Genomic DNA, 57,671 nt, shown 5'->3' with positions numbered 1-57,671 from the left:
CGGTGCCGCTGATATCAGTGAATCGTTGTGTGGGATCGTCATTCAGTGCGATATCGGCATAGTCGAATTTCGTGGCGATTGTGGAACTCGGGAATTCCGTGGCAGGGCGGTGCAATAAACCAGCTCCGGCAACCATCAGCACAGTGACTGCCGCCGCAATCGCACATATCAGCAGCCAATGTCGGCGCAAAGGCGAGACAGATCGGCTGTCCTCGGTGCCAGGTGCGGACATGTGCGGTGATGTGGTGCGCATCAGGGCCTCCTCGCCGTTAGTGTAGGTTCGTGTCGGTCAGTTTGCCGGCCAAACGTCGGATGATCAGCAGCGTTACGGACTTGTACTGTTGCTGTCTTCAATGCAACGGTATCTTCGCTTTCGGCGGCGCAACAAGCGTTGTCACGCGGAATATGACAACGGTAACAGCCGAGCGTGGCAAACACGTAGCATGGCCTCTACAATGAACGCCATGAATCGTCGTGCTCCCGCGGTTGTTGCCGCGCCAGTTGTTGTGCCAGCCGCGCTCTCCGCGCCGATTGCGGTAGCCCTGCTGGACAATGATGCGCTCGCATTGGAGGCACTGCGTGTGGTGGTGGCAAGGCAGCATATGCCGTGCACAGTGGCGTGGCACACCACGTCGGTGGCGGTGGCGCTGCATCGGTGCGCATCGGGCGGCAACGTGCCGGATGCACTGCTGCTGGACATGGCCTTGGATGGCATCAGCGGCACCGAAGTCGCCGCTCGCATCCGTCGACGCAATGCGTGCACTGCCATCATCGGCGTTACCGCCTACAGCCTCGACGCCTATCGTGACGATGCGGTGATAGCCGGTATGCAGGCGCTGATTGCCAAAGACAAGCTGGTGCGTGAACTGCCGTCGGTCATGGCCAGCATCGTTAGCGGTGGTGTGTGGCCGGAATCGTCGGAAAAGGGCGGTTTTGATACTGTCGCTGAATCCCATCGTCGGCTGCATGAAACAACGATTGCTGGCTTGGCGGCGGAACAGTTGTCCGCACGCGAACGGGACATATTGCAACGTTACGCAGCAGGTGCAAGCACCGATGATATCGCAGCCGCGCTGGCGATCAGTCGCAACAGTGTATTCACCTATGTGCGCCGGGCATGCACCAAACTTGGCGTGCGGACGCGAGCCGAAGCGCTGGAACAGCTGCGGCTGCATCGGATGTTTCGATGAAGGAGTGACTTATGCCTACCGCATCGGCTGCAACACCAGTGATATCAGCGAACTTTCGCCGCTGGAGCGCGCATGAGGGCATACGAGTAGCTGCCATCATACTGGCATTGATTATGACGGTCGGCGAATCTACGGTGGCCTATGCTTATGGGTTTGATTGGCGGCATCTGCTGTTCGCCTTGGCACAGGTCATATGTGTGCTGATCATGCCACGTTTTGCCAAAACAGGTGCCGGATTAACGCTGCTGTTGGCGGCGGCCGTGCCGCTGCTGCCATTCCAGACATCCGGCATGCTGCGTTTGTCGGTAATCGCAGCGGTGATCGTACTGGGATACGAGAACACTGTGCTGGGCGCGCTCGCAGGATTGGCTGCTGGGATGATGACCAGTTGGTCTCTCGTGCGCATGTTTGGTTTGCCGATTGATTGGATGCTGCGCCCGAGCCAGTTGATGAATCTGGCGTATTATCTGGGCTTTACAGTGCTGGGCGTTGCGTTACGGCATGTGGCGGCTGCACAACGGCTGCGCTCTGCATTGGAGCTGTCGCGACTGCGCGAACGCACTGCCGCCCGGCTGCACAATCGGATTTGCAATGATCTGACATCCCTGGTGTTGCGCATTGATCGTTGCGCGGGCGACCAAACAACGGCAACGACGACGGGCAATGGTGATGATCCTGATGGCCCTGACGACGTCAATGATGCTGGGGTTGCCGAGCTTATGGCAGTGCGTGCTGGTCTCGTGGAGACTTTGGGCGATGTGCGCCAGGTCATCGCGTCATTGCAGACTGACACGGAACAAGAATCGAATGGTCTGAACCGTGCTGACGATTTCAACGAAGAACTGCAACGGCGGATCCAGCATCAGCGGCAACGATTGGAAGGACTGGGAATCCACGGTGACGTGTTATGCGCGGATGCAGATGGTGAACTGTTGAGCGCCGAAGGACGCGATCTGGCCCTCGAAGCAGTAGACGAACTATTCGGCAACATCGCTAGGTATGCGAGTCCCGAAGTCGGCTACACGTTCGTCGCCCAACGTGATGCCACAACATTGACAATCAGTGTGGCCGATACGCCACGTCACAACGCGATGACGGGCAATGGCAGCGGCATGGCACGATTGCGTCAATCTGTCGAAGCGATCGGAGGAAGTTGCGCAGTCGAGAGCTCTCCGGGAACATGGTTCTGTCAGCTGCGCATACCGTATGCATAAGCATGTGCGGATATCACTGTGTTGATAAGCATAACCGCCGCTGCGAGATGTTCGGTAGTGAGGATTGCGGATGATCCGACAGGAGGAGAGTCCTTGATACTGCGGAGGCAGTAGCAGGTTGTATGAACGTCAGCAAAGATTCCGTAAGGAATTGATTTTTTGTGAATGGTGAGCCTCAAATACTATGATATTTTGTTAATATTTCTAGGAAAAAATTGTATATTTTTGTCAAATCCTAGTGATTTCAACATGTAAGGCGGTGGTACGAATGCTGCGGAGAAGTGCCTATGGTCAGCTCATGGACTGGAAGCGGTTGAAAACCCAACAGGGACTTTTGATTATGGGTGCTCGTCAGGTGGGGAAGACCACGCTGGTACGGGAATTCGCGGCCAATGAGTATCAGCGTCTGGCGGAAGTGAATTTCGTCGAATCGCCTCAAGCCGTGGATACGGTGAGCAAAGCATCCGATGCAAAAGATCTGTTGCTCAGACTGTCGATATTGACAGGAACGGAGATTGTTCCTGGCGAAACGTTGTTGTTCCTTGATGAGATTCAGGCTTGTCAGGATGTGCTGACATGGGTGAAGTTCCTAGTTGAAATGCGTGATCTGGATATTGTGATGTCTGGTTCCATGCTTGGCATAGATTTGTTCAATGTGCGTTCGTTGCCGGTTGGATTTTTGCAGACCGTGGTGATGAAGCCTCTTGATTTTTTTGAGTTTTGCGATGCATGCGGACTTCCCGGTTCGGCTCGGGATGCCGTCAAGGAATGCTTCACCTCCCTCAGCGAGGTTCCTGATTACCTCCATGAGAAGATGACGGATCTATGGTACAAGTACCTGCTGGTCGGTGGCATGCCTGATGCGGTGCAGGCTTTTGTGGATTCGTCCGATCTCAATAGGGTGCGTAACGTGCAAAAGGCCATTGTTGATCTCTATGAACTCGATATCACCAAATATGTTCCTGATTTGGTGGAGCGCCGACATATCAAAACCATCTACGAGTCCATAGTGAATCAGCTTAATGCCCCGAATAAGCGGTTCAAATTCACCAAGCTGGGAAACGACAGTCGATTCGCCCACATGCGAACGGCATTTGATTGGTTGGCGAATGCAGGCATCGCACTGCCGACATTGAAGGTTCAGGAACCTCGCTACCCCATGGGAGACCATGCGAATGAGAATGCGTTCAAACTGTATATGAACGACGTCGGATTGTTGACTTCGCAACTGATGCGTGAAGCGGACTTGGAGATACTCAATCGCCGCTCCAGTATGAACTATGGCTCTATTTTTGAGAACGCGGCGGCCCAAGAGCTTTTCGCCAAAGGATATGAGTTGTTCTACTACAACCAAGGCAATATAGGCGAAGTGGATTTCCTCCTGCAAGATGCCAGAGGGGGGATTTCTCTATGCGAAATCAAATCAGGGAAGGAATACACCCGGCATCGTGCCATGAACAATCTTTTGGGCACACGTAACTACGAGTTCGAACATGCGTGGGTGTTCCATGACGGGAATATTGAGCGCAGAGGTGTTGTAGAATATCTGCCCATTTACATGCTGGCGTGTCTTGATCCCTCCTCGACAACATCAACAAGCGTTAATACCGATAGCTGACGCCAGATTTCGTCATTAACACGTGACTATTGCATTGTGGATTCGCATTCGACCGGCGAATAGCCGACGGTGACGGTGCGGGTGGGGCCGTCGTCGCCGTCGGCTACGCAAGCGTGAGTGTGGCGGTGAGCGCTAGGTGATCGGTGTTGTTGATCTCGAACGATTCAACGCCACTTGGTTTGAGACCGGGGGTGAACAGCACGTGGTCCAATTCGATGCGCGGCCACTTGATCCAGCTGGGGAAGGTGAGATTGGGCCCCTTGGCCTGCGCGAGACTGGCATCGCGGAACCCTGCTTTGATCAGCATACGGAAACTGGGATGCTCGATGCTGGAATTGAGATCGCCCATCACCACAGCGATATCCCGGTTACCAATGAATGTGCCATGTGCCAGCTTGCCCAAAAACATAATGCCTTTCGACCAATCTCGGCAGCCGCGCATCGGTGATTTCGGATGCGCCGAAGCCATCATAACGGCGCGCCCGTCTTCCAACACCATGGTAATAAACGGCACATCGGCAGCGGGAATTTCCACCGCACTCGGCGACATAGCAGTGGGCTTGACACGTGAGAAAATGGCGTTGAATCCGCCATTGTCGCTATCTTTGGCATCCCCAAACTGACGGTAGGGGAGCATTTCGCCCAGCTGCTCAGCATCGAGACGTTCGATCAGCTCGTCGGTCACTTCCTGCAAGGCCAGCACATCGATGTTGCGTTGACGGATATGTTTCACAATATCGGCGGCATCCGCTCGTCCAAAACGGCAGTTCAACGTCATAACGCGGAATGATGACGGCAGGAAAATAAGCTCCTCTGCTGGAGCGGCAGGGGCCTCGGCAGGCTGCGTTGGTTGCGGCGAATGGTTTGATGCATTGCGCGACGTTTCGCGTTTGGTTTGCGCTGCAGCGGTATTGGGCTTCGTATTCCACGCCTTGCCCCAATAGTCGATGCGTTGCGAGGACGCGGTAATTGCCACCGCACCGCTGACACAAGCCAACCCCCAATCATGCGTCGCCACAGCCCACACCACGATTACCGTCAACGGAATCCACAAGAATGGAATCAGCGCGATCAAATACGGCAAGGGCATGTGTCCCTCGGTGCCGGCAGGCAGACGGCTCAGAGCCACCCACAGTGCCGCCAGCAGGATTACGCAATAGCAGAAAATCGTCATGCGCTCCATTATGGCCCATAGATACGGCGGTAATGTGAGGATTGCTATGGCCAGATATACAAAAAGGTGCTGGTGCAGACGAATAATGTCTGCACCAGCACCCTGAAACGGTATAAGCCGTGTGTCTATGCGTCAGCGGCCGAACAAGCCACCCAAGCCGCCGCCGAGATTCGGCGGCAGATCAGGGGCACCATCGGCGCCAGCCTGCCCCATCAGTCCCTCAAGACCGGCGGGAAGCGCAGGATTCTGCGGTTTCTTGGCAAAAGCGGAACCATTGGACGAGCCGGAGCCGCCGGAAGACTTGCCAGCCAGCTTGTCGCGCAATGCCTTCTCCTCAGCCTCGCGCTTCATCGGATTGCCGGACTTGCCGCCCTTCTTCTTGTTCTTGCCCTTGGCCTTCTTGCCGCCACCCATTGCAGGGCCACCGAAGCCTGGCATGCCACCGCCAGCGCGATTCGACATGCGCTTCATCATCTTGGCGGCCTGCTCGAAACGCTGCAGCAGCGCGTTGACCTGCGAGACAGTCACACCGGAACCATAGGCGATACGCGCACGACGGGAACCATTGATAATCGAGGGATCGCGGCGTTCAGCCGGAGTCATCGAGCGAATAATCGCTTCGGTGCGGTCGATTTCACGCTCATCAAACTGCTCGAGTTCCTTACGATGCTGAGCCATGCCAGGAATCATGCCCAGCAGCGACTTCATCGAACCAAGCTTGCGTACCTGCTGCAACTGGTCAAGGAAATCATCCAGACCGAAGGAGCCGTCGGAAATCTTGGCGGCGGCCTTGCGCGCCTCCTCCTCGTCGAATTGCTTCTGCGCCTGCTCGATCAGGGTCATGATATCGCCCATATCGAGGATGCGCGAAGCCATACGATCGGGGTGGAATACCTCGAAATCCTTCAGTCCCTCACCATTGGAGGCAAACAGGATCGGCTTACCGGTTACGCTGGCCACCGACAGGGCCGCGCCGCCGCGAGCGTCGCCATCGAGCTTGGAGAGCACCACGCCGGTGAAATCCACGCCCTCGTCGAAGGCCTTCGCGGTTTTCACCGCATCCTGACCGATCATCGCATCGATCACGAACAGGATCTCGTCGGGCTGCACAGCGTCGCGGATGTCACGAGCCTGCTTCATCAGTTCCTCGTCCACACCCAAACGGCCGGCGGTATCGATAATCACCGTGTCATACAGTTTCTGCTTGGCCAGCGCGATGGAATCGCGCGCCACCTTCACCGGATCACCAGTGGTCAGCCCAGGGGAGGCGACGGCTTCACCACCGTCGGACTGCACGCCCTTCTTCGGAGCATACACAGGCACCCCGGCGCGCTCGCCCACCACCTGCAGCTGCGTGACGGCGTTCGGACGCTGCAAATCGGCCGCCACCAGCAGCGGCGTGTGTCCGGCATCCTTCAGCCAGTAGCCGAGCTTGCCGGCGAGTGTGGTCTTACCGGCACCCTGTAGGCCGGCGAGCATAATAATAGTCGGCGGGTTCTTGGCGAAGTTCAGCGGACGATCTACGCCCTGGCCGAGCACTTCGGTCAACTCCTCGTCAACGATCTTCACCACCTGTTGCGCAGGATTCAGCGCTTCGGACACTTCGGTGCCCAGCGCACGCTCGCGCACCTTGCCGGTGAAGGAACGCACCACTTCGAGCGCCACATCGGCGTCGAGCAACGCGCGGCGGATTTCGCGGATCGTACCGTCGATATCAGCCTCGGAAAGTTTGCCCTTGCTCTTCAAATGCTTAAACGCATTCGAGAGTCTGTCAGTCAAAGAAGAAAAAGCTGCCATAATGCGCTCCAGTCTAGCCGTGACGCGGGAAAAGACAATGAATCCTGTTGCGGCAGACGTCGGTGCGAAGGGTGTATGTCCGCCGCGAAGGATTCCCCGACTTCGCTCGGAATGCCTTTGATAGAGGAAGAGTCAGTCAGTGCCGATTTGGCGGGTGGGGTGTTGCCCGTGGGGAAGGAAGCGGTGAACGCGAACGCGACACGCACGTATGCCACATGAATGGACAACGTTAGCCATAATGTTGTATTCTGATGCCATCAGTTGCACAAGATGGTTTTGGTGCATATTGATTTAAGTTGTACTAAGCAGCAAAGAAGCTTTGGCTTGAGTAATGTGAGGAGAAAGTGGTGCGCAAGATTACGCCAGTAATGGCTATCGTTAGCATTTTAGGATTGCTGTTGCCGTTGTCGGCATGCGGCAGCTCGGCCGCTGCGGACAACGGCCTGCTTTACGTGTTCAACACGAAAAGTGAGATCAAGGACGGTCTGGAGAAGCTCGTCAACGAATATGGCAAGGAGCATGGCATCGAAGTCAAGGTGTTCTCGCCCGGTTCCGGTTCGGACACCGTCGAAACCATGAACACTGAGATGACTTCTAGCACGCCGCCGGCCATTTTCTCCACCAATAGTCTTGTCACATGGGGGCCTGCGGACGGTGATTTTATGCTCGATCTCAACGAGAGCGACAACGCCGATCTCAAAGCCCTTGCCCAGAACGTCCCCGATGAATTGCGTTTCACCAGCGAAGGTGATGAGAACCTCGGCCTGCCGTATACGCTGGAGGGCTACGGCTACCTCGTCGATGTGGACGTGCTGAAGGATTTGTTCGCTCTCGACGATGACAAAGTCGCCGAACTGATCGCCGATCTCAAAGCATGCGACTTCGATACATTCCGTGCGTTCACCGACGCTGTTGACGCATATATCAACAATCCCCAAGCCATCAGTGTGAACGTCAACGGGCACGAGTACACCACCGCTCCTGCCAAAACAGGGCTTGCCAACGATCTGACCGGTGTGTTCGTCGAATCCGGTGCGGAGAAGTGGACCTATGCCGATCATATGGTCAACATCCCGCTTAACGCCGTGTTCGAGAACTACGGCGATGCCTACAGCGCCGACCTTGATGCGGTGGACGCGCTCAAGAAGCCACTGATCAAAGAGATGGAGGTATTGGATTACAACACCTCGCACGCCGCCGGTGAAGATGGTCCCAACACCCGCGGTCCGTCCTTCGTCAACTCAACAACCGGCTCCTACGATTACGCACTGCAGCTGTTCGCCGAGCACAAAGGTCTGTTCTTCAAGCAGGGCAACTGGATCTATCCGAATCTGAAGGCAGCGCTTGCCGACACTGAAGATGCCGGCGCTCGTATGTTGTCCAGTCTGGAGATTCTGCCCATCAAGATGCCGTTCGAACAATCCGATATCTCCGTGAAGGGTCGTACGCCGGAAACCTTCAACACCTATATCCCCGCGATGGTGCCGAACTATTGGATCATCAACAAGAAGTCCAGTGCAGCACAGCAGAAGAACGCGGCGGACTTCCTCGTTTGGCTGTTCACTTCGGATCGCGGCCGCTCCTTCCTCACCGACGAATGCGGCTTCATCCTCTACGACGAACTTGACCAGCCGGATGGTGCCAATTCGTTGAACAATGCGCTGCTGCATTACGCCAGCGCAGGCAAGACCCTTTCCAACCCCTTCAATGCCTCTCCGGGCAACTGGCTGGAATTCGTCGGCAACCAACTCAAGCAAAACTACATGACCAAGGCCAAGTGGGATGAGTCCACCTATCCGGCACTCGCCGATACGGTGATCGCCCGTTGGAAAAACCTCAAAGATATCCAATCCAGCTGATCGGCCGGGACGAATCCATCATCATAGACAAGAAAGAGGCAAAGAGACATCATGTATAAGAAATGGTTCCTGCCGTTCATCGCTCCGGCTGTTATCCTATTCACCTTGGTTGTCGGCATCCCGTTCGTGATTGGCGTGCTGTATTCCTTCTCGGCATGGCGCGGCGTCTATTTCAAAGGCGGCGACAACCTGTTCGAGGCTTGGGTCGGCTTCGACAACTATGCCAAAGTGTTCCGCAACCCTGACTTCCTCAATGCGCTTGGCTATACCGTGACGTTCACCATCATGGCCGTCATCGCCATCAACGTGTTCGCTCTCGCCCAAGCGCTGCTGGTCAATGCGCTCGGACGCGCGGTTGGATTCTTCCGTGCCACGTTCTTCCTGCCCAACCTGCTCGGTGGTCTCGCCTTGGGATACATCTGGCTGTTCATCTACGAGAACATCTTCTCGACTACGCTGTTCGGTCCGGACGGCCTGCTGCCCATCGACCTGCTGACCAACATGACGCAGGATCATAATAAGAACCTGCTAGCCATGCTCATCATGTTCGTCTGGCAGCAGGCGGGCTACATGATGATCATCTACACCACTGGTCTGGCCAACATTTCTCAGGACTACTACGAGGCCGCCTCCATCGACGGTGCCAACGCGGTGCAGCGCTTCTTCCACGTCACCGTGCCGATGCTGATGCCCAGCATCACCATCGTGCTGTTCATGACGCTCGCCAACAGCTTCAAACTGCTGGATCCGAACGTCGCACTCACCAACGGTGAATATGACACCCGCATGCTGGCGTTGCAGATCCTGCGCGTGCCGAAGGACACCAGCAACAACTACGGTGTCGCCCAGGCGGAGGCGGTGCTCTTCTTCCTCATCGTCGCCGCCATCTCCATCACCCAAGTCATCATCACTAAGCGCAAGGAGGTTGAAGCCTGATGACCAAGAAAACCGTTTCCCGCATCGTTATTGCTGTCGTGCTGACCATCATGGCGTTGGTCACCTTGTTCCCCTTGTGGTTCCTGTTGATCAATTCGTTCAAGTCGCAGGCTGAGATCGTCAAATCGCCGCTTGCGCTGCCGCATGGATTGAATTTTTCCTATATCGCTAATGCGATTGAGAAAATCAATCTGGTGCCTTCGTTCCTGCTCACTGTGCTGATTACCGTAGTCGGTGTGGTATTCATCATTCTGATCTCCTCGTCCGTGGCGTGGATGATGGTGCGGTTCAAGAGCAAGGTGGCCAACGCCCTGCTGCTGGCCTTCACCGCCTCGATGCTGGTGCCGTTCCAAGCGATTATGTACCCGCTGATTAACGAATTCGATGATTTGGGATTGAAGAATACGCCCGGTCTGATTCTGATGTACGGCGGTTTCGGTCTGGCCATGAGCGTGTTCCTGTACCACGGTTTTATCAAGTCCATTCCCGTCTCACTGGAGGAAGCCGCGTTCATGGACGGTGCGAACGTGTTCCAGGTCTATTGGAAGATTGTGATGCCGCTTATGCGTCCGACCACTGCAACGGTAGCCATTCTCAATGGTATGTGGATTTGGAACGACTATCTGCTGCCGTTCCTCGTAATCGGCAATGGCGAGCACAAGACACTCACCCTGTCTGTGTATTTCGCGAAAATCGAATCCGGTGCCTATGGCAACGCATGGGATTTGATTTTCCCCGCTGTGCTCATCACCATCATCCCGATCGTGATCATTTTCCTGTTCCTGCAAAAGCAGATTATCAAGGGCATGATCGCCGGTAGCGTGAAGCAGTGAGTGCCAAGGAGGAAAATAACGTGATGATGCGCGACTGGAAAAAGGAAACGACCGTTTATCAGGTCTATCCGAAAAGTTTCTACGACGCTAACAGTGACGGTATCGGCGACATCGCCGGCATCACCGCAAAACTTGACTATCTCGCATGGTTGGGGGTGACGACGATTTGGATTTCGCCGTTCTTCAAATCTCCGATGGTAGATAACGGCTACGATATCTCCGATTACTACAGCGTCGATCCGATGTTCGGCTCCAACGAGGATCTGGACGAACTCATCGCCGAGGCCAAAAGCCGTGGCATGCGTGTGTTGTTTGATCTTGTGGTCAACCACTGTTCGGATCAGCATGAGTGGTTCCGCAAGGCATGCACTGATCCGAATGCGCCGGAACGCGACTATTTCGTGATTCGCCGCAAAGACCAGCTCACCAACTGGCGTTCCGTGTTCGGCGGTTCGGTGTGGTCCCCGTTGCCGGGCAGTGATGACGAGTATTACATGCACGTCTTTGCCAAGGAGCAGCCTGATCTCAACTGGGAGAATCCAGCTCTCAGGCATGAGATTTACAAGATGATGAACCACTGGCTTGACAAGGGCATCGGTGGCTTCCGAGTGGACGCCATTACCTATATCAAGAAGAACCAAGACTTCCCGGACTTTCCCGCAGATGGTCCGGACGGGCTGGCCGCAGTGGAGCGTGGAAGCTGCAATCAGCCCGGCATCGAGAAATTCCTATCCGAGATGCGCAGGGAAACCTTCGATCGTTACGATTGCATGACTGTGGCCGAGGCCACGGATGTGCCATTCTCACAACTGCCGATGTATTCGGGAACCGATGGATTCTTCTCGATGATCTTCGAGTTCTCCTATCAGGATCCATACGTTGACAAGACGAAGCCGGAATGGTACCGCCCCAAGCAGTGGTCGGTCGAGGAATACAAGAATCTCATTTTCACCGCGCAGGAACAGCAGCAGAAACTGGGCGTGTGGTCTCCCACCCACCTGGAATGCCACGACAGCCCCCGCGCGCTGACACGGCTGATGCGCAATGCGGATGTGTCGGGCGCGAGCGACGATCCCGCCGTGCGCCGTATGCAGGCCACCATGTTGGCTACGATGTTCTTCTTCCTTCGCGGCACGCCATTCATCTATCAGGGCCAGGAGCTGGGAGTGCGAAATACGACGATGAGCAGCATCGATCAGTTTGATGACATCTTCACCCACGATCAATACCAGGTGGCGTTGCGTGCGGGTGTGGACGAACGCGAGGCGTTCGATGCGGTCGCCTTCCGCAGTCGTGACAACGCACGTACGCCGATGCCGTGGAGCGACGCCAGTAACGCAGGCTTCTTCACAGACGTGGACGGGGAACATACATCTTGGCTGCCGGTTAATAATGACTATCGCACGGTGAACGTGTCAGCGGAACGTACGGACGAGCATTCGACGTTGTCGTTCTACCGCGCGATGGTGGCGCTTCGTTCGACCAGCTCATATCGTGATGTCGCGATTTACGGAGACTGTGTTCCGGTATATCGCGATGTGCGCAATGTAATCGCCTACGACCGGCATCTCATAGTGGATGCATGTGGCTCAACGGATGCTGCGTTCCTCGATGATGGACGTATTCGCGATGAGCAGACGATTCGTGTGATCTGCAATTTCCAAGAAACGCCTTGTGAGATCGCCTTGGATGAGTCGATGCGAGATGCTCAAGTGCTGCTTGCCAATAGCGGGAGGCGCAATGTGGATGATGGCGGTGTGCTGCGTCTCGAACCGTTCGAGGCGATGGTGATCGCATTGCGGTGAGGACACGATGTTGAAACCGACTGTTGCCTGACGGTGTTTGTCAGCGTTTGATGATGACAAACATCAATGACGTGGAACGGTGTCCGTTTGGCGGGGAACCAGCTGGATGGGCGCCGTTTCATGCGCTTTGGGAAGGAATTGCCCTTCGATAAGCGTTAGTGCTTTGTGGGCTGCCGTCGCCCCCATATCGAACGGGTGTTGGCGAATCGTGGTCAAGCCAAAATCAGAGGCGAAAACCATATCATCGAATCCAATAACCGAGCAGTCGTCCGGTACATTTCTGCCGTATTGGTGCAGTCGGCTGATCAAAGGCAATGCCAATCCGTCGGACTGACAGCAGATGCCAGTAGGGAATCGGTTGAGCGCGAATAGCTGTGCGACTGCGGATTCGATGGCTTGTTCGCGATCGCGCGGAAGGGAGATCACCTGCGCGCGGATCGGCTCACTAGCTGCCTGGCAAGCATCCTCAAAACCGAATAAACGCATATCGGTGCTGTAGGTAAGCGTTACTGTGTCATCCATTTCCGAGCAAAGATATACCAGATCACGATGCCCAAGATGGATAAGGTGCTGGGCGGCCAATCGCATGCCCTCACGGTCATCGATGCTGATGGAGCCGTCGAAACCTTCGGTCGAAGGAACATTAATGCCGATGATGGGCACATGAAGTGTCCGTAATTGTTCCACCTCATGTGGATCGATGGCGAATGAGGCGACAATGACGGCATCGGCGTTGCGGCGAAGCGGCAGCGTGTCGAAGAAGCGATGGCGTGTATCAACGGCATCGATGCGTTCGTAGAACGAGATGTCATATCCCTCCGGCTGGAGCACCGAATTGATTCCCGATAGCACCGAGGCGTTGAACCAACTGGTCAGGGTTTCATTCATCAACAGGGCAAAACGCTTGGATTGTCCGGATTTGAGCGCGGAGGCGGATCGGGACACCTGATAGCCCATGTCAGCCGCCACGGCAAGCACATGTTCGCGGGTCTTTGCGGACACGCGGCCCGGATTGGTGAACGCTCGGCCAACGGTAGACACTGAGACTCCTGCCCTCTCCGCCACCTCATGAATAGAAACCGCCAACGTTCGCCTCCTTGTCGTTACGACCATCCTACGGGAATCCGCTATCCGCTGATTACGGGCACGCCGTGCTCTTCGGCCCGTTACCATGGAACAGTAAACCGTCAGTGGTATTCGCGAATTGGTGATTGACTTTCGATTTCGGTTCCGACTATATCGCTGGACACCCCTTCTGCAGACATGCCGTGCGCCGGCACTGCCCGCATCATCGTGATGGATGGGTCGTGCTGCTGCAATGCAGACTGCCATGCACTATGGAGGCCCACCGATGCAACATAAACGCATAGAACGCAAAGCCCTGGTCGTAGGGCTTGTCGTCAACATTCTGATGGTCGCTGCCGGCACCATCGTCTTTTTCATCACTGGCTTGAAAGCCATGTTCCTAGACACCGCCTACACCACGATATCCGTGATGTCCGGTCTGGTGGCCATTGTCTTGTCATCCCACACCGTGCGCGTCACCGAACGATACCCCAACGGCCGGTTCGCGCTGGAGCCGATTTATGCGATCTGCAAAGCGGTATTCACTCTCTCCCTGCTGATTTTCTCATTGGTCGACGCGGCTCAGGTTGCCTACGATTACTTCGTCTACGGTCAGGGCGAGCGCACCGCGTTCGGCCCGGTAGTGGTCTATGAGGTGCTTACCGTACTGTCTTGCCTTGGCCTGTGGCTGTATTATCGGCGCAAAAACCATTCGATTCGCGGCAGCAGCACCATGCTGGTCGCCGAAGAGAACAGCACGCTCATCGATGGCGCGATTTCCGCCGGCATTGGCGTGGCAGCCATCGTGCTGGTGCTGCTGCCTGACGGCACCCCCTTTGATTTTCTGCACTATACCGGCGACTTCTTCGTCACCGCGATGATTGTGGCCGCCGTGATCCGTGAGCCATTAAGCGTACTGCACGATGCCTATGTGGAATTGGTCGGCGGCGTGCACGAGGATGACACCACCAATGCTTTCGTCGAGGAGATCGCCCAACGTCACCTGCCGCGCGGCACCGAATATGATCGTACGCTGATTTTCAAAACCGGCATGAACTATACGGTTGATGTCTATCTGACCGGCGAAGGGCCTGGGCCCGGCGGGGTTATCGATCTTGATGATTTGTTGGCTCGCAAGCGTGCACTTGAAGCCGAGTTGAAGCGCAAACTGCATATAGTCGACGTTGACTTCGTCTTCGACTGATACGACGTGTTTGCGGAGCGTTGGCTGCGTTGTGCCTCAGTCGACGTGCCTTGGCACGCCTTCCTTCGGTACGCCTTGCCACCGCACACGCAAACCCGCCGTAGATACGGAATCAAGGCGATTTCGATACCATGAAAATAGTGGGGTGACGATGAATCGGAGTGTGGAATATGCAGCATAAGCAGATTGAGCGCAGGGCATTGACCGTGGGCATCATCGTCAATATCGTGATGGTGGTCTCCGGATTCATCGTGTTCTTCATGACCGGGTTGAAGGCGTTGTTCCTTGACGCCTCATTCACCGTGATCTCCGTGATATCCGGTCTGGTGGCCACCATATTGTCGCGCCAATCCGTGCGCACCACCGAACGATATCCCAACGGCATGTTCGCACTGGAACCCATGTACGCGCTGGCCAAAGCCATCTTCACCCTGGCGCTGCTGACATTCGCCGTGGTCGATGCCGCACAGGCGGCGTGGGATTACGTCATGTTCGGCATCGGCGAGCGTATGACGCTCGGTCCGGTTGTGATCTATGAGATAGCGATGGTGGCGATTTCATTCGGTCTGGTCGCCTACTATCGTCGCAGCAACCACACGATGCACAATGCCAGCACCATGCTTACCGCCGAAGCCAACGGTACGCTGGTGGACGGCATGATTTCCGCCGGCATTGGCGCGGTAGCGGTCGCGCTGATGTTCCTGCCCGCCGACACCCCACTGGACTTCCTCAACTACACCGGTGACTTCTTTATCACCACCGCCATCGCGCTGATCGCCCTCAAAGAGCCGTTGGGTGTGCTCAGGGATGCTTTTATCGAATTGGTTGGCGGCGTGCATGAGGATGACGACACCAACCAATTCGTCGAGTCCGCCGCCCAACGGCATCTGCCGGATGGCACCGAATATGATCATGTGCTTGTCTTTAAAACCGGCATGAATTTCACCGTTGATGTCTACCTGACCGGTGTCGCCGAAACCATCAACGTCGATAATCTCATCGCCTGCAAGCGTGCGCTTGAAAATGAGCTCAAGCGCACGCTACACATAGTCGATGTAGATTTCGTATTCGATTAGTTTTTGAGGGACCAGGTGGAGCCTTGGGGGGTGTCTTCGATGGCGATGCCGGCGGTGCTCAAGGCGTCGCGAATCGCATCGGCACGAGCGAAATCGCGGGCTTTGCGAGCTGCCTGACGCTCCGCCAGTTGGCCTTCGATCAGCGCGCCAAGCGCCGCATGCTCGGCGGATTCGGCACCACCCTCACCCGAACCGTTCGCCGCACCGGAAACCCACGGTTCGGCCAGCGGATCAAGCCCCAACGTATCCAGCATCGCACGCACGGCAACCAGCGCCTGACGCACCTCAGCGCGAGCCTCATCAGAATCAGCATGATCGGCGAAAGCGCTCAGCAGTGTATTGCCGGAGCGTACGCGTGCGAAAATTGCGGCGGTGGCACCGGCAACATTGATATCGTCATTCATCGCCGTCACGAAATCATCCGGCAGCTCGTCGGCCGTCACGGCTTCGATCTCCTCACGCGTCGGCTGCTCGCCCAATGCTGCGCCCGCACGCTCGATGAAGTTCGAAATACGATTCCACGCGGCGTTCGCTTCAGTCAAAGTCTGATCGGACCATTCCAACATCGAACGGTACTGCACCGAACCCAGCGCATAACGCACCACCCAAGCGGAGTTTTCGGACAACACCACCGGCACCGACAAACCATTGCCCAAGGACTTGCTCATTTTCTCGCCCTTGGCGGTCACCCACGCCGAATGCATCCAACGATTGGCGGAAGGGTAACCTGCGGCTCGGGTCTGCGCCATCTCATTCTCATGGTGCGGGAAGCGCAAATCCAAGCCGCCGCCGTGGATATCGAAGTCATCTCCCAGATATCGGTGCGACATAGCCGAGCATTCGATATGCCAGCCCGGCCGGCCCACGCCGAATGGTGTCGCCCAGCGGGCATCCTCGGGATCGGAATCCTTTGGTGCCTTCCACAGCGCGAAATCACGCGGGTCATGCTTATCAGGCGAAGCATCGGCCGGATCAATCGGATTGTACTTGTCTTCGCCGGCGGCATCCACGGAGGGGCCCATACGGTCGGCCACGGCGGCGGCCTCGTCCACTTCGCCCGCAGCGCTTTGCTTCTGGTGGGTCAGCTCGCCGTAATGCGGCCAGGATGCCACATCGAAATACACATTGCCGGTCGGCTTGCCATCGGCGTCGGTCACCACGTAAGCATGGCCGTTGTCGATAATGCGCTCGATCAGCTCAACCATGTCGGAGATATGGCCGGTGGCGCGAGGCTCTACCGTAGGCGGCAGCACGCCGAGCGTATCGTATGCTTCGGTGAATTCGCGCTCATAGTAGTACGCGCGCGCCCACCAGCGCTGGCCGTTGGCGGCGGCCTTGTCAAGGATCTTGTCGTCGATATCGGTCACGTTGCGCACAAACGTGACCTTGTAACCGAGCTTGAGCAGCCAGCGGCGCACCACGTCGAACGCCACCGCCGCACGGATGTGGCCGATATGCGGACTCGACTGCACCGTCGCACCGCACACATAGATGCCCACCTGCCCGGGCTTGAGCGGCACAAATCGGCTAACCGTGTGCGAAGCGGTGTCATACAGGCTTAAGCCCGCCGCGGCTTCGGATACCTTGGCCGGCGCGAGGGCCGAAGGCATGACGGAAGTATTGAAATCCTGCGGTTCCTTCACTGTTCCCATAGCACCCAAGAGTATGAGCGAAAGCCGACAACGCCAGGAGCGCAGGTGTGCGGGGTAAACCAAAGGTGATGCATACGGTCTGTGGTCGTGCCACAATAGAAGCATGGCCACACCACAAGTGCTCATTTTGCAACATGTTCCATGGGAACGTCCGGGGCGTATTCTGGCGAATCTCGAGGACCTCGGACTGGAAACGCTCACCCTTAACATCGCCGACAAGAAGAAACCGGACTTGCCGGATTTCAACGACACCGCCGGCGTGGTGATCATGGGTGGCCCGATGGGTGCCACGGATTATGACAAATATCCCGGGCTCAAGGCCGAAGCCAAATTGGCTCGCGCGGCGGTGGCCGTCGGCAAGCCGGTGCTCGGCGTGTGCTTAGGGCATCAGATCATCGCCACCGCACTGGGAGCGCAGCTCAAGCATGGCGACGCGCCAGAAATCGGTTATGCGCCGATCAAACGCATGGACAAGCATGACTTCTTTTCGATGTGGGACAAGCAGATCAACGTGCTGCACTGGCACAACGATGTGGTGGGCTTGCCCGAAGGCGGTCAGCTGCTGGCGCGTACGTCCGGCACCAAAGTGCAGGCATACCGTGTGGGATCCGCGCTGGGCATGCAGTTCCATTTGGAGGTCACCGGTTCGATTCTGGAAGAATGGCTGAGTGAGCCGAGCATGGTCAAGGAACTTAAGGCTGCCGGTGGTTCCAAATCCAAGCTGCGTGAGGATTTCGCCCAATATGATTCACTGCTGCAGCCATTGGCCGAGCAGGTGTTTTCCGGGTTCGCGGCCCGGTGCAGCGCTCACGCGCGCGCATTGCAAGCAGCATGATGACCGGTACCACCGAGCGCTCCAAACGTAGCGCTACATTGGTGGATTATGCCGACTTATGACATTGGATTGGAACACGTTTCGCTTGCCTTCGCCACCAAAACCATCTTCACTGATGTGACGCAGGGGGTGTTTGAGGGTGATCGCATCGGCATCGTCGGCAAGAACGGCGATGGCAAATCCACGCTGCTGCACCTGTTCAACGAATCGCGCACGCCGGATTCCGGGCGCGTGACGCGCCGTGGCGGTCTGACATTCGGCCTGCTCGACCAGCGCGACCCGCTTGATGACAATGCCACCGTGCGCGATGCCGCATTGGAAGGGCGCGAGGATTACGAATGGGCGGCCGAAACCAAATCGCGCGAAATCGTGGAGGCACTGCTGGGCGGTATCGACCTGAACGCGCGGGTCGGCTCACTGTCCGGCGGTCAGCGCCGTCGTGCCGATTTGGCACGACTGCTGCTCAAGGATTGGGATATTCTGGCGCTCGACGAGCCCACCAACCACTTGGATGTGGTCACAATTCATTGGCTTGCCGAACATTTGAAGAACCGTTGGTCGGCGGGCTCCGGCGCGCTGCTGCTCGTCACCCACGACCGCTGGTTCTTGGATGAAGTATGCGAATCGATGTGGGAGGTTCACGATGGTGTGATCGACCCCTTCGAAGGCGGATATTCGGCATATATGCTGCAGCGTGTGGAACGCGACCGTCAGGCCGATGTGCGTGAGGAGCGTCGTCGCAATCTGGCGCGCAAGGAATTGGCATGGCTGTCGCGTGGTGCCCGTGCCCGCTCCACCAAGCAGAAGTTCCATGTCAAAGCCGCGCGCGAACTGATTGCCGACGTGCCGCCTATGCGTAACACATTGGAATTGAAGCAGATGGCCACCTCCCGTTTGGGCAAACAGGTGGTGGATCTTATTGATGTGACGCAGATTTTCGCCAGCGAAGTGCATTCCGACGGCACACCGCTGTCTGTGCGTGGCGATGGATTCGCAGCCATTGACCCCGATGTTGCCGAGCAGTCCGGGCGCGAGTCACGATCCGCCGGGCGCATCGATGTGGTTGACGCCATGTATGCCGAGCCGAAGATCCATGGCAGTGTGGAACTGGCGGTGGATCATCCCGAATCTGATTCTCGACTTATTGATGCCGGTGTGGTTGTTGACACGGGCGACCAGCACGATACTGCAACGCAGGAAGGTGCTACTGCGGGAGACATGACCGCAGCAGCAGCGACGGAGCAGGCGGAACCGGTGGAAGACATGCAAACCGTGCAGGTTGCCCAGCATGTCACGGTTACCGGTCGCAAAATCCTCGACGATGAAACCTGGCTGATCGGCCCTGGCGACCGTTTTGGTATCGTCGGCGCGAATGGTGCCGGCAAGTCCACGCTGCTTAAATTGATCGACGGCACACTCACTCCCACCGCCGGCCATGTGAACATCGGCAAAACGGTGAAATTCGCCGTGCTGTCCCAGCGTCTCGACGAGTTGGAGAAACTCGGCAAATACAAGGTTAAGGAAGTGCTCAGCCGCTACAAGCCGAGCTATATCGTGGACGGCAAGGAAGTCACGCCGGGCCAGCTGATGGAACGTCTCGGCTTTGAAGCCGCCCAGCTGATGACCCCGATCCGCGACCTTTCCGGTGGACAGAAGCGCCGCATGCAGCTGCTGCTGATTTTGCTGGACGAACCCAATGTGCTGATTCTCGACGAGCCCGGCAACGATTTGGACACCGATATGCTCGCCGTGATGGAGGATCTGCTGGATACCTGGCCAGGCACGCTGATTGTCGTCTCGCACGACCGTTACCTGTTGGAGCGCGTCACCGATCAGCAGTTCGCACTGATCGGCGGCAAGGTACGCCACCTGCCCGGCGGTGTGGATGATTACCTTGCCATGGTCGAACAAATCAAGAATGGCAAGGATCCTTTCGCCGATGACGCTTCTACGGCGCGCGCAGGAAAGGGCAAGTCTGGCGACCATGGTCGCGCGCAGGCATCACAGAACGCCGGTGCCGATGCCGACGGCGCTGCCGGCGACGGGGAGGCACAAGCCGCAGCTGCGAAGCCCGAGCCGAAACTCACCGGCAAGGAACGTTACGAAGCCAGCCGTCGCGTCAGTGCCATCGAGCGCAAACTTGCCAAGCTTGAGGATCGCAAAGCTCAGATTGAGGAACAGATGGCCGCGCACGATCCGTCCGATTTCGTCGGTCTTAACGAGCTGAACGTCCAGCTGCAGGCCGTCGCCGACGAAAAGGACGAGCTGGAAATGGAATGGCTGGAACTGTCCGAACAACTTGGATGACGCTGAGTGATGTGTTCAGCCAAACGGACGTGATGGCATAGTAATGCCCCATGCGCAATCTCACGCATGGGGCATTACTAATAGGAGCTAAGCGCTAGGAGCGGGCAAATTGCCGGCACATGAGCTGCGGCTTACCGGCCCGTAATCTGCGAGCCCAGCACCTTTTCAGACAGGGCCTTGGGGCCACGGGCAACGGCCACGGAACCGGAGCGAACCAGTTCAATCACGCCGTAATGCTCCAGCAGGCCCAGCAATGCGTCGATTTTGCCTTCCGCACCGGTGGCTTCGATGGTCAGCGACTCAGGATGCACATCCACCACATTCACGCGGAACAGACGCACGATTTCCAGCACGTCGGAACGGTTGGACTCGTCGGCGGCAACCTTGATCATCACCAGTTCGCGATCCACCGTGTTCTTCGGATCGAGCTCCACGATCTTCAGCACATGCAGCAGCTTGTTGAGCTGCTTGATGATCTGTTCCAGCGGCACACGCTCCACATCGGCGGTTACCGTGATGCGGGAGATGTCCGGGCGCTCGGTGGGGGAGACGGACAGCGAATTGATGTTGAACGCGCGGCGGGCGAACAGACCGGCCACACGGGCCAGCACGCCAGGACGGTTCTCCACCAGCACCGACAGGGTGTGGCGCTCGGAGCCGGGCTGAGAAGCGGGATAATTAGCCATATCAGTTCTCCTTGGTTTGCCTTGCTCGTCTCATACCGAAGCGGCCGTGTTGGTTGGTGCCGCCTCGGCGGCATCTCCGGCACGACGCAACGGCTTGGTTCCCGGGCGATACGTCACGTCGTCGTTGGAAGCGCCGGCAGCGACCATAGGCCACACCATGGCGTCCTTCCATACGCGGAAATCAATCAGCACCGGGCGGTCGTTGATCTGGTTGGCCTTCTCGATGGCCTCGATGGCCTCATCCTCGGTGAAGGCGCGCAGACCCACGCAACCGTAGGCTTCGGCCAGCTTGACGAAGTCGGGCACGTCAACGAACTCTTCGGCCGTGGTAGCGGCAGTCGCGTCGCCATCATGCAGCTTGGTGGCGGAATAATGCTTGTCGTAGAACAGGGTCTGCCACTGGCGCACCATGCCATACACCGAATTGTTGAGGATGGCGATTTTCACCGGCGTGTGGTCGAAGAACGCCATGGCCAGCTCTTCGGAGGTCATCTGGAAGGAGCCATCGCCATCGATCAGCCATACGGGCTTGGAGCCGTCGAAGTCACGCTGGGAGCCGATGGCTGCGCCGATGGCTGCGGGCAGGCCGTAACCCATGGTGCCCAAACCACCGGAGGAGATCCATGAACGCGGGTTTTCGAAGTCCACCAGCTGGGAGGCCCACATCTGATGCTGGCCCACACCGGCTACCCAAATCGTGTTGGGATCGGCATGATCGGACAGCTGACGCACCACCCACTGCGGGGAGAGAGTGCCGTCGGTGGGCTGATCCTCGGGCTGGTTGTAGTCGATTGGATACTCGTTGCGCAGGTTGTTCAGATACGTCCACCACGAGGTCAGATCTGGCTTGCCATGCACGGCCTGCGAACGCTTGATTTCCGGAATCAGGTCGTGCAGCACACAAGCCACGTCGCCCACAATCGGCACGTCCGGTACACGGTTCTTGCCGATTTCCGCCGGATCAATATCGATATGAATCACGCGCGCGGTGGGTGCGAAGGTGGACAGATCACCGGTGACGCGATCGTCGAAACGTGCGCCGATGGCGACCAACAGGTCGGCGCGCTGCACCGAACCGGTGGCTGCAACCGTGCCATGCATGCCGAGCATGCCGAGCACAGCGGGGTTGGAGTCAGGCAGAATGCCGCGCGACTGCAGTGTGGTGACCACCGGAGCGCCAGTTACCTGTGCGAGCTCGGCCACTTCGGCCGCGGCACCGGAGCGTACCGCGCCGCCGCCCACATACAGCACAGGGCGGTAGGACTGGTTGAACAGCTTGGCTGCATCGCTCAATACGCGACCGTGCGCCTTGGTAGTGGGGTTGTAGCCAGGCAGAATCATGCGCTGCGGCCATGAGAAGTACATCTCTTCGGTTTGCGCGGTTTTGGTCAAATCAACCACTACCGGGCCAGGACGGCCAGTGGAGGCGATATGGAAGGCTTCGGTGAGCACGCGCGGAATATCCTGTGCGCGCGTAACCAGATACGAATGCTTGACCACCGGATAGGTGATGCCAACGATATCGGCCTCCTGGAAGGCGTCAGTACCGATGGCACCTACGCCGACCTGACCGGTGATAACAACCATCGGTACCGAATCCATGTTCGCGTCGGCGATGGCGGTGACCACATTGGTGGCACCGGGGCCGGAGGTGACAATGCACACGCCGACTCGGCCGGTGGCGATCGCATAACCTTCGGCCGCATGTCCGGCCGCCTGCTCGTGGCGCACCAGCACAAAACGGAACTTCGTGTCGTCGTTGATTTCGTCGTATACGGGCAGAATGGCACCGCCGGGCAGTCCGAACACGTCTTCGACGCCGAGATTCTCCAGCGAACGAACCAGCGCGCGTGCGCCGGTCATTTTCTCGCCGTCAACGATGGTCTGCTTATCGGCGGCAGCGTTGGTTTTCGGCACGCTGCTGAATGCCTGCAAAGGTGTCGGTAAAGCCATGATCCTCTCATACTTCCTTGCGCCGCACTTGTTGAGCCCGGCCGTATGGTTGTACGGTCCCGCTGTTCCGTGCGATTCCTCCGGCCGCAGGTTCCGGGGCTTGTGGCCCCGGCACGACCTTGACTTGTGCCCTTAAGTCTATGCGTATTTTCGCATTGGTGCCGTCAATAGCCCATTTTGCGGGCGATTCGCGCCGTCAGCTCCTGGCATCCAGTGTTTTCCATGCCACTTCGGCGGCGGCCAACTGGGCTTTGCGTTTGCTGGATCCCTTGCCGATGCCGATTACCTCGTCGTTTTGCCCTAAGGTGACGCGTGCGGTGAAGATTTGTGCGTATTCCGGCCCGGAAACGGACATGTGATAGATCGGCTCGTCAAAGCCCATGGTGTGCGCTTTGACGGTGAGTGAGGTTTTCCAGTCCAGAGCGGGGCCTTCGGTGGCCACTTCGGCCAGAGTGTCGTCGATCAGTCGATGGATGACCTTGCGTGCCTCGTCGATGCCATGCTCGAGGAAGGTCGCACCGATCAGCGACTCCACAATGTCGCACAGAATCGAATTCTTTTCGGCACCGCCCTGCTCGGCTTCGCCATGTCCCAGCAGAATATAGGGGCCGACCTTGAGCTTGGTTTTGGCGATGGCGCTCAGCGCGTCCTCGGACACAGCCTTGGCGCGCATTTTGGCAAGCTGGCCTTCGGTCATATCCGGGTGGATACGGAACAGGGTTTCAGTGCTGACCAGTTCCAGCACTGCGTCGCCTAGGAATTCGAGGCGCTCATAGTTGGGCACGCCAGGGTGCTCATGCGAGAAGGAACGATGGGTGAGCGCCTGCACCAGCAGATCGGGGCTGATGGTGGTGCCCAACGCTTCAAGCAGTTCGTTATCGTTGCTGCCGTTGTTATCGCTATGGTTTGCACGGTTGCCGTTGGTGGTTGATTGTGTCGGCTCTCTCATATCATCTCCATACGCGAAGGCCCCGCCACCCGTCGATGGCAGGGCCTTTGACTTGTTGCTACCAAGCGTTACAGCTCAGGCTCACTTGGTGTGGGCCGGGCGGATGGCTTCACGGTAGGTGCGGCCGCGGAAGTTACCGCAGCTCGGGCAGGCCATGTGCGGCAGGGCCGGAGCGCCACAGTTCGGGCAGGTAACGGTCGCAACAGCGGTGGCCTTCCAATTCGCGCGACGCGAGTGCGTGTTGGCGCGAGAGGTCTTGTACTTAGGCAGTGCCATTTGAGTTTCCTCTATTTCGTTCGAACATTTGAGCTTAAGCGTTCAGTATCGTAGCGCAAGGCTCGTACAAAGTCCACTCGGCCGCGCGCGTACGACGGTTGGGTGGGCGGCCGAGCGGAACACTACTTGCCCTGCTCGGCCTCCAACTGGGCTTTCAGGCCTGCCAGGCCTGCGAATCGCAGATCGCCAGGTTCGTCACAGTGATGGTCGGGATGCTCGTTCAAATCCTCGCCGCACTGCGGGCACAGTCCGGCACAATCGGGGCGACACAGCGGTTGCAGGGGCAGGGCTTCGACGAAGGCGTCGCGGATCAGCGCCTCGATGTCGGCCCAGGCACCGTTGGCCAGCAGCGGGTAGGTATCCTCCGACTCGTCTTCACCGGCGATGATGTCGACGTCCTCGTCCTTGTCGTTGCGAGTGTTTTTGGCATTCTTGCCGTTGCGAGCCTGCGCAGCGTCCTTGGTCTCCGATTCGTAGGGGAAGAACACGGTGACATCCACCGGCCAGTCCTCATCAATGGGCTTGAGGCAGCGCGTGCATTCGCTGATGAACGGGGCGGTGAGTCGCCCGGTGAAAATCAGGCCATCCACAATCGAATCGAAACTGCCGCGCACATGCACGTCAGTTCCCTCTTTAATGCCTGAGATTTCGTCGCCGATTCCGGCAGGTGCCGGAAAATCAGCGTCGATCTGCTTGGACTGTCCGGCGCGCGATGCGATCTGTGCCACCGGAATCGCCCATGGGGAGTCCTCAATTCGTGCCATATATCATGCTCCTTGTTACGTATGCGTATGTCTGCGTATGTCTGCGTATGTCGTTGGGTATATGTGGTGCCCGTTCGTGCTGTGGCTGCACCGGCCACGTTACTGCGCTTCGGGATAGTCGTTCAGATTCAGGTTCGGCAACTGCTCGCCGGCTGCACGCTGGCGCTCTTCCAACACGTTGAGACCAGCTTGCACGTCCTGGCTGAGTTTGCCGAGCTGCTGCTGCAATCCCTGCATCACCGTGGTACAGTATTGATCCGCTCCCTGAGTCAGATGATCGGATTTGGCTTGTGCGCTTTCCAGAATCTGGCGGGCCTTGTGCCTGGCCAGTTCGGTGACGTTCTCCTGACCGGCGAGGAACTGCGCCTGTTCGTTGGCCTCCCTGACCATGTCGGCGGCGCGGCTTTGGGCAGACGCCACAATAGCGTTGGCCTGCGTTTGTGCCGATTCCAGACGGCGTTCTGCCTCGCGCATCAGAGCGGAAGCTCGCTCAAGTTGCACAGGCAGCATTTTCTTCAATTCGGTGAGCTGCTCGGTGAACTCCTCACGGTCCACCTTGACTTGGCTGGGAGAAAACAGGGCGGATTTCGCCTCGTTCAGGGATTCCTCCAGCTGGTCGATGATGTCGTACACCGTGGTGAACTCCGCACGGCTTTTGTCTTCGGCGGATTCGGGGTTCAATGTTTCGCGCAAATCGGGCAGGGCATCCATGTCGATTGCGGCGGTTGCGCGCGGCTTGGCCGCAGTGACGGGATTGGCCGCTTCGGTGGGTGCCGGCTCGGCGGGAGCAGCTTCGGTGGGCGATGGTTCGGCGGGCGGCTGCGGTGCGCTCCCAAGAGCCGTAGCGTTGGCTGCTGCACTGACTCCCGCGTTGGCGTTGGCTATCGAGCCGGTCGGTGCAGGCGGTACTGCCAGGTTCTGGGCAGTACCGTCCATCTGAGATGTGTCGGTATATCCGGTGAGCTGATCGTCGCTCATGGTCATTCCTTCCGCTGTCTGCACTGCCGATTGCTATCGGGCCATCGGTTGCTATTAACGTGCGTTGGCATCAGTCCTGCGTCAGGGCGTCGGCGAGCATCGGCACCACGCAATCGGGCACCATGCCGGTTACGTCGCCGCCGTGGCGGGCCACGTCCTTGACGATGGAGCTGGAGATATGTTCAAGAATCGGATCTGCCGGCAGGAACAGGGTCTCCACGCCGGCAAGTTTGCGGTTGACCAACGCCATGCCAAGTTCGGCTTCATAGTCGCCGTTCTGGCGCAATCCTTTGACGATTACCGTGGCACCGACCTTCTTGCAGTAGTCGGTGATGAGTCCGTCGGTGGATGAGACGACGACGTTGGTGCATCCGGCCTTCTCCAGGGCGCGACGGATGACGTCAACGCGAATATCTTCGGAAAACATCGGTGTTTTCGCGGCGTTGACGGCCACCACCACATGCACTTCGTCGAAGAAGCGCGCCGAACGTTCGATGACGTCAAGGTGGCCGGCGGTTACGGGATCAAAGGAGCCGGGGCATACTGCGATAGTCATGTTGTATAGCCTACCGCGCGGCGTGGGTTTTTGCTGATGTGGCTGCCCGGTGTTGCCGTGCGCGATTCGCGCGAGAACACCGGGCAAAGTAACGAAAAGCCCCTATGATGGGTGATTGATGATTTGATTCGTGGGGATTGGCCCACGTCAGTTAGTCAAGGAAAGAAGTGCCATGATGTTCGTTGATGACGCCGAGCCGCTGCGCAATCCTGATTCCGGTGCAGGCACCGCCACACTGGAACGTCCGCAAACCCAAGAGGAGACGGTGCGCGATAATGGCGGCGACGCCGACCGCTACGCGCACTATGTCTCCAAGGATCGCATCGCCGAATCGCGCATGACCGGTCGCCCGGTGGTTGCGCTGTGCGGCAAGGTGTGGGTGCCCAAGCATGATCCGTCAAAGTATCCGGTGTGCCCGGATTGCAAGCGCATTTACGACGATATGATGCGTTAGTTTTGGGTTACGTTGGGGCTAGCACCTAAGTTAGCTGCTAGCCCCTATAGCCTCAAATGTGCCCAAATGTTAACGGGCGGAAATCTCGTCGATTGCGGCCAATTCCTCGTCGCTGAAATGCGTATTCTTCAGCGCGCCGATATTGTCGAGAATCTGCTGGGGTTTGGATGCGCCGGCGAGCACGGAAGTCACCGTGCCATCATGCAGCAGCCAGGCCAGGCTCATTTCGGCGAGCGTCTGGCCGCGCTCGGCCGCGATGGCGTTCAGATCCACGATCTGGCCGTGCAGTTTTTCGGTCAGGGCCGATTCGTTGAGGAATCGGGGATCGTGGGCGATACGGCTGTCGGCAGGGATACCGTCAAGATAACGGTTGGTCAGCAGACCCTGGGCCAGCGGGCAGAAGGTGATCAATCCCTTGCCCAGACGCTTGGCCGTATCCTTCAGGCCGTTGTGTTCCACGGTGCGGTCGAGAATGTTGTACTTGTTCTGGTTGATGACGAACGGCACTTTGAGCTCGTCCAGAATCGCTGCGGCCTTCTCCATCTGTTCGCCGTTGTAATTCGACAGGCCCACATACAGCGCCTTGCCGGAATTGACGGCCTGCGCCAGCGCACCCATCGTCTCCTCAAGCGGGGTTTCGGGATCCGGATGATGGTGGTAGAAGATATCCACATAATCCAGGCCGAGACGTTCCAGGCTCTGATCGAGGCTGGCGAGCAGGTACTTGCGCGAACCAAGATCGCCGTAGGGGCCAGCCCACATCTCGTAGCCGGCTTTGGTGGAAACGATGAGTTCGTCGCGGTGATGGCGGAAGTACTTGTTCAGCAGCAGACCGCAGTTCTTTTCGGCCTGGCCCGGTTCCGGACCATAGTTGTTGGCCAGGTCGAAGTGGGTGATGCCGTTGTCGAAGGCGGTGAACACCAGCTGCTTCATTTGTTCGAAGGGGGTGATGTCGCCGAAGTTGTGCCAGAATCCGAGTGAGACGGCCGGCAGCTTGAGACCGGAGACGCCGCAGCGGTTGTAGGTCATGGTGTCGTAGCGGTGCGGATTGGGCGCATAGGTGGCGGTTGGTTCGAACATGGTACTCCTTCGAATGGTTGCGTTATCGTCTATTATGGTTTCAGTTCAAGTGAACTTGAAGTCAAATCGATGGTTCGCGTGTCGCCGTCGATCACTCATTCTCATATAAGGAAGAGCCGCTATGCCATACACCATTCGAGAAGTCGCCACCCGGTTCCACATGCAGCCTTCCACGCTGCGCTATTACGAGGAGCAGGGACTGCTCACCAATGTGGGGCGTTCCGAATCAGGCCAACGTGTGTATGAGGATTGTCATCTGCATCGTTTAGGCGCGATCTGTTGCTTCAAAAACGCGGGCATGACCATCGAGGATCTGAAGAAATTCTTCACCTATGAGTCGGATGAGCCGAAGCATATTGACGAAATCCTAGAATTGCTGGAAGCGCGCCGCCGCACGTTGGATGAGCAGCGACGCGCATTGGACGAGGCTGCGATGCATGTGCAGCGCAAACTGCACTATTACGGCGATATCAAGCGTGCGCTCGATGCCGGAGAGCCCATGCCCGATTGGGGAAACTACCGAGGTCAGGTCTATGACATCAGCGTTGCAGCTGAATAACAATGGCTTACAACTGAATAATGCTGGCTCCCAGCGCAGCGCGAGCGATGGAAGTCAGCATTGATGGCACACAGTTGTATTGGCAAAACTGCGGTTTACAGCACAGTGGTGATGGTATCGATTACCGGTTCGCCCTTCATCAGGCTTTGTGCGGTGATCGGCAGTTCCGCAAGGGCCTTCGCGCGATAGTCGTGGGCGGCCATAATCGCATCATGGCCCTGCCACTGGGGGTCGATGGTGCCATGATCGACAAAGTCGACCAGCAGATCCTTCCAGTCGCTCTGCGGGGTGAATGCGGCGAGCTTGTCTTCCGAACCGGAGATAACATGTTCGGCCTCGGCCAGATTGTATTCATAGGAACGATAGGCAAGCTTGCGGCCCGGCACAGTGGCCTTATCCTTGCTCTTCTTGGCCACGGGCGTCATCACGCCGTCAGCGCCTTCGCGCTCGGTGAGCTTGTACACCATGGCGCATGTTGGGGCGCCGGAACCGGTCACCAGCATTGTGCCCACGCCATAGGAATCGACCGGCGCGGTTTGCAGCGCAGCCAGCGCATACTCGTCCAAATCATTGGTCACGGTGATGGTGGTGTTCGTGGCACCCAAGGCATCGAGCTGGTTGCGCACGCGCTGGGCCATGGCGGCCAGGTCTCCCGAATCGATGCGCACGCCGCCAAGTTCGGGGCCGGCAACCTCCACAGCGGTTTTCACGGCTTCCTCGATGTTATAGGTGTCAACCAGCAGCGTGGTGTTCTTGCCCAGCGCGGCGATCTGCGATTCGAAAGCCTGGCGCTCGCTGTCATGCACCAAAGTAAAGCAGTGTGCGGCTGTGCCGATGGCCTTGAGCCCATAGAGCTGTGCGGCCAATAGATTGGCGGTGCCCTTGAAACCACCCACCACGGCGGCGCGCGCGGCCGCGACGGCCGACCATTCATTGGTGCGACGGCCGCCCATATCCATGCAAGGGCGATCCTTGGCGGCGGACACCATGCGAGACGCGGCCGAGGCGACGGCCGAATCATAGTTGAGCACCGACAGAATCAACGTTTCCAGCAGCGTGCACTCGCCGAACGTGCCCTCCACCTGCAGAATCGGTGAGTTCGGGAAGAACATTTCGCCTTCGCGGTAGCCCTTGATGGAGCCGGAGAAGTGGAAGTTCTCCAGCCAAGCGAGGGTCTCCTTGCTCACCACATGGCGATCGGCGAGGAATTTCAGGTCATTGTCGTCCAGATGGAAGTGTTCTAAGGCGTCAAGGATACGGCCGGTTCCGGCTACCACGCCGTAGCGGCGGCCCTCGGGCAGGTGGCGGGTGAACACTTCGAATACGCATTTGCGGTTTGCGGTGCCGTCCTTCAGGCAGGCGTCAAGCATTGTGTATTCGTACATGTCGGTCATTAGGGCCGGCGAATAATCGACCATCAGGGGACCTTTCCTATTTATGGTTAAGTTGACTATAAGTGTAGTGCGGGGTGTGGGCGGGCTGATGCCGTTCGCTCATATCGGAAGGCAAATCGTTGCCACGGCCTAAGCTGAGCGGCATGGTTGAAATCAAAGATATGTTGGGCGATCGCCAGGTTATCCGCGCCGACGGCCGCAAAGTCGATGAACTGCGTCCTGTCAGAATCACCCGTCACTTCACCGATGCCCCCGAGGGCTCGGTGCTGATTGAATGCGGCAATACGCGTGTGATGTGCACCGCAACGTTCACCGCCGGTGTGCCGCGCTGGCGCAAGGATTCCGGCCTCGGCTGGGTCACCGCCGAATACGCGATGCTGCCGCGCGCCACCTCCGAGCGCACCGACCGTGAATCCGTGCGCGGCAAAATCGGCGGACGCACCCATGAAATCAGCCGTCTGATCGGCCGCTGCCTGAGGGGCGTGGTTGATATGAAGGCGCTGGGCGAAAACCAGATTCAGCTGGACTGCGATGTGCTGCAGGCTGACGGCGGCACGCGCACCGCTTCGGTAACCGGCGCATACGTGGCAATGGTTGATGCGGTGCGTTGGGCCGAACAGCATCGTCATATCAAGTCCGCGGATCGTGTGCTCAAGGATTACGTTTCCGCCGTGTCGGTGGGTGTGATCAACGGCAAGCCGATGCTGGATCTGCCGTATATCGAGGATTCGCAGGCCATGACCGATATGAACGTGGCCATGACCGGCTCCGGAGCGTTCATCGAGCTGCAGGGCACCGCCGAGCATCGTCCCTTCACTCGCACCGAGCTGGGCGAACTGCTTGACTTGGCCGAGAAGGGCAACAAGGAACTGCAGGCTGCTCAGCGCGCTGCTCTGGCATTGGACTGAATCGTTTGGCGTACTGATACCGCGCATGAAAGGAACACGTATGAAACTGGTAGTTGCCACGCATAACGAAGGCAAGCTGGTCGAGATTCGCCGCATCCTCGAAGAGCGGTTGGGGGAGCGCGCCGCGCAGGTGGAACTGGTGTCCGCCGGTAGCCTGGGCCTGCCTGATCCGGTGGAGGATGGCGTGACATTCCAAGAGAATGCGCTGCTCAAAGCCCGTGATGTGGCGCGCCGCACGGGGCTGCCCGCCGTTGCCGACGATTCCGGTCTGATTGTGGACGTGATGGGCAACGCTCCCGGCATTCTGTCGGCTCGTTGGGCCGGGCATCACGGCGATGACGCGGCCAACAATGCGCTGTTGCTCGCGCAGATCGAGGATATTCCCGATGCCAAGCGCACGGCCCGTTTCCGTTGCGCGGCCGCGCTGGTGGTGCCACAGGCGAACGGTGCTAAAGCAATCGGCGAGGAGATTGTGAAAACAGGCGAAATGCCCGGCATGATTATCAGGGCGCCCCGCGGCGAGCACGGTTTCGGCTACGATCCGCTGTTCGTGCCGGATGACCAGCCGGCCGGGCGCGAAGGTGATCCACTGACCTCCGCTGAAATGAGTCCAGCCGAAAAGAACGCCATTTCTCACCGCGGCAAGGCACTGCGAGCTCTTGTTCCTGCCATCGAGCAGCTGTTGGACTGAAGGTATACTAAGCGGCATGCGTATGTTTACATTGGTAACGCTGAGCGATAATGAGTTTGTCGAATTTTCCGCTCGACATCCTCAAGGAAATTTCCAACAAACCGCAAGCATGGCTCGGATGAGGCGTTCCGAAGGCAAAACCGTCGAATTGCTGGGCGTAAAGGAACAGGGAGAGCTCAAGGCTGCCGCCTTGCTGCAGATTTTGCACACTTCAGGTTCGAGCTTTGCTTTGGTCCACGATGGCCCGCTGTGCGATTACGATGATTTTGAGCTATTGTCGTTTTTTGTCAAAGAACTGAAGTCGCATGCCAAAGCCCATGGCGCGGCTCAACTCGATATCACTCCCGAACAGGTGTACCGTCTGCATACGCAAGAGGGCGAACCGACCACGCCTGCCGATGATGCGATGATAAAGAACCTGAAAACCTTGGGTTTTGAGCATATGGGCTTTACCATCGGCTACCCTGCAGTTCCGCGCTGGCGTTGGGTGAAAAATCTTGAAGGAATTCAAGATGAGCAGAGTCTGCTTGCTTCCTACGCCAAATACCGTCGCCGTAATGTGCGTATCGCTCGAGAATCCGGCGTGCACACCCGCCGACTTGGACGCGATGAACTGCATATTTTCCATGAGCTTTGCGAAATCAGCTGCAAGAAGCAGGGATTCCCGAACAGGCCGCTGAGTTTTTTTGAAGCCATGTATGACGCTTATGGCGATGACATTGAATACAGGCTTTCGGAAATTCATTTTGATGAGTATCTCGCGACATGGCAGGACAAGCTTGACAAGCTGGAAGCCACAACGGCGAATATCACCAAAGAGTTAGCAGGCAAGTGCTCCGAAAAACGTGCAAAACAGCTTAATGTTCAGCTCGAAAAAGCCTCTCAGGACATCGCGCCGGTGCAACGTCGAGTTGCGGACGCCAAGGCGCTCATTGAGCGGTATGGCAAGGTGAAGCCTGTCGAGGCTGCAATGTTCTTGTATCATCCCCGCGAGGTGGTATGCACGACCAGCGGTGCAGATGGTGATTTCGAACGGTTCTATGCTCCCGCACTGATGCATCATGAAGTCATGCTCACCTGTATTCAACGAGGGATTCATCGGTTTAACCTCTATGGTGTGAGCGGGCGGTTCTCCAAGGACGATAATCCCGATTATGGTGTGCTGGAGTTCAAGCAGCGGTTCAATGGTTTTGTGGAAGAGATGCCGGGAGAATTCATTCTTCCGGTAAAGCCGCTGGTATATGCGTTAAAGAAGTTCGCGCACAAGCTGTTGAAGCGTTGAAATATTGATGAGAATGGTATTGGAAAAATGAACATGAAGGCTGTGCCTATTACTCCTGATGAGCTTGATGAGCTGTCTCTCCGTCATCCGCAGGGTGGGATGCAGCAATGCTCGCAGATGCAAGTGTTAGCTGCGCATCGTACTGAGTTCAGCGATATCGTTGGAGTGAAGAACGATAATGGTGATATTGTTGCCGCTGCGCTTATCGAATACACGAGAGGGCATTTTGGCATAGAAGGATCCATATGGTTCGGTCCGCTATGTGATTTTCATGATATGGCTATGTTGAAAATCATGACCGATGGCATTCGTTCAGCTGCTGCCTCACGTGGAGCGATTTCGGTTACCTGCTGGCCGAATGTCGAATATCTTCGTCATGAATCCGATGGCGCTCCGAATGGTGAAAAAGACGATGCCACCATTAACAATCTGACGTCGCTCGGTTGGCATCACGCCGGTTTTGGCACGGGCTACGGTTCGGTATGCAATCGTTGGAACTATGTCAAGGATCTCAATGGCATCGCTGATGAGAAGGTACTGCTCCACTCGTATGATAAGCGTACGCAGTGGAGCGTGAAACGTGCTCAATCCATGGGCGTGCATGTGCGTGAGCTGGATCAATCGGAGTTTCCGATTTTCGCGAATATTGAACGGAATACGGCCGAACGCCGTGGCTTCGTAGCGCGTGATGAACAGTATTTCCATGATTTCAAGGATGCTTTCGGTGCTCAGGCGCGGTTTATGCTTGCCGAGATCCATATTGCTGAATATGTTTCCCAAATGACCGCCAAGCGTGACGCACTTACCGAAAAAGTGCGAACACTGCAAGCGAAATATGATGAGCATCCGACCACCAAAACAGAACGTCAGTTGGGCGAGGAAACCCGTAACCTCGAAGCGGCGAACAAACGACTTGACGAAGCCACCGAGTTCGCCAAAAATGGTGATGTTTTACCGGCAGCAGCTTCATTATTCGTTGAGCGCCCACGTGAAATGGTGTATTTGTTCTCCGGCAGCTTGGAGAAATACAAGCCATTCTATGCTTCCGCACTCATTCAGCATTGGGCGATGAGCCGATGCCTAGAAGCGGGCATTCCGCGCTACAACTTCTACGGTATTTCTGGTGTGTTCAACGATCCTGATGATGAAGGCCGTGGCGTGTTGGAATTCAAGCAAGGCTTCAACGGTTATGTGGAGGAGCTCGTTGGCGAATTTACATTGCCGGTGAACAAGCTCCGTTTTGGCATTAAGGAAGCCGCTTCCAAGTTGCTGCATAAATAGCGTTTGTATCGGTATTCCGTGAGTGACGTGGTGACGGCCAGTTCACTGCCGAGAACGGGATGCTGCGCCTTGGAGGCGGAAGCATGGAAAATCCCCTGCATGTTCTGTTGAGAATATGCAGGGGATTTATTTGAGCCACCTGAATGAATCGAACAGACGACCTGCCCCAAACGAAGGGGCCGCTCTACCACTGAGCTAAGGCGGCATGATTCTTCGTTGGAATCTTCATTCCTTGAGAACCTTTATGAAGGTTAGGAATGGGTGTGGACTGACGTCAGTGCGAGTTTCGTTGGCCCGTGTGTCGCCTTACGGGGCTTTGCATTGAGCTTGGATCCGGTCACACGCCCATCAGTGCGTGGGCCACCGACATCATCACTAGCGAAATGATGGCCGTAATCGACAGCGAAAAGCCGGCGAGTTTGGCGTTGCCCAGCACCTTATCGGTGAACAGGGTAGAGAAGATCGCGATTGGCGCGAGCACACTCAGCACTGCCACCGCACGGATCGACGGATCGAACGGCAACAGGAACCATGCCGCGAAGGCGAAAGCGATGGAGAACGGCAAACGCCAAGCGATTACCGCTAGCACTTCCATGGTGTCATGCTTATTTTCCGGCAGATCCATGAGCATACCCACCATGAACATAGCGATGAATGCGTTCGCGTTGCTCAGCGGCTGGCACAACGTGGCAATCCAGCTGGGAATGGGGGCCTGCGCCAGCATGAGCACAATCATGAGCAGATAGGTATCAAATGGCACGGATCCGAAGAAGCTTTTGCAAATATTGCGCACCAGGGCGCGGCGTGCCAGACGGCGGGCGTCCTTGTCCTTCGGCTTGACATAGGGCAGTGTGGGGGCATCTCCGGCATGCTGTTCGGCCAGTGTCTTGCCGGGTTGAATATGCAGCAGCTGCTGGGTGAGCACATTCGTGCCGCCAGCCACCATAATGCAGTTGCCTACATCAAACATGGCCGCCGGCACCACTGCACCTGCACCCCAGAAGGCCTGGGACACGGGGAACACGAAGCAGCCGAGGTTGTAGCCGGCACCGTTGAGCATGAGGAAGGCTCGATCCGTCACATTGCGCTTGCGCGTGGCGAAGAAGATGAACACCACAGGAATCAGTGCGGTAAAGAACGCGAACAGTGTGAGCCACAGCAGCGAAATGTCGTGGGGATTCGTGGCGAAGGAATAGATGATGGCGCCGGGCAATACAAGATTGAATTCCGCGGTTTGCAGCACACGATAGTCGCGCTGGCCAAACAAGCCGAAGCGCTTGAACAGGTAGCCGGCGAGGATAATCAACAGCAGGCCAACGGGCGATAGGATAGCGGACACAAACGCCTCCCGGTAAATCCATGGTTTCTCTCAGGTCCTGACGTATTGCAGGGTATCACCGGGGTGCGCAGGGCGTGTATTTGTTGCAGTGATGTGTGCAAGAGCGGCACCAATACTAGCACCGCATGGTGCGCGAGATGGGACTTGAACCCACACGTCAAAGACACAGGAACCTAAATCCTGCGCGTCTACCAATTCCGCCACTCGCGCGTGAACGACATTACTGTAGCAAGCAGTATGCCCAGAACATGCGGTAGGTAACCATGAATATGAAAAACCCCGGTCGAAACCGGGGTAGTGAGGGAGCCACTTGACAGAATCGAACTGTCGACCTGCTCATTACGAGTGAGCCGCTCTACCGACTGAGCTAAAGTGGCTGGGTTCGCGGAAAGCATTTCGCTAGCCGCGCACAAGAAGAAGAGTATAGGGCAGCCCCTGACAAAAGTCCAATCGCCCTGATGTGACCTTGTGTCGCGCGCGAAGTTGCGAATACCGTCACGCATTGTATGACGGGTGAAATTGCATGGGTGATGCAGATGGGGTTATGGGCGTGTTTTGCATGATGCCGCACGGAGTGTTTGCGTGATGCTGTGAGTGGGGTTCCTATCAATACGCCGCAGGGCATTTTTGTGCTGTCATGTCCGCTTTTGTAAGTATCTTGGTAACTGATACGGAGCGTTGCGTGCATTTGCCATACATGCTCCAATCAATGATGAAAGGAATGGAATTCATGGCCATCAATCCTCCCGTTGACGCCACCCAGACTCCTGCATGGGCCGCGTTGCAAAAGCACTATGACGAGCTTCAGTCCGAGGGCATCAGCCTCAAGCAGTGGTTCGCCGAGGATGCGGATCGTGTCGAGAAGCTGTCCTTCGAGGCCGGCGACCTGCACTTCGACCTGTCCAAGAACCTGATCAAGCCCGAAACCCTGTCCCTGTTCGCCGATCTGGCCAAGGCCGTCAAGCTCGACGAGCGCACCAAGCAGATGTACACCGGCGTGCACATCAACAACACCGAGGATCGCGCCGTGCTGCACACCGCGCTGCGTCGCCCGGCCGAGGACGAGGGCAAGTACATCGTCGACGGCCAGGACACCGTCAAGGACGTGCGCGACACCCTGAAGAAGATCTACGACTTCGCCGAGGATGTTCGCTCCGGCAAGTGGACCGGCATCACCGGCCGTAAGATCGAAACCGTCGTCAACATCGGCATCGGTGGCTCCGATCTGGGTCCCGTCATGGTGTACGAAGCCCTGAAGCCCTACGCGGACGCTGGCATCTCCGCCCGTTACATCTCCAACATCGACCCCAACGATCTGGCTGAGAAGACCCGCGGCCTCGACCCGGAGACCACCCTGTTCATCATCGTTTCCAAGACCTTCACCACCCTGGAGACCCTGACCAATGCTCGCGAAGCCCGCACCTGGCTGCTTGAGGAGCTGGCCGCCAACGGCGCCATCTCCGCTGGCGATGAGGCTCAGAAGGCCGAAGCCATCAAGAAGCACTTCGTCGCCGTCTCCACCAACCTGGAGAAGGTCGCTGAGTTCGGCATCGACCCGAACAACGCCTTCGGCTTCTGGAACTGGGTCGGCGGCCGTTACTCCGTCGATTCCGCCGTCGGCACCTCCCTGGCTGTCGTGTTCGGCCCGGCTCGCTTCGAGGAGTTCCTGCACGGCTTCCACGAGATCGACGAATACTTCGCCAACACCCCGTTCGAAAAGAACGTCGTTGTGCTGCTCGGCATGCTCAACGTGTGGTACCGCAACTTCTTCAAGGCTGCTTCCCACGCCGTGCTGCCCTACGATCAGTACCTGCACCGTTTCCCGGCCTACCTGCAGCAGCTGACCATGGAATCCAACGGCAAGTCCGTGCGCTGGGACGGCACCCCCGTCACCACCGAAACCGGCGAGATCTTCTGGGGTGAGCCCGGCACCAACGGCCAGCACGCCTTCTACCAGCTGATCCACCAGGGCACCCAGCTCATCCCGGCCGACTTCATCGCGTTCGTCAACACCCCGAACCCGACCAAGGATGGCGACCAGGACGTGCACGAGCTGTTCCTGGGCAACTACTTCGCGCAGACCAAGGCGCTTGCGTTCGGCAAGACCGCTGATGAGGTGCGCGCTGAGGGCACTCCGGAAGAGATCGTCCCCGCCCGCGTGTTCAAGGGCAACAAGCCGACCACCTCGATCTTCGGCGTGGCCCTGACCCCGTTCTCGCTGGGCGAGCTGATCGCGCTCTACGAGCACATCACCTTCGTCGAGGGCACTGTGTGGGGCCTGGACTCCTACGACCAGTGGGGCGTGGAGCTCGGCAAGCAGCTGGCCAAGCAGATCACCCCGGCCATCAGCCAGGATGATGAGGCTCTCGCCGCTCAGGATGCTTCCACCAAGTCCCTGATCGCCTTCTACCGCAAGAATCGCGAGTTCTGATTGTTAAGCTCTGAGTGCTGAACCTAGAACACTGAATGCCGTGCATAACATCATCGTTATGCACGGCATTCGTCTATATAGGGGCAAACGCACATCACGGGTGATTTCCGCACTTTTCAGATGTTGGGAGATTGCTGGGGATGGTTGGAATGTGCCGACGACTGTTTGTCGGGCCGATTGACCAACTCAGTCCACACGACAAACTAATCTGAACTATTGCTGTGTCGCGAGTTGGGTTGCCGCATAAACCCGCTCGTTTCAGGTCCAGTTGGGCGACGGAAGTTAGACTCCCAGCGGATCGGCAACTCCCCGTGGGCAAACTCACGGGGTTGAATATAGGGCCGGCCCAGCCGCGCCCCGAACCCATCGCCGGTATGCGGCGGCGAACGAGGAATAACAATGGTTAACGCTATTGAGGCTTTTGACGCCAAGCACATGAAGCCGGCCGAGGAAATCCCGGCCTTCCGTCCCGGCGACACCGTCGACGTGAACGTGAAGATCCAGGAAGGCAACAACTCCCGTATCCAGACCTTCACCGGTGTGGTGATCGCTCGTAAGGGTGCCGGTGTGCACGAGACCTTCGTGGTGCGCAAGATCAGCTTCGGCACCGGTGTTGAGCGTCGCTTCCCGCTGCACGCTCCGTCCATCGACTCCATCAAGCTGGTGCGTAAGGGCAAGGTTCGTCGCGCTAAGCTGTACTACCTGCGTGCTCTGCGCGGCAAGGCTGCTCGTATCGTCGAGCGTCGCGACAACTCCGCCAAGTGAGTGTGTGCTAACGGTCACGCGAATAAACCGTGAAATTCAGCCCGGAACGGCGAACGTTCCGGGCTGTTTTCATTCCAGCCGCGTATGATGGTGCGCGCATTATCAGCACTAGGAGGTTCCATGCAAGACGATAACGGGCGGATTCCCATGTCTTCGCCGAATCATGGCACCTCGCCTATGCAACCGTCCGCTCAACGTTCGGATGCCTTGGAGGATGGTATGGAGAACTCCGAAGCCGCCAGGGAGGCGCGTAACTTCCAAGTCGCCGATCATGGCGTTGATCCGACGCCTGTGCCGTTTACGGTTGAGGCATCAGCTACATCAGCAGGAGATAATATGAGCGCTCAGCCGCAGTCGACAAGAACTCGCTCCCGTGCCGCGCACAAGGCATCCCGTACGTCGGATGACCGGTTTACCCTGCGTGATTTCTTCCTGTGGTGCGGCATTCCCGTAGTCATCGTGCTGCTGATCCGCATCTTCCTGCTTGGCTTCTATGAAATTCCCTCCCGCTCCATGCAGGACACCATTCTGCCTGGCGACCGCGTTATCGCCAGCAAGCTGACCCCCGGTGTATTCGATTTGCAACGCGGCGACATAGTCGTGTTCAAGGATCCGAACGGATGGCTGGCCGACGAACAGTCAGATTCCATGCTTGGCAGCTATTTGATTAAGCGCCTTATTGGCTTGCCCGGCGACACGGTGGCGTGCGAGGGCGCTGGCCAGCCGGTTACGGTCAACGGCGTGGCCATCGACGAATCCTCATATATCCGCCCTGGCGTGGATCCCAGCGCCATCGCCTTCTCGGTCACCGTCACCGAAGGCCATGTGTTTGTAATGGGCGATAATCGCGCCAATTCGGCCGACTCCCGCTATCATCTGGAAGATGCCGACCATGGGCTGGTGCCCATATCTGACGTAGCGGGTACCGCATTCGTGACATATTGGCCGCTGGGGCGCATTGGTGCGCTTGAATCACATCACGAAGTATTTGACCAGGTACCGGACGCAAAGACGGGCGACGCATGATCACGCCCACGCTTGACCTCGAACATGAACTGGCAGGACAAGGCTACGATCTGATTGTCGGATTTGACGAAGTCGGTCGTGGTGCGCTGGCCGGGCCGGTGATGGTCGGATGCGCCGCTATCTGGGCGCAGAATATCCAAAATACCATCGTGCCGCCCGGTGTCGCCGATTCCAAAATGCTCACCGAGCATCGTCGCGAAGCTATTTTCGATGAATTAACCGATTGGGCCGCATCTTGGGCGGTCGGCGAAGCCAGCAATGCTGAAATCGACGAATGGGGTATCGCCTATGCGCTTGGGGTTGCCGCCCTACGTGCGTTGAGTCGGGTCGAACGCCAGTTGGATCGATTGCCGGCCAGCGTCGGCGCGATTCTTGACGGGCCAAGTGATTACATCACCAAGGCGCTCAACACCTTTGACGCGCCTGAGGTGCCGGTGCCCGCCGAGGTGACTTGTAGGGTCAAGGGCGATCAGCACTGCGCCACCGTAGCTACCGCCGCGGTTATCGCCAAAGTCACCCGTGACAGGCTGATGGTGTCGATTGCCGGCAGCGATGCACAATACGCGCCATATGAATGGAAAAAAAACAAGGGCTATGGCTCCGCTGCACACCGTGCTGCTATCGCCGAATATGGGCCCACATCACTGCATCGCACCAGCTGGCACTTGGTTTAAGCCGGTTGGCATTTGTTGGGTGGACGGCTGGAACCGATTGCTTGGTATAGCATTTTCCTTGCATAGCCTGGATCCAGCAATACATGATTCCAATACCTGATTCATAGGGCAGTGGCGACACGGCAGAATGTGAGCGTTCACGAATAATGGTTGGAGTGCGCTAGATTTGTAGAGTATCAGTGTGGAAACGGGCTATGCGATGGGCCCGCCGATTGGTGTAGGGAAGGTTCGAGTAGTTATGGTAACCAGCCGCAAAACCAGTAAACGTCCATCCATGTTCGAGGTGGCCAAGCTTGCCGGGGTGAGTCACCAAACCGTGTCACGCGTGATCAACGACTCGCCGGATGTATCCGATGCCACACGCGCTCGTGTGCAGGAAGCCATCAAACAGTTGGGATACCGTCCTTCAAACTCTGCGCGAGCCTTGGCCTCCCGCCGCTCGCGCACTATTGGTTTGATCGCCGGTGGCCTCAAATTCTTTGGTCCCATTTCCGCCATCACCTCCATCGAATCGATGGCGCGCGACCATGGGCTGTTCATGAGCGTGATGATGGTGCATGAGGCGCTGTGCACTCAAGCCGATTTTGACAACCTGTGCGACACGTTCATCGAACAGAACGTGGATGCGTTCATCTTTCTGACGCCGACTGACGTGATGTTCGCCGCCGCCTGCCGTGCCAAGGTGAACCAGCCGCGCGTAATCGTAACTTCCACCCATGGGCAGATGACCGTGCGCGAGGGGCTGAGTCTGATTTCCTCGGATAATAAACGGCGTACTGCCATGGTCGGCATCGACCAATGGGGCGCCATGGGCGAAGTAGTGCGACTGCTCGCCGAATACGGGCATAAAAGCGCCCTGTATTTCGCAGGTCCCAACGAGTGGCGCGATGCACACACCCGACTCGACGCCTGGCGCAAGAATGCGGCCATCCACTCCATTGACGCGCAGATCGTGCGTTGCCATACCTGGGACGCCGACGAGGCGTACGCCCAGATGAACCATATCATCGACGAGTATGGCCGAGCCGGCAGGCCTCTGCCCACATCCGTTGTTTCTGCGAACGACAGCCAGGCTGTTGGCATCTGCCGCGCCCTGCACGAGCATGGGGTGAGAATCCCGCAGGATGTCAGCGTTGTGGGCTTCGACGACATGTCTGGCATGGATAACATGTATCCGCCGCTGACCACCGTGCGCCCCGACTTCGAAGGTCTTGGCGTCGCGGCGATGCGTGAGGTGCTGCGTCTGCTGGGGGAGGGCGACGAGGCGTCGTTCTTGAACAGCCAGCATGGCGTTGGGCTGATCCCCGCCCAGGTGATGATCCGTCGTTCGCTGGGGCCGGCCGCGCACCGTTGAACGGGTTCATATGTACCGTTATCAAAACGTTATGGATGTGACACGACACTGAGTTGTGCCATGTCCCAGTTACAGGTACAATAATCCTCGGAAAATGTGAGCGCTAACAGCCCCCAAGGAAGGGGTCAAAAACCTTAGCGTTCCAAGGCAAAGGAAAGATATGGCAGCAATCGACAACGCGGCGGATACGGTCGCCGATATCGCCGAGAAGATTCGTGCAGGCAAGACCTCGCTTGGTATCGAATTCGGCTCCACCCGCATCAAGGCCGTCCTCATCGACGACAACTACCACACCATCGCATCCGGCGATTACGGTTGGGCCTCCCACTTGGAAGATGGCCTGTGGTCCTACAGCCAGGAAGAGATCTGGAAGGGCCTGCAGTCCGCTTACAGCTCCATGGCGCTGGACGTCGAGAAGGCTTACGGCGAAAAGCTCACCCGCATCGGCCATATCGGTTTCTCCGCAATGATGCACGGCTACCTCGCCTTCGACGAAAACGGCGAGATGCTGGTGCCGTTCCGCACTTGGCAGAACACCAATACCTCCGAAGCGCACAAGAAGCTTTCCGAGCTCTTCCAGTACAACATCCCTGAGCGCTGGGCCATCGCCCACCTGTATCAGGCTGTGCTGAACAAGGAAGAGCACGTCTCCCGCGTCAAGTACTTCACCACGCTGGCCGGCTACGTGCATTGGAAGCTCACCGGCAAGAAGGTGCTCGGCGTGGGCGATGCCTCCGGCATGTTCCCGATCGACCCGACCACCCACACCTATGAGGCCGAATTCATCAAGCAGTTCGATGCACTGCCCGAGGTTGCCGCCCAGCCGTGGAAGCTGGAGAACTTGCTGCCCGAACCGCTCGTGGCCGGCACCCCCGCTGGCGAGCTGACCGCCGAAGGTGCCAAGCTGCTTGATCCTTCCGGCGCACTGCAGCCCGGCATCACGCTCGCCCCGCCTGAAGGCGACGCTGGCACCGGCATGGTGGCCACCAATTCCGTGCGCGTGCGCACCGGCAACGTCTCCGCCGGCACCTCGATTTTCGCCATGGTGGTGCTGGAAGGCAAGCTCAAGGCCCTGCACCCCGAAGTTGATCTGGTCACCACCCCAGCCGGCGACCTCGCTGGCATGAGTCACGCCAACAACTTCACCTCCGACCTCAATGCTTGGGTGGGTCTGTTCGGTCAGTTCGCTGCCGCACTGGGCCAGCCCGTCGACGCCGGCACGCTGTATGGCACATTGTTCCGCGCAGCCATCGCCGACGATGTGGATTCCAACTGCGGCGGATTGATCAACTATCCGTTCCGCTCCGGCGAATTCCTCGCCGGCCTGCCCGAAGGCCGCCCGCTGTTCGCCCGCAGCCCTGAGGCCAACATGACCCTCGGCAACTTCATGCGCGCCCAGCTGTTCTCCGCATTCTCCCCGGTCAAGATCGGCATGGATGTGATGACCAAGGACGAAGGCGTGGCCGTTGACTCCCTCGTGGGCCACGGCGGCATTTTCACCACTCCGAAGGTCGCGCAGAAGATTCTCGCCGCCGCATTCAACACCCCGATCAAGGTCATGTCCACCGCCGCCGAAGGTGGTGCCTGGGGCATGGCAGTACTCGCCGACTACCTGTGGCACACCAACGAAGACCACACCAACCTCGCCGACTATCTTGACGGCCGCGTGTTCGCCGGTGCCACCGGAACCACGGAAACCCCGGACGCCAAGGACGTCGAAGGCTTCGAAGAGTTCTTCGGCCGCTTCCGCAAGGGGCTGCCGATTGAGCACACCGCCATCGAATCCATTGACTTGGAAGACAAGTAACTCCCACTTAAGGAAAGGAAACAACTATGGCTACTTTGGCTGATTATGGCCCCGAAGTGCGCGCCGAAGTCAAGCAGGTGCGCGAGGTCGTCGCCAACCTGCACGACCAGCTGATCAAGTGGAACCTGGTCGTGTGGACTGCCGGCAACGTCTCCCAGCGTCTTCACACCGCCGATCTGTTCGTGATCAAGCCCTCCGGCCTGCGCTACGAGTACCTGACCCCGAGCTCGATGGTCGTGTGCGACCTGGACGGCAACGTGGTCGACGGTTCCGAAGCTCCGTCCTCCGACACCGCCTCCCACGCCTACATCTACCGTCACATGCCTGACGTCTACGGCGTGGTGCACACGCACTCTACCTACGCCACCGCGTGGGCCGCCACCGGTCAGAACATCCCGTGCGGTCTGACGATGATGGGCGACGAGTTCGGCGGCCCGGTGCCGGTTGGCCCGTTCCGCCTGATCGGCTCCGAGGCCATCGGCGAGGGTGTGGTCGAGACTTTGAAGAAGTACCCGAAGTCCCCGGCGGTGCTCATGCAGAACCATGGCCCGTTCACCATCGGCAAGGATGCGGAGGGTGCCGTCAAGGCCGCCGCGATGACCGAGGAGGTGGCGCACACCATGTGGGCCGCCCGTCAGCTCGGCGACATCATCCCGATCCCGCAGGAAGATATTGATCGGCTCAACGACCGCTACCAAAACGTCTACGGCCAGCACTGATCTGATGGAGCGTCCTCGTCGTTGCTCCTCGGTTGCGGTACCTTTGTACCGCTTCCCTCGGTGCGCCTAGAGGACGCACGCATCAGATCAGTGCTTGCAGCACTCATGTGACGCCGGCGCCTTCCACGCCTTGAGGCCGCGCGCGTCAAATCAATGCTTACAGCACTAAGGCAAATGGCCTTTGTCGCCTCGACTCCGTTCGGCATGACGGAATACATCGTTAACTTAATAAACCCACAAACCACGAAGTAAGGAAGTAACCCATGGTTATGGAAAATCCCTTTGAGGGCAAGGAAATCTGGTTCGGCGTCGGCTCGCAGGACCTCTACGGCGAGGAAGCGCTGCGTCAGGTCGCTCAGCAGACCGGCGAAATGGTTGACTACCTCAACGCCACCGGCAAGATCCCGGCCAAGATCGTTCTGAAGCCCACCCTGAAGTCCTCCGACGGTGTCAAGGAATTCATGGTCGAGGCCTCCTCCAACCCGAACGTCATCGGTGTGATCACCTGGTGTCACACCTTCTCCCCGGCCAAGATGTGGATCCGTGGCCTCGAAGTGCTCACCAAGCCGCTGCTGCAGCTGGCCACCCAGCACCACAAGGAAATTCCGTGGGAGACCATCGACATGGACTTCATGAACCTGAACCAGGCCGCCCACGGCGACCGTGAGTTCGGTTACATCGTCTCCCGCCTCGGCATTCCGCGCAAGATCGTCGTCGGCCACTACACCGACCCTGAAGTTGCCGAGAAGGTCGGCACTTGGGCTCGCGCCTGCGCCGGCTGGGATGCTTCCCAGAACATGAAGGTCATGCGTTGGGGCGACAACATGCGTAACGTTGCCGTCACCGAAGGCGACAAGACCGAAGCCGAGCGCGTGTTCGGTGCTTCCATCAACACCTGGGCTGTCAACGACCTCGTCGCCGCCTACGAGAAGGTCAAGGACGATCAGGTCAAGGCCATGATCGAGGACTACAAGGCCAAGTACGACGTTGCCCCTGAGCTGCTCGACTCCCGCTATGACGAGCTGTTCATCGCCGCCAAGGAAGAGTGCGCCATGGTCAACATGATGCGCGAGAACGGCTGCACCGCCGGCGTTGACAACTTCGAAGACCTCGGCGCTCTGCCGCAGCTGCCGGGCGTTGGCCCGCAGCGCTTCCCCTCCGAGTATGGCTGGGGCTTCTCCGCCGAAGGCGACTGGAAGACCGCTGTCCTCGTGCGCATCGGTGCCGTCATGGGCTACGGCCTCGAAGGTGGCGCCTCCCTCATGGAGGACTACTCCTACAACTTCACCGAAGGCAACGAGCTCGACATGGGCTCCCACATGCTTGAGGTCTCCCCGTCCATCGGCACCATCGCCAAGCCGAAGCTGGCCATCTACCCGCTCGGCATCGGTGGCAAGTCCGACCCGGTGCGCCTGGTCTTCTCCGGCAAGCCCACCGACGCCGTCGTGGTCTCCATGGCCGACGAGCGCGAACGCTTCCGTCTGCTCATGGACGAGGTCACCGTCGTCGAGCCGCAGGGCTCCCTCAAGGAGCTGCCGTGCGCCCGCGCCGTGTGGAAGCCGAAGCCGGATCTGAAGACCGCCGTCCAGTGCTGGATCGCCGCCGGTGGCTCGCACCACACCTGCATGACCACCTCCGTTGGTCGTGAGGCTTGGGAGGACTTCGCCCGCATCGCCGGTGTCGAACTCGCCGTCATCGACGAGAACACCACCGCTCGTCAGTTCGAGCGTGAGCTGCAGCTGAGCGAAATGTACCACCGCCTCAACAACCAGCACTGATCTGATGCATTGTTAGTGTGTTGCAAGAAGCCCGACCGTTGTGGTCGGGCTTCTTGGCGTTAATGGCACTTCTTGCGGGCGTTTACGCGAAAAGTGCCATTAATCGTCAACAAATGTCGATTTAGCGGCACTTCTTATGGCTGTTCCCGCGAAAAGTGCCGCTAACGAACGATATACGGCATGTAGATGGCACTTTTTGAGGAAAATACATTGAAAAGTGCCGCGAGAAGGGTGTCAAACAACAACTTGGCGGCACGTATTGCATAGTGACATGCAATACGTGCCGCCAAGTGGCAAATGGTTGAAGGGGTGATGTCGTGCTTTTTAGTGCTTGTCGCCGTAGATTTCGGTGGCGATTACGTCGGCGAAGACGAGATTGACGGCCGGGCGCACCACTTTCAGCGACGGGGTCAGGCACTTGTTGTCCTGAGTGAACTGCTGATCGAGCACCACGAACTTGCGCACCGATTCGGCGCGGGACACTGTGGCGTTCGCCTTATCCACATACTGCTGGATTTCCTCGTGAATCTGCGCGTTCGCGGCCAGTCGATCAATCGGAGTGTCAACCGACAGGCCATGGGCGGGCAGCCACAGAGCCAGTGACTCCGGATCGAGCGTCACCAATGCGCCGATGAACGGGCGCTGATCGCCCACCACCACGCAATGCTCCACAATCGGGCACTTGGTGATCTCTTCCTCCAGTGGAATGGGGGAGACGTTCTTGCCGCCGGCGGTAATAATAATGTCCTTCAGACGGCCCGTGATCGTAATACGACCGGCGTCGTCAATGGTCGCCTGATCGCCGGTTTTCAGCCAGCCGTCCTCAGTGAATGCTTCGGCTGTTTTCTCAGGCAGATTATGGTAGCCACGGAACACATTCGGTCCCTTAACCTGCAACTCGCCGGTTGCGGTATCGATGCGCACCGACGAACCAGGCGCGGGCTGGCCCACAGTGCCGATCACATTATCGGTAACACGTGTGGCGGCGAACGGGGCTGCCGTTTCCGTCATGCCATACCCTTGAATCATCGGCAGGCCGATGCCATTGTAGAAGTGCGCCAAATCGAGCGACAATGGTGCGCCGCCGCAGGCCACATACTTGATGCGAGGGCCAAGCGCGCCGCGAACCGTGCGATAGACCAGTGCCTCATACTTGGCATGCTCGGCGATTTCGCCAATTGTATGCGCTTCGCCGGCCTGTTCCTTGCGGCTCCAAACGCGCGCCGCTTCGGCAGCTTTGAGGAACAGGCGCCCCTTGAAGCCCATGCCGGCCTTGTGCGAGGCGGCGTTGTACACCTTTTCGAACACACGCGGCACGCCCAGCAGGTAGGTCGGCTCGAAGGAGCGCAGATCAGGCAGCAGCGATTTGGTATCCGGCAGATAGCCCACCACGCCGTCGTCGGAGGCAATCGAAGCATACTGAATAAAGCGAGCGAAGCAGTGGGCGAGCGGCAGGAACAGCAGCAGACGCGGATGGTCGTCGAGAATCACCTCATGCAGCGCATCGGAAGCAGCCAAGGTGATGGACACGAAATTCCTGTGCGTCAGTTCCGCGCCCTTGGGATTGCCGGTGGAACCGGACGTGTACACGATGGTGGCCAGATCGTCGATGGATACCGAAGCCACACGCTCGTTGAACTCCTCATCCGAAACGGTGACGCCGAAGCCTTCCAACGCACCCAGCGCATTGCCATCGATCATCAGAATCTGGTGCAGGGACGGGCAGTGGTCTTTGATGGAATCCAAACGATCGAACCGTTCGCGATCGTCGGCGATGGCGAGTTTGACATTCGAATCGTTAAGGATGCGTTGCGCCTGGGCGGCGGAATCAGTGTCGTAGATCGGCACGCTTACCGCGCCGACGGCGGCAAGTGCGAAGTCAAGAATGCCCCATTCGAGGCGGGTGGCGGAGAAGATGGTTACGGCGTCGCCTTTGGCGATGCCAAGTGCGATCAGACCCTTGGCTGCGGCGACCACTGCGTTGTGGAATTCGCCGGCGGTTACGTTCGCCCAGTGCCCGGGGCCAAGTTTTTTGGCGGCGATCACCGTGTCTTCGCCGGTGCGGGCGATGCGATCGGTGAGTAGGGAATAAATGGTCTGATTATCGCGCAGTTCGGTGGCTTCGCCGGGTTCGGTGTATTCGGTCAGCATATGCGATTCCTTACGATTGCTGGTTGCGGTCCGGCGTCATGTCTTTGACATTTCCGGCCATTCTGCCAACAAGCTTACGCAAGCGTAGGTAGGGGAGTCGTTGTAATCCTCGCTAAAGTTCAGTGTCGTGTTTTGTGGGTTCGCGCAAGTGGGGAATGATGTCCACTATAACGATTTGATTACTTTTGTTCAAAGAGGAACTTTTATGAACTATTTTGGGCGTTTTGAGGCGAAAAAGGTATTAATATTCCTCTTCGGCAATAATGTTAGCGCTAACATGCACATATGCACACAGGCGTACTTCTTGCACATTAAGTAGAGGAAAGAAAAAATCCAAAGGGAGACTGCTATGAGTAGTGCAGCAGCAACCACCGCCGAGCCGGTTATGCCGGTTGAAGACGGCGATGACCACAAGCGTCGCGGATCCGGCCGTTACATCGTCGGCCTCGCACTGAGCGCCGGCCTTGCCGGTCTGCTCTACGGCTATGACACTGTGTCCATCTCCGGTGCCATTGATTTTCTGCAGGAGAAATATGCCCTGAGCCCCGCACTGCAGGGTCTGGTCATCAGCTCCATCATGATCGGCGGCGTGATCGGCGCAGGCTTCTCCGGCTTCCTGTCCGACAAGTACGGCCGTCGCAAGATTCTGATGTTCGGCGGTGCCTTCTTCTTCGTGGCTGCTCTGTGGAGCGCATTCACTTTCAGCCCTGTCACGCTGATCCTCGCCCGCGTCATCGGCGGTGTCGGCATCGGATTGGCCGCAGCGCTCGCCGTCACCTACATCACCGAATCCGCACCGACCAACATCCGTGGTGCCCTGACCTCGGCCTACCAGCTGCTGACCATCTCCGGTATCTTTTTGACCAACGTCATCAACTACTTCATCGCCTCTTCCGGCTCTCACAATTGGGGCATCAACATCGGCTGGCGTTGGATGCTCGGCATCGGTGCCATTCCGGCAGCCATCTTCGTGGCCGCCCTGTGGTTCTCCCCGGAGTTTCCGCGATTCCTGGTGCAGGCCGGTCGCGTCGAAGAGGGCTACAAGGTGCTCGAACGCATCGCCGGTTCTGACAAAGCCCGCCATGACGTTGAAGAGATCCAGGCCCAGATCAAGGAAGAGCGGGAAGCCAACGCCAGCTTCTCCGATCTGTTCAAGCCGGGCCTGCGTAAGGCCCTGCTTATCGGCATCTTCCTGGCCATCTTCAACCAGGCCATCGGCATGAACGCCATCAGCTACTACGGTCCGGTTATGTTCAAAGACATGGGCTTCGGCGGTAACACCGAATTCCTCGCCTCCTCCATGGTCGGCGGCATCGAGCTCGTGTTCACCGTGGTCGGCATGTACCTGATCGATTCTGCAGGCCGTAAGAAGCTTATGGCCGTCGGCTCCGGACTTATGGTGCTGTTCGCGCTCGGCATCTCCTTCGCCTACGCCAACAACTATCAGCTGCTGATGCTCATCTTCGTGATGTGCTTCACCTCCGCATTCGCCTTCTCCATGGGCCCGATCCCGTGGATTATGATCCCTGAACTGTTCCCCACCTACCTGCGCGGTCGCGCCACTGGTATCTGCACCGTGTTCCTGTGGGGCACCAACTGGGCCATCGGCCAGTTCACCCCGATTCTTATCGACTCCATCGGCGGCATGGGCACCTTCCTTGTGTTCGCCGGCACCAACCTGCTGTGCTTCCTCGGCGTCACCACCTTCGTTCCTGAAACCAAAGACAAGACTCTGGAAGAGATCGCCGAGCTGTGGAAGCCCAAGAGCGAACAGCACACCGGTGCCCAGCTTGAAGTGGTGCGTGCCACCGCCGATCTCAAGCAGGCCGAATCCGACATCAAGGCCGCCGAAGCCGAGCTGGCCCGCGCGCGTCGCGCCAAGGAGCGTGCCATCGCGATGAAGGCTGCCGCCGAAGCCCTGGTCGCCGCCCAGAAACGGTAAAAGGATGGAGTGGCTTCTTTGCTGAGCCGTTAAGCGGACAGCCCAGTGGGCTGTCCGTAGGCGAGGTGAGGGGCTTGCCGCGAAGGCTGGCGCAAGCCAGCACCTCAGTCGACGTGCCTTCGCACACCCTCCTTCGGTACGCCTTGAAGACGTACGCATCCTTTCACCGTTTTTGAAAATAGTGATAACGGGTTATAGGTATTGCTGATGCCAGAATATGGGCGCGGTGCATGATGTTCATGCCCGCGCCCTTAGCATATGGAAGGAATGTCGTCGGCTTTGCATGCTGCATCAGCTTTGCTGGCGATACAAGACGAACCTGACGGATCGTATGTGAAGGGAATAACAGTGGCTGAGAACCGCAATGAACTGAATAAGAACCTTGCCCAGATGCTTAAGGGTGGCGTGATTATGGATGTGACCACGCCCGAACAGGCACGCATCGCTGAAGATGCTGGCGCATGCGCCGTGATGGCCCTCGAGCGCATCCCCGCTGATATTCGTGCGGCCGGCGGCGTGAGCCGTATGTCCGACCCGGCGATGATCAAGGGCATCCAGCAGGCGGTGTCCATTCCGGTGATGGCCAAGGTGCGTATCGGCCACATCGCCGAAGCCCGTATTCTGCAGGCCATCGACATCGACTACATTGATGAGTCCGAAGTGTTGTCCCCGGCCGATGACGTTTACCACATCGACAAGAACCAGTTCGATGTGCCGTTCGTGTGCGGTGCCAAGAACCTCGGCGAAGCCCTGCGTCGTATTGCCGAAGGCGCGGCCATGATCCGCACCAAGGGCGAGCCCGGCACCGGCGACGTGATTCAGGCCGTGCGTCATATGCGCACGATGAACAAGCAGATCCGCGAACTTGTCGGACTGCGCGACGACGAGGTCTATGAGGCAGCCAAGCAGCTGGCCGTGCCTTACGATCTGGCCAAGTATGTGCACGACAACGGCCGCCTGCCCGTGGTGAACTTCGCCGCCGGTGGTGTGGCAACCCCGGCCGACGCCGCCCTGATGATGGAGCTCGGTGCCGAAGGCGTGTTCGTTGGCTCCGGTATTTTCAAGTCCGGAGACCCGGCCAAGCGCGCCGCCGCCATCGTGCAGGCCACCGCCAACTGGCAGGACGCCGATTTGCTCGCCCGCCTCTCCGAGAACCTCGGCGAAGCCATGGTCGGCATCAACGAAGACGAGATCGAAACCATCATGGCCGCACGCGGAGAATAGAAAAGTGGTCGTAGCAGTTGAATATATCAGTAAAGAGGAGTCGGATGGCGCCGAATCCGCGGCTCACGGCGTAACCGGCATTCTTGCAGTGCAGGGCGCGTTCGCCGAACATGCGTCCATGTTGGATAAGCTTGGCGCACCGTGGAAGTTGCTGCGCGCCGCCGAGGACTTCGACGAGTCCATCGACCGTGTGATCCTGCCCGGTGGTGAATCCACCACGCAGGGCAAACTGCTGCGCTCCACCGGCTTGTTCGAGCCGATAGCCGCACATATTGCGGCGGGCAAGCCCGTATTCGGCACCTGCGCGGGCATGATTCTGCTGGCCAGAAAACTCGATAACGACGACAACGTCTATTTCGGCGCGCTGGACGCCGTGGTGCGTCGCAACGCCTACGGCCGCCAGCTCGGCAGCTTCGCCGCCACCGCCGATTTCGGCGAGGTTAAGGACTTCCCGCTGGTGTTCATCCGCGGACCATTCGTGGTATCCGTGGGGCCGAAGGCCACGGTGGAAACCGAAGTCAACGGTAACGTGGTGGGCCTCAAACAAGGCAACATCATTGCCACGGCCTTCCATCCGGAATTAACCGACGACACCCGCATCCACGAATTGTTCCTCGCTTTATAAGCCTTTGCAGGCTTTGTGAGCAAGGTCTCTTTCCAGCAAGTCCGCTTTCCACTAAGGTGGGAGCGGACTTTTGATTTTGGCACGCGATCAAGCAAGGCAGGCAAATAATGTTCGACAAACGACTATTCCGACTGGCACCCGGCATCGGCAGACTGGTTGCCGGCAAGGTGGCCTGTATGTGGGTGGGTTTGCTGGCCAATATCGGCTTTATGATGGCTCTGGTGGGTCTGTTGGCCAGCCTGCTGGTCGCCGCCGATCCCCATATGTTCGCTTGCGACGCCGCCAGCGCAGCCGATTGCCCGACCAACCTGTTCGATGTGGCAGGTTTGGATTTCGCGCCTTTGCCCGGCGACGTGATGATTTATGCGTGCGTATTGGTTGCGTGCGTGCTGATGCGCTATATCGCCACCACCATTTCCGCCAGGCTCGGTACCGAAGCCGCAGAACGCGTTAAACTTGCCCTTCGCTCCGCACTGTATCGCAAAATGCTGGCCCTCGGCCCCTCCTACGCTTCCAAGGTGAGAACCGCTGACGTGGTGCAATCCGCCGGCGAAGGCGTTGAACAAATCCAAAGCTTCTTCGAACTGTTCCTGCCACAACTGTGCTATGCGCTGCTTGCGCCAATCACCTTGTTCGTCGTTATCGCACCCGTGAACCTGCCATCGGCGCTGACCATGCTGCTCATCGCGCCGCTGATCATCATCGTGACCGGCATCGTGTCGATGACGGCCGCGCGAGCCTTCAAGAAATACTGGGGACGATACACCGATATGGGCGCTGCGTTCCTCGACAACCTGCAAGGCCTGGAAACCCTGAAAACCTTCGACGCCGACGAGCGCGCCGCACAAACCATGGATGCCAAGGCCGAAAGCTTCCGCGTAATGACCATGCGCGTACTGCAAATCCAGCTGCGTTCGCTAACCGCCATGGATGTGGTCGCCTACGGTGGTGCGGCTGCGGGCATTGGCGTGGCCCTGTGGCAGTACGCTGTTGCCGACACCCCGCTTACGCTCGCCGGACTGCTGCTGATCGTGCTGTTGTCGGCCGAATTCTTCCTGCCGATGCGTCAGCTGGGCTCCTACTTCCATGTGGCCATGAACGGCATGACCTCCACCAAACGCATCTTCGCACTGCTGGATGCCCCCGAACCTGCGCACGGCAGCGCAACCTTGCCGGCCAATGGTGATGCTGGTGCACCGGATGGCCTTGAAGTGCGTTTCCATGATGTTGCCTATGCCTATGCAGCCGATACCATCAATGCAGCCGATAGCGTCAATGCAGCCGTTGCCTCCACGCCAGCCCTTGACGATATCAGCTTTACTGCCACCGCCGGCCAGCTCACCGCAATCGTCGGCGTGTCCGGCTCCGGCAAATCCACTGCCGCCGCACTGTTGGCCGGCACACGCGTCGGCTACAGCGGCACATTAACGCTGGGCGGGGTGGACGTATCCGCATTGGGCGGCGATACTCTCGCCGGCGCGGTCACCCTGATCGGCGCACGCAGCCACCTGTTCTCCGGCACACTGCGCGACAACTTGCTCATGGCCAAACCCGATGCCGGCGACACTGAACTATGGCAAGCCTTGGAATCCGCTCGTGTTGCCGACTTCGTACGTCAGCAGCCGCAGGGGCTTGACATGCCCATCGAACCGGATGCGGCCAACCTTTCCGGCGGCCAGCGCCAGCGCATCGCCATCGCCCGCGCACTGCTGCACAATAGTCCGGTGTTCGTATTCGACGAAGCAACCTCTAGCGTCGATGTGGAATCCGAAGCGCTTATCGTGGGCACGATTCGAGAACTGGCCAAGACCCATGGCAAAACCGTGCTGATGATTACCCATCGCATGGCCAACGCCGAACACGCCGACCGCATCGTGGTGTTCGATCACGGTCACAGCGTCGAAGTCGGCACCCATGCCGAGCTGATGGCCGCAGACGGCACGTATGCCGAACTATTCCGCACCCAGCAAAGCATCGAACAATTCTCCGATATCGAACAAGCCCCGGCTCAGGTCGTCGCTGACGGTGGTGCTTCGGCGAATAGCACTAAATCGCAGATAGCGGCCGAATCAGCGACAAAAGCTACGCAGCCGCCGCAACCGTTGCAAGCATCGCAGCCAGCACAACCCTCTGGCAACGATTCCGTTGCTGCAGAATCGGCAACAATGACTACGCCGCAACTGGTCATGCGATTGCTGAAGGAATCCAGTCCGTTGGCCGGGCTGATGGTCACCGCCACACTTGCCGGTACCCTTGGACATCTCGCTGCCACCTTCCTGCCGGTATTCGGCATCATCGCCGCGTTTGCGCTCGCCGGTAACCCAGTATGGTCCATGAGCGCCGGAAGCGCCATTGCGGCAATGATTGTGTGCGCGGTGCTCAGGGGAGTGCTGCGATACGTGGAACAGTACCTCAACCATAATGTGGCATTCCGTCTGCTTGCTTTCTTCCGCTCCAAAGCGTTCGCAGCATTGCGCCGCCTGGCACCTGCCAAACTGGCAGGCAAAGGCAAGGGCGATCTTATCGCTATGCTCACCACCGATGTGGAACTGCTGGAGATTTTCTTCGCGCACACCATCAGCCCGGTAGCTATCGCCATCGCCACCACCATAACCTATGTCATTGTTGCCGCGACGCTCAATCCTTGGCTGGCATTGCTGCTGATCGCATCCCACCTGATTATCGGTATTCTGGTGCCACGATTCTTCGCCACCGGTGTGCGCAATCTTGGCCCCGCCATCCGCGGCCAGGCCTCGGCGCTTGACACCGTCATGCTCGACGATATGCGCGGCCTTGATGAAATCATCCGTTTCGGCCAAGGCGAGATTCGCGCCGAAGCCATCGAGAAACGCACGCGCAATCTGTGGAAGGAACATGCGCGCCTGAGCCGCGCCAACGCACGATTCTCCGGCATCGGCGGACTGCTGGTCTCCCTGCTCACCGCGCTGGCGACCGTACTCGCCATCATGCTGGCTGCAACGCCAGCTAGCACAGGCACGGCTGGGTGGATCGGTCCGCACGCCATTCCCGCGCTGGTCACCGTGGTTGTGCTGCTTGCCAGTTCCTTCGGCCCAACACTGGCGCTCGCGGCCTTGCCTGCGAATTTGACGCAGACCTTCGCCTCCGCTAGACGACTGTTTGCCCTGATGGACGAGCAGCCGGCTGTGACGGAAACCGGCACCGCCACCCCTGCATATGATGGCATGGCAATGCGGCACGTCACGTTCGCCTACCAGAATGAAGCGCCGGTGCTATCGGACTTCTCGCTGTCGATTCCGCAGCATGGCGTGCTCGGAGTCCAAGGCCCGTCCGGGCGTGGCAAATCCACTATGTTGAAACTGCTGATGCGCTATTGGGATCCGCAAGACGGCGAAGTGATGCTATCCGACGTGCCGTTGCCGGTGATTGATGTGCACCAGCGCCGACGTATGCAAACCATGATGAGCCAGGAAACGCATCTGTTCGACGGCAACATCCGTGACAACCTGCTGATTGCGCTGCCTGAGGCCGAAGTGAACAAGCTAGGCGCACAAGATTTGGAGCACATGCTGCGCGAGGCTCTTGCCAAGGCATCGGTGCTGGATCTGATTGATTCGCTGCCCGAAGGACTTGATACGCAGGTCGGCGAACTCGGCGACCGCCTGTCTGAAGGTGAACGCCAGCGTATCGGCTTGGCACGTATGTTCCTGCGTCGGGCTGACTTGGTGCTGTTTGATGAGCCCACTAGCCGTCTTGATGCACTGAACGAAGCCGTGATCCTCAAATCGATCAGCACATTGGCCCACAGCGATGCAAGCCAAGTTGGTTCGCGTACTGATGCGGCCGATATTGATGCGGCTAACGATAACTCAGCCAACCAGCCGACCGGCGTTGCGGTTGTGCTCGTGTCGCACCGCGAATCCGCCATGCGCATCGCCGATCGCGTACTCACGCTCTAGTGCTTATTTTTGATGAGATCGTCCAGCGAATTGAGCGCATCACGCAGCGCGGCGTTTTCGCGGCGCAGCTCGACCGCATCCTGTACGGACGCACGCTCGGGAATCGGCGGCAAATCCGGCAGTTCAGGCAGCTGATCGTTTGCCGCGGCCGTTGCACCAGACTCAGGCATTGCTGCGCTGGTTGGAACATTGGACGAGGCGCCAAGAGGAGCGCTGTTGGCAGTGCTGGCCGCAGCTGCAGCACGCATCGCAGCCACATGCTGTTCCTGTGCCAACGCGTGATCTTCAATATCCTGCAAAGGCAAATCCACTGCAGTATTATGCAGGGAACTCACGTTGCCGCTAGATTCCGCTGCCTGATGCGGGCCGGGCACATGATCGAGATACCGAGTATTCTGGTTCGCCAACGCCGCCGCAGTCGCTGTTTGCTGGTAGGCACTGATACGTGCAACCAGTTGCCGGCGCATTTCCTCATTTTCCAGAGCGAACAGCTGCTTTTGCGCTGCCACACGGTCTCGTTCGGCCTGTTCGATAATGCCCAACGCTTGCATACGCTCGTTTTCCACCAACGCCAGCATGGATTCCGCCTGACGAATCTTCATATCAGCGGTATGAATGGCAAACTGCGCGGCGGTTCGTGGGCTATCCGGACTCCAATACCGTTCAATATCTTCCAGCGGACGATCCATGGTCTCCGGCAGCCAGATAACGCCAGCCAAGCATGCCACGTCCAATATGGCGAACAGCAGGAATGTGCCTGATGCACCGACATCGGTCAGCAGAATCGGTGTGAATTGCGCTATCGCCCAATTGGCGGCCAATAGAAAAGCCGTGCAGATGCCGGTGGCACGTCCGCGCAGATGATTCGGGAACAGTTCGGGAATCATAATCCATGGAATCGGGCCCATGGAGAAGGCGAATGATGCGGTGAACAGCATTACGAAAATGAAGGTGATCAGATCGGATTGTACGGCGAATCCCCAGCTGATGCCCACTGCAAATATGCACATCAGCGCACAGCCTGTAGCCATCAGCCGTTTGCGGCCTACCGCATCAATCAAATACATGCCCACCACGGTGAACACCAGTTCGATGGCGGCCACGCATGCAGACGCCAGAAAATCGGTGTCGCCGAAGAATCCCAGGCCACGCAGCATCGCCGGGCCATAATAAGAGATCACGTTCATCCCGATGGCCTGATTGGCCACGGCAAGAAAAATGCCGGCAATTAGTGCCTTGCGCAGGCCCGGCTGGAACAGATCGCGCAGCGAGGTGCCGATTTCGCGTTCGAAGCGCACCGAGTCGGCGATATTATCGGCTAGGGAACGGGCGCGATCGGTGCCGAAAATATGCTCCAGTACCGCAAAGCCCTTCTCATATTGCCCTGATTGAATCCTTGAATTTTCAGAGCAAGTGCAACGGGTGTGAATGATATGGGCCCATGGGTTCCCGATAGCATGGTGTTTGCTTACGACAACCAGACATCGGGAGGGCCCATGGGCCGGTACACCCATCTTACCTT

Annotated in this window: 45 protein-coding genes, 3 tRNA genes and 2 pseudogenes (1 of these 50 running past the window's edge); 30 read left to right on the top strand and 20 right to left on the bottom strand. The window is 58.1% G+C overall.

Going from position 1 to position 57,671, the window contains the following annotated elements; translation table 11 throughout:
- A protein-coding gene (locus G1C95_RS12045; RefSeq protein WP_169173195.1) for a C39 family peptidase crosses the window boundary here: on the bottom strand, positions 1-253 show its beginning. 1,745 nt of this gene lie to the left of the window's left edge; only the first 253 of its 1,998 coding nucleotides appear in the window; its start codon is at positions 251-253; its stop codon lies beyond the left edge, outside the window.
- Between the two features lie 202 nt (positions 254-455).
- Between G1C95_RS12045 and G1C95_RS12040 the strand changes: the two genes are divergently transcribed.
- From G1C95_RS12040 to G1C95_RS12030, 3 genes are all read left to right on the top strand, one after another.
- Complete coding sequence (locus G1C95_RS12040) at positions 456-1,190, top strand: response regulator transcription factor (RefSeq protein WP_240947560.1); 735 nt, start codon at positions 456-458, stop codon at positions 1,188-1,190.
- Positions 1,191-1,201: 11 nt separating this feature from the next.
- Positions 1,202-2,404: a sensor histidine kinase gene (locus G1C95_RS12035; protein ID WP_169173194.1), complete on the top strand. Its 1,203-nt coding sequence runs from the start codon at positions 1,202-1,204 to the stop codon at positions 2,402-2,404.
- Positions 2,405-2,702: 298 nt separating this feature from the next.
- Positions 2,703-4,022, top strand: a complete 1,320-nt coding sequence (locus G1C95_RS12030) for an ATP-binding protein (RefSeq protein ID WP_240947559.1) — start codon at positions 2,703-2,705, stop codon at positions 4,020-4,022.
- 103 nt (positions 4,023-4,125) lie between these two features.
- On the opposite strand, the gene G1C95_RS12025 is transcribed toward G1C95_RS12030, so the two are convergent.
- Together G1C95_RS12025 and ffh are read right to left on the bottom strand one after the other, a co-directional pair.
- A complete protein-coding gene (locus tag G1C95_RS12025; protein WP_169173192.1) occupies positions 4,126-5,196 on the bottom strand; it encodes an endonuclease/exonuclease/phosphatase family protein in 1,071 nt (356 codons plus the stop codon).
- A 132-nt stretch (positions 5,197-5,328) separates the two neighbouring features.
- Positions 5,329-6,993 (bottom strand): signal recognition particle protein, encoded by a 1,665-nt coding sequence (gene ffh / locus G1C95_RS12020; protein WP_169173191.1) that lies wholly within the window; start codon positions 6,991-6,993, stop codon positions 5,329-5,331.
- 368 nt (positions 6,994-7,361) lie between these two features.
- On the opposite strand from ffh, the gene G1C95_RS12015 reads away from it, so the two are divergent.
- From G1C95_RS12015 to G1C95_RS12000, 4 genes are read left to right on the top strand one after another with little or no spacing between them, the layout of a single operon-like run.
- Positions 7,362-8,852 carry an ABC transporter substrate-binding protein gene (locus G1C95_RS12015; RefSeq protein WP_169173190.1) on the top strand — a complete coding sequence of 497 codons (1,491 nt, stop codon included), beginning with the start codon at positions 7,362-7,364 and terminating at the stop codon, positions 8,850-8,852.
- A gap of 51 nt (positions 8,853-8,903) precedes the next feature.
- Positions 8,904-9,788 carry a carbohydrate ABC transporter permease gene (locus G1C95_RS12010; protein ID WP_169173189.1) on the top strand — a complete coding sequence of 295 codons (885 nt, stop codon included), beginning with the start codon at positions 8,904-8,906 and terminating at the stop codon, positions 9,786-9,788.
- Positions 9,788-10,621 (top strand): carbohydrate ABC transporter permease, encoded by an 834-nt coding sequence (locus G1C95_RS12005; RefSeq protein WP_169173188.1) that lies wholly within the window; start codon positions 9,788-9,790, stop codon positions 10,619-10,621. The genes G1C95_RS12010 and G1C95_RS12005 overlap by 1 nt, the downstream gene beginning before the upstream one ends.
- Positions 10,618-12,426 (top strand): alpha-glucosidase, encoded by a 1,809-nt coding sequence (locus tag G1C95_RS12000; protein WP_205832838.1) that lies wholly within the window; start codon positions 10,618-10,620, stop codon positions 12,424-12,426. Before G1C95_RS12005 ends, G1C95_RS12000 begins: the two co-directional genes overlap by 4 nt.
- Positions 12,427-12,489: 63 nt before the next feature.
- Here G1C95_RS12000 and G1C95_RS11995 read toward each other — a convergent pair whose 3' ends face one another.
- Positions 12,490-13,539 carry a LacI family DNA-binding transcriptional regulator gene (locus G1C95_RS11995; protein WP_169173187.1) on the bottom strand — a complete coding sequence of 350 codons (1,050 nt, stop codon included), beginning with the start codon at positions 13,537-13,539 and terminating at the stop codon, positions 12,490-12,492.
- 238 nt (positions 13,540-13,777) lie between these two features.
- Between G1C95_RS11995 and G1C95_RS11990 the strand changes: the two genes are divergently transcribed.
- Both G1C95_RS11990 and G1C95_RS11985 read left to right on the top strand, forming a co-directional pair.
- A complete protein-coding gene (locus G1C95_RS11990; protein WP_169173186.1) occupies positions 13,778-14,695 on the top strand; it encodes a cation transporter in 918 nt (305 codons plus the stop codon).
- Between the two features lie 170 nt (positions 14,696-14,865).
- Positions 14,866-15,771 (top strand): cation transporter, encoded by a 906-nt coding sequence (locus tag G1C95_RS11985; RefSeq protein WP_169173185.1) that lies wholly within the window; start codon positions 14,866-14,868, stop codon positions 15,769-15,771.
- Here G1C95_RS11985 and cysS read toward each other — a convergent pair.
- Complete coding sequence (cysS, locus tag G1C95_RS11980; protein WP_169173184.1) at positions 15,768-17,423, bottom strand: cysteine--tRNA ligase; 1,656 nt, start codon at positions 17,421-17,423, stop codon at positions 15,768-15,770. The two genes, G1C95_RS11985 and cysS, sit on opposite strands and share 4 nt — an antisense overlap.
- A gap of 103 nt (positions 17,424-17,526) precedes the next feature.
- On the opposite strand from cysS, the gene G1C95_RS11975 reads away from it, so the two are divergent.
- The 3 genes and pseudogenes from G1C95_RS11975 to G1C95_RS12835 all read left to right on the top strand — a co-directional run.
- Positions 17,527-18,258, top strand: a complete 732-nt coding sequence (locus G1C95_RS11975) for a type 1 glutamine amidotransferase (RefSeq protein WP_169173183.1) — start codon at positions 17,527-17,529, stop codon at positions 18,256-18,258.
- A gap of 48 nt (positions 18,259-18,306) precedes the next feature.
- Positions 18,307-19,416, top strand: a pseudogene (locus G1C95_RS12840) (ABC-F family ATP-binding cassette domain-containing protein); the annotation flags it as partial.
- 123 nt (positions 19,417-19,539) lie between these two features.
- Positions 19,540-20,565: pseudogene (locus G1C95_RS12835) on the top strand (ATP-binding cassette domain-containing protein); the annotation flags it as partial.
- Positions 20,566-20,696: 131 nt separating this feature from the next.
- Here the strand turns inward: G1C95_RS12835 and ilvN are convergent.
- The 7 genes from ilvN to coaD form a co-directional block, all read right to left on the bottom strand.
- Positions 20,697-21,251: an acetolactate synthase small subunit gene (gene ilvN, locus G1C95_RS11965; protein WP_169173181.1), complete on the bottom strand. Its 555-nt coding sequence runs from the start codon at positions 21,249-21,251 to the stop codon at positions 20,697-20,699.
- 30 nt (positions 21,252-21,281) lie between these two features.
- The gene (locus tag G1C95_RS11960) at positions 21,282-23,204 is read right to left on the bottom strand and encodes an acetolactate synthase large subunit (RefSeq protein ID WP_169173180.1); all 1,923 of its coding nucleotides are present in this window, start codon (positions 23,202-23,204) and stop codon (positions 21,282-21,284) included.
- Positions 23,205-23,400: 196 nt separating this feature from the next.
- Positions 23,401-24,153, bottom strand: coding sequence for a ribonuclease III (rnc, locus tag G1C95_RS11955; RefSeq protein WP_240947558.1), 753 nt, complete (start codon positions 24,151-24,153; stop codon positions 23,401-23,403).
- An 81-nt stretch (positions 24,154-24,234) separates the two neighbouring features.
- Positions 24,235-24,429, bottom strand: a complete 195-nt coding sequence (gene rpmF, locus G1C95_RS11950) for a 50S ribosomal protein L32 (RefSeq protein WP_169173179.1) — start codon at positions 24,427-24,429, stop codon at positions 24,235-24,237.
- A 122-nt stretch (positions 24,430-24,551) separates the two neighbouring features.
- Positions 24,552-25,193 carry a YceD family protein gene (locus G1C95_RS11945; RefSeq protein WP_169173178.1) on the bottom strand — a complete coding sequence of 214 codons (642 nt, stop codon included), beginning with the start codon at positions 25,191-25,193 and terminating at the stop codon, positions 24,552-24,554.
- 99 nt (positions 25,194-25,292) lie between these two features.
- Entirely contained in the window at positions 25,293-26,129 is an 837-nt protein-coding gene (locus G1C95_RS11940; RefSeq protein WP_417852284.1) for a cell division protein, read from the bottom strand.
- 112 nt (positions 26,130-26,241) lie between these two features.
- Positions 26,242-26,727 carry a pantetheine-phosphate adenylyltransferase gene (gene coaD / locus G1C95_RS11935; RefSeq protein WP_169173176.1) on the bottom strand — a complete coding sequence of 162 codons (486 nt, stop codon included), beginning with the start codon at positions 26,725-26,727 and terminating at the stop codon, positions 26,242-26,244.
- Between the two features lie 172 nt (positions 26,728-26,899).
- On the opposite strand from coaD, the gene G1C95_RS11930 reads away from it, so the two are divergent.
- Positions 26,900-27,181 (top strand): DUF3039 domain-containing protein, encoded by a 282-nt coding sequence (locus G1C95_RS11930; RefSeq protein WP_169173175.1) that lies wholly within the window; start codon positions 26,900-26,902, stop codon positions 27,179-27,181.
- 69 nt (positions 27,182-27,250) lie between these two features.
- On the opposite strand, the gene G1C95_RS11925 is transcribed toward G1C95_RS11930, so the two are convergent.
- Positions 27,251-28,261 carry an aldo/keto reductase gene (locus tag G1C95_RS11925; protein WP_169173174.1) on the bottom strand — a complete coding sequence of 337 codons (1,011 nt, stop codon included), beginning with the start codon at positions 28,259-28,261 and terminating at the stop codon, positions 27,251-27,253.
- A 121-nt stretch (positions 28,262-28,382) separates the two neighbouring features.
- On the opposite strand from G1C95_RS11925, the gene G1C95_RS11920 reads away from it, so the two are divergent.
- The gene (locus tag G1C95_RS11920; protein WP_169173173.1) at positions 28,383-28,820 is read left to right on the top strand and encodes a MerR family transcriptional regulator; all 438 of its coding nucleotides are present in this window, start codon (positions 28,383-28,385) and stop codon (positions 28,818-28,820) included.
- Positions 28,821-28,915: 95 nt separating this feature from the next.
- Here the strand turns inward: G1C95_RS11920 and G1C95_RS11915 are convergent, their stop codons facing one another.
- Positions 28,916-30,238, bottom strand: a complete 1,323-nt coding sequence (locus G1C95_RS11915) for a nicotinate phosphoribosyltransferase (RefSeq protein ID WP_169173172.1) — start codon at positions 30,236-30,238, stop codon at positions 28,916-28,918.
- Positions 30,239-30,357: 119 nt separating this feature from the next.
- On the opposite strand from G1C95_RS11915, the gene rph reads away from it, so the two are divergent.
- From rph to G1C95_RS11895, 4 genes are read left to right on the top strand one after another with little or no spacing between them, the layout of a single operon-like run.
- A complete protein-coding gene (rph, locus tag G1C95_RS11910; RefSeq protein ID WP_169173171.1) occupies positions 30,358-31,122 on the top strand; it encodes a ribonuclease PH in 765 nt (254 codons plus the stop codon).
- 40 nt (positions 31,123-31,162) lie between these two features.
- On the top strand, positions 31,163-31,813 hold the full coding sequence (gene rdgB, locus G1C95_RS11905) for an RdgB/HAM1 family non-canonical purine NTP pyrophosphatase (protein WP_169173170.1): 651 nt from the start codon (positions 31,163-31,165) through the stop codon (positions 31,811-31,813).
- A gap of 16 nt (positions 31,814-31,829) precedes the next feature.
- Positions 31,830-33,095, top strand: coding sequence for an aminoacyltransferase (locus tag G1C95_RS11900; RefSeq protein WP_169173169.1), 1,266 nt, complete (start codon positions 31,830-31,832; stop codon positions 33,093-33,095).
- Between the two features lie 27 nt (positions 33,096-33,122).
- Positions 33,123-34,376, top strand: coding sequence for an aminoacyltransferase (locus tag G1C95_RS11895; protein ID WP_417852283.1), 1,254 nt, complete (start codon positions 33,123-33,125; stop codon positions 34,374-34,376).
- A 133-nt stretch (positions 34,377-34,509) separates the two neighbouring features.
- Here the strand turns inward: G1C95_RS11895 and G1C95_RS11890 are convergent.
- The 4 genes from G1C95_RS11890 to G1C95_RS11875 all read right to left on the bottom strand — a co-directional run bounded on the left by G1C95_RS11890 (position 34,510) and on the right by G1C95_RS11875 (position 36,092).
- Positions 34,510-34,581 (bottom strand) — tRNA-Thr (locus G1C95_RS11890).
- Between the two features lie 132 nt (positions 34,582-34,713).
- Positions 34,714-35,715 carry an AEC family transporter gene (locus tag G1C95_RS11885; RefSeq protein WP_169173168.1) on the bottom strand — a complete coding sequence of 334 codons (1,002 nt, stop codon included), beginning with the start codon at positions 35,713-35,715 and terminating at the stop codon, positions 34,714-34,716.
- Positions 35,716-35,841: 126 nt separating this feature from the next.
- A tRNA-Leu gene (locus G1C95_RS11880) sits at positions 35,842-35,925 on the bottom strand.
- Between the two features lie 94 nt (positions 35,926-36,019).
- Positions 36,020-36,092 (bottom strand) — tRNA-Thr (locus G1C95_RS11875).
- A gap of 353 nt (positions 36,093-36,445) precedes the next feature.
- On the opposite strand from G1C95_RS11875, the gene pgi reads away from it, so the two are divergent.
- The 8 genes from pgi to araA all read left to right on the top strand — a co-directional run bounded on the left by pgi (position 36,446) and on the right by araA (position 46,269).
- Positions 36,446-38,146: a glucose-6-phosphate isomerase gene (gene pgi / locus G1C95_RS11870; protein WP_169173167.1), complete on the top strand. Its 1,701-nt coding sequence runs from the start codon at positions 36,446-36,448 to the stop codon at positions 38,144-38,146.
- Positions 38,147-38,545: 399 nt separating this feature from the next.
- The gene (gene rplS / locus G1C95_RS11865) at positions 38,546-38,911 is read left to right on the top strand and encodes a 50S ribosomal protein L19 (protein WP_169173166.1); all 366 of its coding nucleotides are present in this window, start codon (positions 38,546-38,548) and stop codon (positions 38,909-38,911) included.
- Between the two features lie 120 nt (positions 38,912-39,031).
- Positions 39,032-39,937 carry a signal peptidase I gene (gene lepB, locus G1C95_RS11860; RefSeq protein WP_169173165.1) on the top strand — a complete coding sequence of 302 codons (906 nt, stop codon included), beginning with the start codon at positions 39,032-39,034 and terminating at the stop codon, positions 39,935-39,937.
- Positions 39,934-40,611 carry a ribonuclease HII gene (locus G1C95_RS11855; RefSeq protein WP_169173164.1) on the top strand — a complete coding sequence of 226 codons (678 nt, stop codon included), beginning with the start codon at positions 39,934-39,936 and terminating at the stop codon, positions 40,609-40,611. The genes lepB and G1C95_RS11855 overlap by 4 nt, the downstream gene beginning before the upstream one ends.
- Before the next feature lie 238 nt (positions 40,612-40,849).
- Positions 40,850-41,965 (top strand): LacI family DNA-binding transcriptional regulator, encoded by a 1,116-nt coding sequence (locus G1C95_RS11850; protein WP_169173163.1) that lies wholly within the window; start codon positions 40,850-40,852, stop codon positions 41,963-41,965.
- 160 nt (positions 41,966-42,125) lie between these two features.
- The gene (locus G1C95_RS11845; RefSeq protein WP_169173162.1) at positions 42,126-43,772 is read left to right on the top strand and encodes a xylulokinase; all 1,647 of its coding nucleotides are present in this window, start codon (positions 42,126-42,128) and stop codon (positions 43,770-43,772) included.
- Between the two features lie 26 nt (positions 43,773-43,798).
- Positions 43,799-44,491 (top strand): L-ribulose-5-phosphate 4-epimerase, encoded by a 693-nt coding sequence (locus tag G1C95_RS11840; RefSeq protein WP_169173161.1) that lies wholly within the window; start codon positions 43,799-43,801, stop codon positions 44,489-44,491.
- Positions 44,492-44,754: 263 nt separating this feature from the next.
- On the top strand, positions 44,755-46,269 hold the full coding sequence (gene araA / locus G1C95_RS11835) for an L-arabinose isomerase (RefSeq protein ID WP_169173160.1): 1,515 nt from the start codon (positions 44,755-44,757) through the stop codon (positions 46,267-46,269).
- 324 nt (positions 46,270-46,593) lie between these two features.
- Here araA and G1C95_RS11830 read toward each other — a convergent pair whose 3' ends face one another.
- Complete coding sequence (locus G1C95_RS11830) at positions 46,594-48,420, bottom strand: AMP-dependent synthetase/ligase (RefSeq protein WP_169173159.1); 1,827 nt, start codon at positions 48,418-48,420, stop codon at positions 46,594-46,596.
- 349 nt (positions 48,421-48,769) lie between these two features.
- On the opposite strand from G1C95_RS11830, the gene G1C95_RS11825 reads away from it, so the two are divergent.
- The 4 genes from G1C95_RS11825 (at position 48,770) to G1C95_RS11810 (ending at position 56,149) form a co-directional block, all read left to right on the top strand.
- Positions 48,770-50,362: a sugar porter family MFS transporter gene (locus tag G1C95_RS11825; RefSeq protein ID WP_240947557.1), complete on the top strand. Its 1,593-nt coding sequence runs from the start codon at positions 48,770-48,772 to the stop codon at positions 50,360-50,362.
- A 348-nt stretch (positions 50,363-50,710) separates the two neighbouring features.
- Positions 50,711-51,586 (top strand): pyridoxal 5'-phosphate synthase lyase subunit PdxS, encoded by an 876-nt coding sequence (pdxS, locus tag G1C95_RS11820; RefSeq protein ID WP_169173158.1) that lies wholly within the window; start codon positions 50,711-50,713, stop codon positions 51,584-51,586.
- Positions 51,587-51,590: 4 nt separating this feature from the next.
- Positions 51,591-52,211, top strand: coding sequence for a pyridoxal 5'-phosphate synthase glutaminase subunit PdxT (gene pdxT, locus G1C95_RS11815; protein WP_169173157.1), 621 nt, complete (start codon positions 51,591-51,593; stop codon positions 52,209-52,211).
- A 107-nt stretch (positions 52,212-52,318) separates the two neighbouring features.
- Positions 52,319-56,149: a thiol reductant ABC exporter subunit CydD/CydC gene (locus G1C95_RS11810; protein WP_169173156.1), complete on the top strand. Its 3,831-nt coding sequence runs from the start codon at positions 52,319-52,321 to the stop codon at positions 56,147-56,149.
- Here the strand turns inward: G1C95_RS11810 and G1C95_RS11805 are convergent.
- Positions 56,146-57,671: MFS transporter (locus G1C95_RS11805; RefSeq protein WP_240947556.1), on the bottom strand; the 1,526-nt coding region annotated here is incomplete at its 5' end. The two genes, G1C95_RS11810 and G1C95_RS11805, sit on opposite strands and share 4 nt — an antisense overlap.

This window comes from Bifidobacterium oedipodis, from assembly GCF_012932425.1.
Taxonomy (GTDB): Bacteria; Actinomycetota; Actinomycetes; order Actinomycetales; family Bifidobacteriaceae; genus Bifidobacterium; species Bifidobacterium oedipodis.
Note: the sequence above shows the minus strand (reverse complement) of the source record. Positions and strands in the feature narration are given on the sequence as shown.

Bases quoted from the DNA above. Each gene is read 5' to 3' on its own strand.
- G1C95_RS11975 (WP_169173183.1), top strand. From the start codon at position 17,527: ATGGCCACACCACAAGTGCTCATTTTGCAACATGTTCCATGGGAACGT.
- G1C95_RS12015 (WP_169173190.1), top strand. From the start codon at position 7,362: ATGGCTATCGTTAGCATTTTAGGATTGCTGTTGCCGTTGTCGGCATGC.
- G1C95_RS11825 (WP_240947557.1), top strand. From the start codon at position 48,770: ATGAGTAGTGCAGCAGCAACCACCGCCGAGCCGGTTATGCCGGTTGAA.
- G1C95_RS11925 (WP_169173174.1), bottom strand. From the start codon at position 28,261: ATGTTCGAACCAACCGCCACCTATGCGCCCAATCCGCACCGCTACGAC.
- G1C95_RS12025 (WP_169173192.1), bottom strand. From the start codon at position 5,196: ATGACGATTTTCTGCTATTGCGTAATCCTGCTGGCGGCACTGTGGGTG.
- G1C95_RS11840 (WP_169173161.1), top strand. From the start codon at position 43,799: ATGGCTACTTTGGCTGATTATGGCCCCGAAGTGCGCGCCGAAGTCAAG.
- G1C95_RS11990 (WP_169173186.1), top strand. From the start codon at position 13,778: ATGCAACATAAACGCATAGAACGCAAAGCCCTGGTCGTAGGGCTTGTC.
- G1C95_RS11915 (WP_169173172.1), bottom strand. From the start codon at position 30,238: ATGGTCGATTATTCGCCGGCCCTAATGACCGACATGTACGAATACACA.
- rplS (WP_169173166.1), top strand. From the start codon at position 38,546: ATGGTTAACGCTATTGAGGCTTTTGACGCCAAGCACATGAAGCCGGCC.
- coaD (WP_169173176.1), bottom strand. From the start codon at position 26,727: ATGACTATCGCAGTATGCCCCGGCTCCTTTGATCCCGTAACCGCCGGC.
- G1C95_RS11940 (WP_417852284.1), bottom strand. From the start codon at position 26,129: ATGGACGGTACTGCCCAGAACCTGGCAGTACCGCCTGCACCGACCGGC.
- G1C95_RS11895 (WP_417852283.1), top strand. From the start codon at position 33,123: ATGAACATGAAGGCTGTGCCTATTACTCCTGATGAGCTTGATGAGCTG.
- rdgB (WP_169173170.1), top strand. From the start codon at position 31,163: ATGAAACTGGTAGTTGCCACGCATAACGAAGGCAAGCTGGTCGAGATT.
- pgi (WP_169173167.1), top strand. From the start codon at position 36,446: ATGGCCATCAATCCTCCCGTTGACGCCACCCAGACTCCTGCATGGGCC.
- cysS (WP_169173184.1), bottom strand. From the start codon at position 17,423: ATGGGAACAGTGAAGGAACCGCAGGATTTCAATACTTCCGTCATGCCT.
- rph (WP_169173171.1), top strand. From the start codon at position 30,358: ATGGTTGAAATCAAAGATATGTTGGGCGATCGCCAGGTTATCCGCGCC.
- G1C95_RS12005 (WP_169173188.1), top strand. From the start codon at position 9,788: ATGACCAAGAAAACCGTTTCCCGCATCGTTATTGCTGTCGTGCTGACC.
- G1C95_RS12010 (WP_169173189.1), top strand. From the start codon at position 8,904: ATGTATAAGAAATGGTTCCTGCCGTTCATCGCTCCGGCTGTTATCCTA.
- G1C95_RS11945 (WP_169173178.1), bottom strand. From the start codon at position 25,193: ATGGCACGAATTGAGGACTCCCCATGGGCGATTCCGGTGGCACAGATC.
- G1C95_RS11960 (WP_169173180.1), bottom strand. From the start codon at position 23,204: ATGGCTTTACCGACACCTTTGCAGGCATTCAGCAGCGTGCCGAAAACC.
- ffh (WP_169173191.1), bottom strand. From the start codon at position 6,993: ATGGCAGCTTTTTCTTCTTTGACTGACAGACTCTCGAATGCGTTTAAG.
- G1C95_RS11845 (WP_169173162.1), top strand. From the start codon at position 42,126: ATGGCAGCAATCGACAACGCGGCGGATACGGTCGCCGATATCGCCGAG.
- G1C95_RS11830 (WP_169173159.1), bottom strand. From the start codon at position 48,420: ATGCTGACCGAATACACCGAACCCGGCGAAGCCACCGAACTGCGCGAT.
- G1C95_RS12030 (WP_240947559.1), top strand. From the start codon at position 2,703: ATGGACTGGAAGCGGTTGAAAACCCAACAGGGACTTTTGATTATGGGT.
- ilvN (WP_169173181.1), bottom strand. From the start codon at position 21,251: ATGGCTAATTATCCCGCTTCTCAGCCCGGCTCCGAGCGCCACACCCTG.
- araA (WP_169173160.1), top strand. From the start codon at position 44,755: ATGGTTATGGAAAATCCCTTTGAGGGCAAGGAAATCTGGTTCGGCGTC.
- lepB (WP_169173165.1), top strand. From the start codon at position 39,032: ATGCAAGACGATAACGGGCGGATTCCCATGTCTTCGCCGAATCATGGC.
- G1C95_RS11985 (WP_169173185.1), top strand. From the start codon at position 14,866: ATGCAGCATAAGCAGATTGAGCGCAGGGCATTGACCGTGGGCATCATC.
- G1C95_RS12040 (WP_240947560.1), top strand. From the start codon at position 456: ATGAACGCCATGAATCGTCGTGCTCCCGCGGTTGTTGCCGCGCCAGTT.
- G1C95_RS12035 (WP_169173194.1), top strand. From the start codon at position 1,202: ATGCCTACCGCATCGGCTGCAACACCAGTGATATCAGCGAACTTTCGC.
- G1C95_RS11810 (WP_169173156.1), top strand. From the start codon at position 52,319: ATGTTCGACAAACGACTATTCCGACTGGCACCCGGCATCGGCAGACTG.
- rpmF (WP_169173179.1), bottom strand. From the start codon at position 24,429: ATGGCACTGCCTAAGTACAAGACCTCTCGCGCCAACACGCACTCGCGT.
- G1C95_RS11855 (WP_169173164.1), top strand. From the start codon at position 39,934: ATGATCACGCCCACGCTTGACCTCGAACATGAACTGGCAGGACAAGGC.
- G1C95_RS11930 (WP_169173175.1), top strand. From the start codon at position 26,900: ATGATGTTCGTTGATGACGCCGAGCCGCTGCGCAATCCTGATTCCGGT.
- G1C95_RS11920 (WP_169173173.1), top strand. From the start codon at position 28,383: ATGCCATACACCATTCGAGAAGTCGCCACCCGGTTCCACATGCAGCCT.
- G1C95_RS11900 (WP_169173169.1), top strand. From the start codon at position 31,830: ATGCGTATGTTTACATTGGTAACGCTGAGCGATAATGAGTTTGTCGAA.
- G1C95_RS11995 (WP_169173187.1), bottom strand. From the start codon at position 13,539: ATGGTCGTAACGACAAGGAGGCGAACGTTGGCGGTTTCTATTCATGAG.
- G1C95_RS11850 (WP_169173163.1), top strand. From the start codon at position 40,850: ATGGTAACCAGCCGCAAAACCAGTAAACGTCCATCCATGTTCGAGGTG.
- rnc (WP_240947558.1), bottom strand. From the start codon at position 24,153: ATGAGAGAGCCGACACAATCAACCACCAACGGCAACCGTGCAAACCAT.